Below are 56,693 nucleotides of genomic sequence, written 5' to 3' on the forward strand. Positions count from 1 at the left end.
CGCGAGTTCGAGTCTCGTCATCCGCTCCACTTTTTCACGCCGTCCCCGCTGGGGGCGGCGTTTTGTATGTTGGCGCTCGGGTGGGGGACAATCGGGGCACCAGTTATGACAGTGAGATCTGCGCCATTGTTGGGAACTGCTTCCAGCAATGGGCCGACTAGTCGGATACGCGTCGCGCAGCGCGGCGGAAAGCCCGCGGTGTGTGCCGCTGCGACCTTGGAACGACCAGGCGAGTCCTCGCCGTAAGGAGCAGTACATGTTTTCAGTTTCCCCGCGCACCGCAGGCGCCGCGGTGGCAGCCGGTGTCTTGGGCCTGTCCGCGTGGGCAGCGCCGGTAGCCCTGGCTCACGATGCCGTCATCGGCGGCACCGTCACCGAAGGTCAGGTCCTCGACGAATTCCCCGAGACCATCACCCTGGAATTCTCCGGAATCCCGCGGGAGGGTTTCAACAACTTCGCCGTGACCAACGAGGAGACCGGGGAATTACTGTTTTCCGCCGAGCCGGAGCTAGACGAGCGCAACCTGACCATCGAGACCCCGGACGACGTCGAACCGGGCCCCGGTGACTACCAGGTAGGCTTCCAGATCACCTCCTCGGACGGGCACGCCACCCGCGGGGGAGTCAGCTTCACCGTGGCCGGCGACGACGACTCCAGCGTCGCCGTCGACGAGTCCGCCGTCCCGTCCCCGGATGAAGAGGTGGGCGGCGCCGATGGCCCGCTGAAGTGGATTCTCGCCGTCGGCGGCGTGCTGGTGTTGGCCGCCGTTGTCGTGCTGGTTCTGGCCAAGCGTCGCCCCATTGATGAACAGTAAACAAAGGAATCTGTCATGAAATACACCCGTCTTATTGTCTCCGCAGTTGCTGCCTTGGCATTGTCCCTGGCGGCCTGCTCCCCGAGCGAAGAACCCTCGGATCAGACCGACACGCAGACCACCACCGCCGCCGAGTCGGAGCAGGCCGCCGCCGCCGACGTCAGCTTCGAGGGCGGCGTCGTGCGCGCGATGGCCGAGGACTCCGACATGACCGCCATCTTCGGCACCCTGGTCAACCACACCGACACCGACCTGCAGGTCGAGTCCTTTAGCACCAGCATCGACGCGGAGATGACCCAGCTGCACGAAACCGTCGACGGCCAGATGTCAGAGATGACCGAACCGCTGACCATTCCGGCCGACGGCGAGGCCACCCTGGAGCCGGGCGGAAACCACCTCATGCTCATGGGGGTTAAGGAGCCGGTGATGGCCGGCGAGTCCGTAGCGATTACGCTGCACCTGACCGACGGTAAGACCATCGATCTGGGCGAGGTACCGGTGCGCAGCATCGGCGCCGGCGACGAGGGCTACGGTGACCTGGACTCCACCAATCACGCCAACCACAGCGATCCGGGTGACCACGCCGAGCACGGCGAGCACACCGGCCAAAGCGGACACTAGGGGAAGGTAAGCGAGAGCCATGACGGGACTTAATCGCCGGCATTTCCTGCAGGGCGCAGGCGCGGTGGGGGCGGCATCGTTTACCTTAAGCGCCTGCGGCCAGGCGGAAGAAAAGGACGCGATTGAGCAGGCCAGTCAGTCCGAGCCGCTGGCGGAGGCGATCGTCGCCTTCGACGGCGAGCACCAGGCGGGCGTGGACACGGACATGCAGGCCCACCTGAACTTGGTGGGCTTTGACCTGAAGCCGGGCATCGGCAAGCGGGGCTTTCGCAACCTGATGAGCCTGTGGACGGAGGACGCCCGGGCGCTGTGCACGGGCGAGACCCCGCTGGGCTCCCTGGAGCCGGAGATGGTGGACGTGCCCGCCAATCTCACCATCACCTGCGGCTGGGGCGAGTCGGTCTTCGACAAGCTCGGCGCCGCCGACCTGAAGCCGGAGTGGCTGCGGGACATCAAGCCCTTCGCGCGGGACCAGCTCAGCGACAAGTGGGGCCAGACCGACGTCGTGCTGCAGATCTGCTGCGACGACGCCGTGATGGCCTCGCACGCCATGCGGCACATGATTCGCGCCGGCACCGACTACGCCAAGGTCACCTGGCTGCAGCAAGGCTTTGCCAACTCCTTTGGCTCCCTGCCCCACGGCGCGACCCACCGCAACCTGTTCGGCCAGCTCGACGGCACGGTCAACCCGCGCGGCGAGGAAGAATACGACCAGCAGGTCTGGATTGATGAGGGCCCCGACTGGGCCCAGGGCGGCACCTGCATGGTGGTGCGCCGCATCCGCATGAACCTGGATACCTGGGAGAAGCTGGACCGCGCCACGCGGGAAAACTCCGTGGGCCGCAAGCTGTCCAACGGCGCGCCGCTGACGGGGCAGGAGGAGCTGGACGAGCCGGATTATTCGGCCACCGACAAGTACGGCCTGCCGGTAATCGACCCGAACTCCCACATGGCCCGGGCCCGGCCGCCGGCCGACCATCCCGAGCAGAAGCTCAAGCGGCGCCCGTACAGCTACGATCTGATGCCCGATTACGCCGACTCGCAGGAAGAAGACCTCATCCAGCTGTCCAATGCGGGCCTGGTTTTCATCTGCTTCCAGAAGGACCCGACCCGCCAGTTCGAGCCCATCCAGGCCCGCCTGGACGAGGCCGATCATCTCAACACGTGGATTAGCCACATCGGCTCCGCGGTCTATTTCATCCCGCCCGGGACCAGCGCCGGCGGCACGGGTTCGGCCTTTTGGGGATCCGCACTGTTGGACGCGGTAAGATAAGCTCCGGAATAATAAACCGCGGGCCGCGGCCAGGTATGCTGCTGCCCGCATGAGCGCAAAGGAGCGCACCAAATGGCGGAAGCTATTCCTGCAGTCCCTGTGAACTACGAGTCCTTCGTCTGCCCGGCCGGCACTGCCGTCGGGGCTGCTATGCGCGAGCTGGACCTGCCGAACAAGGGCCCGGAGGCCGTCGTGGTGGTCCGGGATGCCGAGGGCAACCTCAAGGACCTGTCCCATGTTCCGGAGACCGAACAGACCTTCACCCCCGTCGCCGCCAGCGAGGAAGAGGGCCGCGCGGTGGTCCGCCACTCCTGCGCCCACGTGCTGGCCCAGGCCGTCCAGGCGGAGTTCCCCGGCACCAAGCTGGGCATCGGCCCGGCCATTGAGAACGGCTTCTACTACGACTTCCAGACCGAGGAGCCCTTCACCCCGGAGGACCTCAAGGCCATCGAGAAGCGCATGAAGAAGATCATCAAGACGGGCCAGCGCTTTACCCGCGGGGTCTACGAGAGCCCGGAGCAGGCCGCCGAGGCGCTCGCCGACGAGCCCTTCAAGCTGGAGCTCATCCAGGACAAGGGCAACGTTGACCCGGATTCGGACGAGGCCGCCGAGATCGGCGCCGGCGACCTGACCTTCTACGACAACGTCAACCCGCGCACTAACGAGGTCGAGTGGTTCGACCTGTGCCGCGGCCCGCACCTTCCGACCACGAAATACATCCCGGCGTTCGCGTTGACCCGCTCCTCGGCCGCCTACTGGCGCGGCGATCAGTCCAAGGCTGGCCTGCAGCGCATCTATGGCACCGCCTTCGAGTCCAAGGAGGCCCTGGAGGCCTACCAGACGCTGATGGCCGAGGCCGAAAAGCGTGACCACCGCCGCCTGGGCGCGGAGCTGGATCTGTTCAGCTTCCCGGACGAAATCGGCTCCGGCTTCCCGGTCTTCCACCCGAACGGCGGCATCGTGCGCATGGAGATGGAAAACCACTCCCGGCGCCGCCACCTGGCGGACGGCTACTCCTTCGTCAACACCCCGCACATCACCAAGGGTGACCTGTTCAAGAAGTCCGGCCACCTGGACTTCTACGCGGACGGCATGTTCCCGCCCATGCAGCTGGACGGAGAGTACGACGCGGAGGGTAACTGTACCAAGCAGCCGCAGGACTACTACGCCAAGCCGATGAACTGCCCGTTCCACAACCTGATCTTCGCCTCCCGCGGGCGCTCCTACCGCGAGCTGCCGCTGCGCCTTTTCGAGTTCGGCACGGTCTACCGCTACGAGAAGTCCGGCGTGGTCCACGGCCTGACCCGTGCGCGCGGCTTCACGCAGGACGATGCCCACATCTACTGCACCGAGGACCAGCTCGAGGACGAGCTGACCAAGGTGCTGGAGTTCATCATCTCCCTGCTGCAGGACTACGGCCTGGACGACTTCTACCTGGAGCTGTCCACCAAGGACCCGAACAAGTTCGTCGGCTCGGACGAGATCTGGGAGCGCTCCACCAGCATCCTGGAGCGCGTGGCCACTAAGTCCGGCCTCGAGTTGGTCCCGGACCCGGCGGGCGCGGCCTTCTATGGCCCGAAGATTTCGGTGCAGGCGCGCGACGCCATCGGCCGTACCTGGCAGATGTCCACCGTGCAGCTGGACTTCAACCTGCCGGAGCGCTTCGAGCTGGAATACACCGCCCCGGACGGCTCCAAGCAGCGCCCGATCATGATTCACCGCGCGCTGTTTGGCTCCATCGAGCGCTTCTTCGGCGTCCTGCTGGAGCACTACGCCGGCGCCTTCCCGGCTTGGCTGGCTCCGCAGCAGGTCATCGGCATCCCGGTGGCGGACGAGTTCGTCTCCTACCTGGAGGATGTCACCGCCAAGCTGCGCTCCCGCGGCATCCGCGCTGAGGTGGACACCTCGGACGACCGCATGCAGAAGAAGATCCGCAACCACACCACGGGTAAGGTCCCGTTCATGCTGCTGGCCGGCCGCCGCGACGTCGAGGCCGGGGCGGTCTCTTTCCGCTTCCTCGACGGTTCCCAGGTCAACGGCGTGCCGGTGGACGAGGCCGTCGATCTCATCGACAAGTGGGTGACCCAGCGGGTCAACGATCAGCCGAGCGAGGGCAACCTCCGTGGCTAGTGGCCAAAACGCGGAATCCGAACAGCCCGCCCCCTCCGTCTATGTCGACTCCGGGGCGGGCGAGCCCGACCGCCTCGAGCGGCTCTGGGCCCCATACCGCATGGCCTATATCCAGAAGCGGTCGACGGACCCGTTCGTCGAAGCCCCGCAGGGCAGCGACGAGGACGGGCTCATCATCGCGCGCGGGCAGGAGGTCTACGCGCTGCTGAACCTCTTCCCCTACAACGCGGGCCACCTCATGGTGGTGCCTTACCGCAAGGAATCCCAGCTGGAAAACCTCACCGAATCTGAGACCACCGAGATGATGGCCTTTGTGAAAAAGGCAATTCGCGTCCTCAAGCGGGTGTCGCGGCCGGAGGCCGTCAACGTGGGGCTTAACCTAGGTAAGGCTTCCGGCGGATCGGTAGGAGACCACCTACACATGCACGTCGTGCCGCGGTGGCCGGGAGATAGCAATTTTATGACTATCCTGGATGGGGTTAAAGTACTGCCGCAGCTGTTGCAGGAGACGCGCCGTCTCTTGGCCGCAGCGTGGCGGGACATAGACGAGGAGGATTCGCGTGCTTAGTGTGCACGGCAGGAAACCAGCCGCGGTGGTGGTGGAGCCGGTAGCCAAAGCGGCTCTTAAGGTCGGGTTGACCCCGAACGCAGTGACCGCGGTCGGCGCCATCGTAACCATCGCCATCTCGGTGTTGTTGATCCCCTCCGGGCACTTGGTCTGGGCGGCAGTGCTATCCGGCCTTTTCGCCGCCTTCGACATGATCGACGGGACTATGGCACGGATCCGCGGCGGGGGCACACCCTTTGGCGCGACGCTGGACGCCTCCTGTGACCGCGTGACCGACGGCGCGCTGTTTGCCGCGATTATCTGGTACCTGGTCTATACCGTCGACGCGCACCCGTCCACCGTGGCCGCCGGCCTTATCGTGCTGGTTTCCTCGCAGGTCATCTCCTATGTTAAGGCCCGTGGCGAGGCCTCCGGGCTGCGCATGGTCGGCGGGCTGATTGAGCGGCCCGAGCGGCTCATCATCGGCCTGGTCGGCGTGGGGCTAGAAGGCTTTGGCGTGCCCAACGCGCTGGCGATTTCCCTGTGGATCCTAGCCATCGGTTCGATTTTCACCATCTACCAGCGGCTTATCATGGCCATGAAGCAGGACAAGGTAGCCGACCAAGCGCAACTTTAGGGGGGCAGCGATGGCGCGGTTTTTCTTTCGCGAAATTGATTTCTCGACGCTCGGGTATCTGGCCGGCTGGCGGGTAGTCCGCTGGCTGCCGGATGCGTGGGCTACCTGGCTGTTTGACCGTATTGCGGACTTAGCCTGCGACCACGGCCGCGGCATGGACCAGCTGCGGCGCAACCTGACCCGCGTCGTGGGCGCCGAAAACGTCACGCGCGAGCTGGTGCGCGCCTCCATGCGCTCCTACATGCGCTACTGGAAGGAAGCCTTCCGGCTGCCGGCCATCCACGACGACCCCGGCCTGCTCGCGCGCCTCCAACGCGACCTGGTCGGCCGCGAACACCTAGAAGACAGCCTGGCGCGCGGGCGCGGCGTCATCCTGGCGCTGCCGCACTCGGGCAACTGGGACATGGCCGGCGTCTGCCTGGTGGGCATGCACGGCCAGTTCACCACCGTGGCCGAGCGCCTGCGGCCTGAGGTGCTTTTCGATGCCTTCGTGGACTACCGCGAGTCCCTAGGTTTCGAGGTCCTGCCACTCACGGGTGGGGCAGAGCCACCCTTTGGCAGGCTGAAAGAGGTCTTGGAGGCAGGGGGCATCGTGTGCCTGTTGGCCGAGCGCGACCTGTCGCACACGGGCGTGCCGGTGGAGTTTTTCGGGGAGTCGGCAACCATGGCCGCCGGCCCAGCGCTGCTGGCCGCCCAGACGGGCGCGCGCCTGCACGTCGTGCACCCCTGGTTCACTTTGGATGGCTGGGGCCTGTCCTGCGCGCCGGCGCTGGAGGTGACCGACGTGGCGGAAACGACCCAGCGCATGGCCGACGGCTTCGCGGCCAATATCGCCGCGCACCCGGCCGACTGGCACATGTTGCAGCCGCAGTGGAACGTCGACGTCGAGCGGCGGCGGGCCAACCGTATCCGCCGCGCCGAGGCCGAGAAGGACGGGAGGTAAGCCCCTATGCGGATTGGCATCGTCTGCCCCTATTCCTTCGACGAACCCGGCGGGGTTCAAGCGCACATCCTTGACCTGGCGACGGTCTACCTGGAGCAGGGGCACTACGTGCGTGTCATCGGGCCCGCGGCCGAGGAGACCGAGCTGCCGTATTTCGTGGTCAAGGGCGGCCGGTCGGTGCCGATCGCCTATAACGGCTCCGTGGCCCGCCTGGCCATCGGCCCGCAGGTCTTTCGCCGGCTGCGCGAGTTCGTCACCGAAGGAAACTTCGACGTGCTGCACATCCACGAGCCGAACTCGCCGAGCTATTCCATGGTGGCGCTCTATCTGGCCACCGGGCCTATAGTGGCGACGTATCACGCGTCTGCTGCGAATTCGACGCTCCTGACCCTGGCCAAGCCGATCTTGGCGCCGATGCTGGAGAAGGTCCGTGGCGGGATCGCGGTTTCCGAGATGGCGCGGCGCTGGCAGGTCGAGCAGCTCGGGGGCGACCCAGTGCTCATCCCCAACGGGGTGGACACGTCCGTCTACGCGCGCTCCCGCCAGGCGCAGGAGGACGCGCAGCGGGCAGTCCCGCGCCCTGAGATCGTCTTTTTGGGCCGGCTGGATGAGCCGCGCAAGGGCCTGGACATCCTCTTAGCGGCCCTGCCCGAGGTCCACCGGGAGGTGCGGGTGACCGTGATGGGCGGGGGACGGGCCCGCGAGGTCGACGGGGTGGACTTCGTCGGCCGCGTCACCGACGCGGAGAAGGCTGAGATCCTTGGCCGGGCGGATATCTACGTCGCGCCGAATACCGGCGGCGAGTCCTTCGGCATCGTGTTGGTGGAGGCCATGGCGGCCGGCTGCGCGGTCGTTGCCAGTGACCTCGAGGCCTTCGCGGCGGTCTGCGACGTCGAATCCGCGGAGCCGGCCGGCCTGCTCTTTGCCAACGGCGATGCCTCAGCGCTGGCCCGGCAGCTCAACCACGTGCTGGACAACCCTGAGTTGCGCGACAGGCTCACCGCCGCCGGCACCCGCCGGGCGCTTACCTATGACTGGGATCATGTGGCAGCCCAGGTGATGGCGGTCTACGAGACCGTGCAGGACGGATCGAAAGTGCAGGTGAAGTAGATGGGTACCGCCTTGCTCGTGGCGGTCGCCGTGGTGGTGACCGGGGTGATGCTCTGGGCCTATTTCACGGCCCAGCGGCTTAACACCCTGCACATCCGCACGGACGCGGCGTTGGCCCAGCTGCAGGCGGCGCTGGATAGGCGCGCGGCGGTGGCGGCGGCACTCGAGCCCCGGCTGGCCGAGGCCAGCGCGCAGGCCGAGGCGACCGCCCTGGTGCCGGGCCAGTTCACCCAGCGTAGCGACCTCGAGCACCGCCTGGGCGAGGAGATCCGCCGCGTGTGCGAGCCGCCGCCGGCGCAGCTGGTCGACGCCGAGGTGCGTGTCCAGCTGGCCCACCGCTTCTACAACGAGGCCGTGGCGGACACCCGCGCCCTACGCCTGCGCCCCCTCGTGCGCACCTTCCGGTTGGGCGGCACCGCCCGGCTACCCGAGTTCTTCGATCTGACGGCCTTCTAGCACTTGGGCGCGCAGCTCGAGTGCCCACCACGCCAGCGCGAGCACGAACATGACCACGACCAATCCGTTGCGCGCGACCAAGGCGGCCACGGGCGCCAGCTGCTCGCCCACGAAATTCCAGAGATAGTCATAGCCGAAGGGGTAGATGAAGGTCCCCAGGCCCGCGCAGACCACCGTCATAACGCTCAAGGCTGCCACCAGTTTGCGGCGCGCACTTCCCGGCGTCGTCGTGCGCAGGGCGACCGCGACGAGCGGGCCGAACCAGATGATGTACTGCGGGGAGAAGACCTTGTTGGTCACTATAAGGCCCAGCACGATGACGGCGGCCCAGGCGATGGTGGTCTGCGGGCTCCAGCCGCCCCAGATGAAGCGGTAGAGCGCCCACAGCAGCGCGAAGGCGATGATAATGCCCATGGCCCAGGTGGTTGCCTGCACCGCGCCGTCGGTGCCCGCGCCGGCGATCTCGAAGGACTTTGACGGCGCAATGCCGATGTCGTAATTCCCCGGGTGCCGGTAGGCGTCCCACATGAAGGGCGTGGCCGCGATGGACTCGATCTGCAGGCCGCGCACGTTCTGGTAGTCCAGGGGGCTGGTCAGGCGCTCCCAGCCGCCCGCGAGCAGCGTGACGCCGGCGAAGGCTACCAGGGAGACCCCGAAGGTCAGCACCCGCAGCCAGGCGCGGGCGCTGGAAAAGCGCCCGACCAGCCCGGCGGCGAGCACGCCTGGCCACAGTTTCATCGCGCAGGCGAGCGCGATGAGGCTGGAGGACAGCGCCGGCCAGCGGTGGATAACAAGCGCCGCGAGGCCGACCGCGAGCCCGGGGAAGATGTCCAGGCGCATGAGGAAGACGTGGCCGGCGGCCAGCCCGAACAGCACCCAGAACCAGGCCGCGGCAAAGGCGGTCGGGCGCTTGTCGTGCCGGTGGAGGAGGGCGGCCAGGTAGGCGGCGTCGCAGGCTAGGCAGACAAGGGCGAAGACGAACATGAAGGCCATGATCTCGCTGCCGCCAAGCCAGGCGGCCAGGAAAGTCGGCCAAGTCCCGGCGTGCGGGTATTCGGTCATATCCTGCGGGTTCGAGCCGAAGATCGCCACGTGGTAGTAGAAAAGATCGCCCCGCGGCGAGTGGTTGAGTTTGATGAGCAAAGCCAGGCACAGGCGCGCGAGCACCCAGCCGGCCCACACGGCCGGGACGCGGCGAAGGACACCGCCTGCCCGCAGGAGCTTAGTCATTATTCAAAAGTCTTTTCATCATCACAAGATAGAGCACAACACGGTCAGAAACTGGCGCGTAAAGCGCCGCGAGGGCCCGCCGAAGATCCGACGAGCTTAAGAGCCGCGGAGGATTTCTTCGACATCGACCGGCGGCCCCAGCGTCACGAGGACTCCAAATACGATAGCAATAACCACTACCGCCAACAGGATAGAGCGCACGGGGTGGCGCACCGCCTGCGCCAACAGGGCATCGGCGGGCCCGGCGGGGGTAGCCCCGCTGTCGGTGTCGCGGTAGCGCCACCCGCCGGACACCAGTCCGCGGCGTGCGGTCCACAGCGCGAAGGGCAGGGCGGCGAAAGGGATGGCGGAAACGGCCAAGCCTAGGAGACCGATCCCAACCGGCCAGCGGTTGTTGATCCAAATCAGGCAGGTCATTACCGCAAAGCTCAAGAACCCGAAGCCGTGGATGCTGCCGGCGACGGGGACGACGGCCTCGGTGACGCCGGAGTATTTCAGGGCCATACCCACCAGCAGGAGGGTCCAGGTGAACATCTCGAGCACAGCGGCGGACAGGTGTAGTTTCTGGGGAGTCATCGCCCGACCATCTTACGGAGGCTGGCGCCACCGGGTAAGGTGGGCAGCCGTATATGTGGTGGGCGTCATAGTCCTCCGGTCGGTGCCACACCGCACCTGCACCGGCCGACCGCCCCGCGCGCCCTCGCGCGGCAGCGCCCACCTGGAGGAGAAGGGAGCTTTCGGTGTCGTTTCGTCAGGTAATTGAGTTGTCCGACTTGGGCGATGGGCACTACCTTGGTCCGGGCGTGCCCTCGGAGATGCAGCGCACCTTCGGCGGTCAGGTTATCGGCCAGGCGCTGCAGTCGGCGCAGCAAACGGTCGAGGCAAAGACGGCGAACTCGCTGCACGCGTATTTCGTCGGCGGCGGGCTGTCCGCCGAGCCCATCGACTTCACCGTGCACACCGTCCGTGACGGGCGCACCTTCAGCCACCGTCGGGTCACCGGCTGGCAGGGCGACAAGGAGATCGTGGAGATGCTGGTCAGCTTCCGCCGCCCCGGCGACCAGGGCCCGGAACACGCCGCGCAGCTGCCGGACGTGCCAGGCCCGGAGGAGTGCCGCGACCACGCGGCGGACTGGCCGTCGACCTCGCGCATTGTGCTGGGGGAGTGGAGCGACTGGGACGTTGTGATGGTCCCCGACGAGTACGACAACTCCCACCACGCCCAGGACAAATATGGCGCCGGCGCGCGGCACATCTGGTTCCGCTACAATGCCGGGCTGGGCGACGACCCGGACCTGAACCAGGTGGCGCTGTCCTACCTGTCGGATATGACCTTGCTCAACTCGACGCTGATTTCGCACCCCGACGCCCGCGTGCAGATGGCCAGCCTCGACCACAGCCTGTGGTTCTTCGACGAGCTTAAAGTGGATGAGTGGTTGCTTTACGAGCAGGATTCTCCGTTCGCCGGCGGCGGGCGCGGTTTCGCCCAGGGGCGGGTCTTCCGCCAGGATGGCGCTCTGGTTGCTCAAGTCAACCAGGAAGGCCTCATCCGGTGGCTGAAGGAATGACCGAGTAGGTGATCTGGGCGAGGTCTTATTCAGACCCGGTGGCCTCGGCACGTATAATCACGTTAGTTAAAACCAACTAGGAAGGGGCACACCTTATGGCCGGCCACTCTAAATGGGCGACGACCAAGCATAAAAAAGCTGCCAACGACGCCAAGCGCGGCAAGGAATTCGCCAAGCTGATTAAAAACATCGAGGTGGCGGCGCGTACCGGTGGCGGCGATCCCGCGGCCAACCCGACGCTGGACGACATGATCAAGAAGGCCAAGAAGGCCTCCGTCCCTAACGACAACATCGAGCGCGCCCGCAAGCGCGGCTCCGGCGAGGAAGCCGGCGGTGCCGACTGGGAAAACATCATGTACGAGGGCTACGGCCCCAACGGCGTGGCCATGCTGATTGAGTGCCTGACCGATAACCGCAACCGCGCGGCCACCGAGGTGCGCACCGCCATGACGAAAAACGGCGGCAACCTGGGCGAGTCCGGTTCCGTGTCTTATATGTTCTCGCGCGTCGGCGTCGTATTTGTGAAGAAGGGCGAACTGACCGAGGACGACCTGCTGCTGGCCGTACTCGAGGCCGGTGCCGAAGAGGTCAACGACCGCGGCGAGCAGTTCGAAATCACCTGCCAGCCCGCCGACGTGCGCGCGGTGCGCAGCGCCCTGGAGGAGGCGGAGATTTCCGTCGAGGACGCTGACACCGACTTCCGCCCGTCCGTCGAGGTCCCGCTCGGCGCGGCCGATGCCAAGAAGATCTTCCGCCTCATCGACGCGCTGGAAGACTCCGACGACGTGCAGAACGTCTACACCAACATGGATCTCAGCGACGAGGTCCTGGCCGAGCTCGAGGACTAGTAAGCCGGCCCGGGGCTTAAGGGCCTGGCAATGGGGCAGTCGGGGCGAGAATTTCTTGCCGCGGCTGCCCTTGGTCTTGTCTGCACCGGGCTGACCCACCGGGGCACCCAGGCTGGCCGTCCGGACGTAGCGCGTGTAGTATGCGTGATGAGGTACTAGAACATATGTGTGACGGAGGTGGCCGGTGAACTTGGAAGGCTTACGCGTCATGGGCATCGACCCGGGGCTGACGCGCTGCGGCTTGTCGGTCGTGCAGGCGGGCCGGGGCCGCGCCGTCATCCCCATTTCCGTCGGCGTCGTGCGCACGCCCGCGGACAAGGACCTCACTGAGCGCCTGCTGCGCCTGTCGAAGGCCGTGGCGGAGTGGATGGACGAGTACCAACCGGACGTCGTGGCCATCGAGCGCGTCTTCGAACGCGGCAATGTTTCCACGGTCATGCAGACCGCCCACGCCGTCGGGGTCCTGGTGCTCGCGGCCGCCGAGCGCGGCCTGGACGTGCACATGTACACCCCCTCGGAGGTCAAGAAGGCCGTCTCCGGCAACGGCCGCGCTGACAAGAAGCAGATGACCGCCATGATCACCCGTATCCTGGGGCTTAGCGATCCGCCCAAGCCGGCCGATGCCGCCGACGCGCTAGCGCTCGCCGTCAGTCACTGCTGGCGCGCCCCGGCCCTCGCCCGCGCCGAGCAGGTGCGGGAAAGGGCCCAAGCCCAGCGGCAGGCCCAACAGCAATCCCTGGCGCGCGCCCGCTCGGCGCAGTCAGGTTAGCCCCGCGACTTTTAAGCCCCAACCGCCCGAAACTTTAAGAACACTTTGTCTCCTAGAACTCCACCCGGGAAGAAAGGAAAGCCCTCGCCATGATTGCATCGCTGCGCGGAGAGGTCATCTCCATCGCGCTAGATCACGCCGTTATCGAATGCCAGGGCGTGGGCTACCTGGTGCACGCCGCCCCGCCTACTCTTGGGCGGCTGACCCGCGGGGAGGAGGCTTTCGTGCTGACCTCCATGGTGGTCAAGGAAGACTCCATGACCCTCTACGGCTTTGGCGCCGCCGAGGACCGCGAGATGTTCCACCTGCTGCAGTCCGTCTCCGGTCTCGGTCCGAAGCTGGCGCTGGCCGCGCTTTCGGTGCTGGAGGCCAACGAGCTGGCGCAGGCGATTAGCCAGTCGGATGCCAAGCGCCTACAGACCATCCCCGGCGTGGGCAAGCGCATGGCGGAGCGGCTAGCGCTCGAGCTCAAGGACAAGGTGGCCGGCTTCGCCGGGGCCGGTGCGGTCGCGGGCGGCGGCGCGGCTGTCGGCGGGGTGCCCGCGGCCAACGAGCCGGTGGTCCAGCAGGTCACCGAGGCGCTGGTGGGCCTGGGCTTCACGGAAAAGGCCGCGGCCGCGGCCGTCGAGGCAATCGTGGCCGAGCAGCCCGATGCCGCCACGCCGGTGGTCCTGCGCAGCGCGCTGGCCCGGCTGGGGAAGAAATAAGTAGGCGCACGCCAGGGTTTGGCGACGGGTAGGGTGTTAGAACATGTCAGATATTGAGCGCACCGAGTTCCAGCTGCCCGACGGGCTGGAGGCCGCGCGCCAGGGCAGCGCGCAGGCCGCGGATCGGCGCAACGACGACGTCGACGGGCACGCGCAGCAGGGCGAGCGCGACATCGAGCGTTCCCTGCGCCCGAAGAGCCTGGACGAGTTCATCGGGCAGCCCAAAGTCCGCGAGCAGCTCTCCCTGGTGCTGCAGGGCGCGAAGAAGCGCGGGGTGACCCCGGACCACGTGCTGCTGTCCGGCCCGCCCGGGTTGGGCAAGACCACCATGGCGATGATCGTCGCCCAGGAGCTGGGCACCAGCCTGCGGATGACCTCGGGCCCGGCTCTCGAGCGCGCCGGAGACTTGGCCGCCATGCTCTCCAACCTCATGGAGGGCGACGTGCTGTTTATCGATGAGATCCACCGCATCGCCCGTCCAGCCGAGGAAATGCTGTACATGGCGATGGAGGACTTCCGGATCGACGTCATCGTGGGCAAGGGCCCGGGTGCGACCTCCATCCCGCTGGAGATCCCGCCGTTCACCCTGGTGGGTGCCACCACCCGCGCCGGCATGCTGACCGGCCCGCTGCGGGACCGCTTCGGTTTCACCGCGCAGATGGAGTTCTACGACACCGCGGATCTTACCCGGGTCATCAAGCGCGCCGCTCAGATCCTCGACGTGGAGATCACGCGGGAGGCGGCGGTGGAGATTGGCTCGCGCTCGCGCGGCACCCCGCGTATTGCCAACCGCCTGCTGCGGCGCGTGCGCGACTTCGCCGAGGTCAACGGCGACGGCGAGATCGACCTGGCGGCCGCCCAGGGCGCCTTGGCCGTCTTCGACGTGGATGAGATGGGCCTGGACCGCCTGGACCGGGCAGTGCTCCACGCGCTCATTGAGGGCCACAACGGCGGGCCCGTCGGCGTGAACACTCTGGCGATTGCCGTGGGGGAGGAGCCCTCCACGGTGGAGGAGGTCTGCGAGCCTTACCTCGTGCGCGCCGGCATGATCGCCCGTACGGGCCGCGGGCGCGTGGCCACGGCGGCGGCCTGGCAACACCTGGGGCTGACCCCGCCCGACGGGGCGATTGGCCTGTTTTAATAGATTCTTGCTGCTCAACGGCGTTTGATTAACAGCTAAACTGAAAATTCTGGCACACTGGATCGGTATGGAACTAGTACTATTTATCGTCCTCGTTGTCCTTTTAGTTCTGCCCACCTTCTTCGCTATGCGCAAGCAGCGCCAGCGTCAGAAGGAAGTCGCGACCTTCCAGGCCGCGCTGACCCCGGGCAAGCGCGTCGTGACCGCCGGCGGCATCCACGGCACCGTGACCGCGGTGCGCGAAGGGGATATCGACTTGGAGGTCGCCCGTGGCATGGTTATCACCGTCGACAAGATGGGTATCCTGCGCGCGGCGAATACCGCCCCGAACCCAGTGGGCGACGCCCCGGCCGAGCCGCAGCAGACTGATGTCCACCCCGAAGACAAGCCGGTTAACCCGGACGAGAAGAACTAAAAACGCCCGCACCCCGGCGAGCCTTATTCCGTCCGCCGCCTGTCGAAGACATGCCTAGCGCGCGCCGGCGGCAGGCGGATTTTTCTATCTTGGTCCCTACTGTGATCGTTGTCATGATCACACCTGGGCCCTTTTCTGGCGACCTGTTGAGGTTTTGCCACGGATATCACGTACCATGATGGATCGTGTTCGCTCCTTTACTTCGTTAAAGGCAGCGATTTTTACTTAGCCCTGTAACTTGCAATGCACAGGAGATTGAATTCGTGTCCGCTCCTCACAAAGGCGCCATCAACAACGCCAGTAGGAAATGGCCCAAGCGCGCCATCATGCTCTTCGTCGTCATTCTTCTGGCGGTGTGGGCGCTCGTATTCTTTACTGGCGATCGCGCCGCCAGCACCAAGCTCGGCATCGACCTGCAGGGTGGTACCCGCGTGACGCTGGTCCCGCAGGGCGAAGAACCCACCCAGGACCAGCTGCAGCAGGCCCGCGAGATTCTGGAACAGCGCGTCAACGGCATGGGCGTGTCCGGCTCCGAGGTGGTCATCAACGGCAACACGCTGGTGATTACCGTCCCGGGCGAGGACACCCAGGAAGCGCAGTCGGTCGGCCAGACCTCCCAGCTGCTCTTCCGCCCGGTGGCCGAACAGCCCACCCCGGACATGACCAAGCTGCTGCCGGAGATGGAAGACATGGCCAACCTTTGGGTGAAATACGGCGTGCTCTCGGAAGACGAGGCAAACCAGTCTCTCAAGCGCGTGACCGACGCCATCAACCAGGCCAACGAGCAGGCCGAGGGGCAGGGGTCCAACAACACCAAGGTGGATGAGAAGAAAGTCAGCGCCGAGCCGCTGCCGGAGCCGGAGAACTCCCTGGAGCAGGCGGAACGCCGCGACGAGATGACCGAGATGCTGCTCAAGGACCGCCAGTCGGAGGACCCGACCACGCTTTCTGCGGCCTCGGCCCTGATGACCTGCACCCAGGACACGGATCCTCTGGCGGGCGCGGACGACCCCGCCAAGCCGTTGGTTACCTGTGACTACTCGCAGGGCATGCCGTACATCCTGGATCCGGCCCCGTTGCTGGACGGCGTCGAGGATCCGAACGGCACCCGCCTGACCGGTTCGGAAATCGACACGGATTCCCCGATCGACGGTGGTCTGAACCCCGAGACCGGCCAGATGCAGATCAGCTTCTCCTTCCAGACCGGCGACGGCCCGAACGGCTCGGCCACCTGGGCGAAGCTGACCGAGGAGTACCTGCAGAAGCAGATCGCCATCACCCTGGACTCCGGAGTCATTTCCGCGCCGCAGATTCAGGGCGCGACCCCGTACGGCTCGGCCACCTCGATCACCGGCGACTTCAGCCAGGAGGAAGCCCAGTCGCTGGCCAACAACCTGCGCTACGGCGCGCTGCCGCTGTCCTTCGTGGGTGAAAACGGCGAGCCGGGCGGCACGACCGAGACGGTCCCGCCGTCGCTGGGCCACGCCGCCCTGCAGGCCGGCCTCATCGCCGGCCTGGTCGGCCTGATTCTGGTCCTGGCCTACTCGATCTACTACTACCGCGCCTTCGCCTTCGTCTCCTTCCTGACGCTGGTCGGCGCCATGGCCCTGACCTACGGCTCCCTGGTGCTGCTGGGCCGCTGGGTCGGCTACTCGCTGGACCTGTCCGGCATCGCCGGCCTGGTCATCGGTGTCGGCGCCATGGCTGACTCTTTCGTGGTCTACTACGAGCGCATCAAGGACGAGATCCTGGAAGGCCGCACCTTCCGCTCGGCCACCACCAAGGCCTGGGAGCGGGCGCGGACCACCATCGTCACCGGTAACGCGGTGACACTAATCGGTTCCGTGGTCGTCTACTTCCTGGCCATCGGCGAGGTCAAGGGCTTTGCCTTCACCCTGGGGCTGACCACCGTCTTCGACCTGGTCGTCTCCTTCCTCATCACTGCGCCGCTGATGATGCTGGCCGCCCGCAAGCCGGTCTTTGCCAAGCCGTCCATGAACGGCCTGGGCGGCATTTTCGCGCTGGCTGAGGAAAACCGGGCGAAGGGCCACTATGGTAAGACGCATCCGCGCGGCGAACAGACCGCGGATACTTCAGACACGACGCCTGGGCAGACCGAGCGCACCGCGCGTAATAAGCGCACCGAGCAGGGCGAGGAGAACAACTAATGGCTAAGAACAAGATTTCCCGGTTGGATCGCCTCTACTCCGACGAGGGCGGTATCGACTTCATCGGCCGGACCAAGCTGTGGTACTCGATCACCATCGGCCTGCTGGTCGTGTCCATCGCCGCGATCCTCATCCGCGGCTTCAGCCTCTCGCTGGACTTCGAGGGCGGCACCACCGTAACCATGCCGGCCGCGGATCTGGTGGAAGAGGAGGTCGGCCAGACCTTCGAGGAAGCCACCGGCGTGGAGCCCGAGCAGGTCCAGATCGTCGGCTCCGGCGCCTCAGAGACGCTGGAGATCACCTCCGAGCGGCTGAGCCAGGAGCAGGTCGACAGCGCCCGCCAGGCCATCTACGAGGAGTACCAGCCGGAAAACGCCGAGGGCGAGGCCACCCCGGACGCCATCGGCACCTCCACCGTGTCTGAGTCCTGGGGCTCCTCGATTACCGAGCGCATGATCATCGCGATGCTGGTCTTCCTCATCGCGGCGACGGTTTACGTGGCTATTCGCCTGCAGCGCACGATGGCTTTCGCGGCCATCCTCGCGCTGATCGTCGACGGCGTCATCATCGCCGGCATCTACGCCCTGTTCGGGCTCGAGGTTTCCCCGGCGGTAATCATCGGTCTGCTGACCGTCCTGACGTTCTCCATCTACGACTCCGTCATCGTCTTCGATAAGGTCAACGAGAACACCCAGGGCATTTTGGGGCAGCGCAAACACACCTACGGCGAACAGGCCAACCTGGCCATCAACCAGACGGTGATGCGTTCGATTTCCACCTCCGTGATTTCGGCGCTGCCGATTATCGCCCTGTTCGTGGTCGCAGTCTGGCTGATGGGCATCGGCACGCTCAAGGATCTGGCGCTCATCCAGCTCATCGGTGTCATCGAGGGCATTTTCTCCTCGCTGTTCCTGGCCACCCCGTTGCTGGTCAGCATGGTCAACCGGAAGAAGGAGTTCCGCCGGCACAACGCCGAGGTGGATCGCTACCGCTCCGGCGAGGTTGATGAGAACACCCTGGCTGAGGAAGGCGGCGCGAAGCGCACCGTGGCCTCCCCGGTCACAGCCTCGGCCAACGACGACATCGCCGAGCCCGACGAGGACCACGGCCCGCGCCCGGGCGAAGGCACTTCCGGTTCCGGCGCCACCTGGCGCCCGGGGCAATAGCCCGGCCCAGGTAGTTCACGGTCAGTTTCTTTCCCCGGGGCATTGCACCCCGGGTTTTCTAATTGCTAGTTCCAGGTAGGAGTAAGCCCGTCATGGGAAGTGGAGTCCAGAAATACCCAGCGCTGGGGCGGCTGGCAGCCGCGGCGGTGGCCACCAGCCTGACCCTAGGCCTGGCGGCGTGTGGGCAGAGCGACGAGCCCGCCGAGGAAGAAGGTAAGACCTCCAGCGACCACTTCGGCTACCAGACCTCCTCGGAGCTGGTGACCACCAACGCCGGCACCGCCTTCGGCTCGGCCGGCAGCGTGGCGCAGCTGTCCAGCCGCCTGTACCCGGCCGCCTTCGTGCCGGGCCCGCGCGGCCAGATGATCCCCAACACGGACCTGGTCAATACCCAGGAGGTAAACCCGGGTTCTGAGGACGAATCCAAGTCGGTGGTCTACACGCTCAGCGATGACGCGCAATTCTCTGACGGACAGCCGGTGACCTGCGTGGACTACCTACTGGCGTACACGGCCGGCACCATGCAGGAAACCTTCGGCTCCCACATGCCGCTGGCCCACGACATCCAACAGTTCAAGTGTGCGCCGGAGAACAAGGTCTTCGAGGTGGTCTTCGCGCCCGGCACGGGCCAGCGCTGGCGCGGCCTGTTCGGGCCGGGCACGGTCATGCCGGCCCACGCCATCGCCAAGAAGGTGGGGATGGACTCCCAGGAGCTGACCAACGCCTTGTACTCGCAGGATCCCACGGTGCTGGAGGAGGTCGCGCGCATCTGGCGCTTCGACTTCCAGCTGGCCGAATTCGATCCGGAGCTGCAGGTCTCCTTCGGCCCGTACGTCATCGACCACGTCGGTGAGAGCGGGGAAGTGGTCCTGGAACGCAACCCGCACTTCTTCGGTGACGAGGCCGAAATCGCCCCGGTGGCCGTCTGGCCCGCGGACGCGGATTCCGGTGCGCTGAAGGACGCCGGGACCCTCGGCGTGGTCGACTCCCGTGAGGCGAACCCCGCCTGGCTGGACCGCGACGCGGACGATAACCCCTACGAGATCGAGCCGGTTGTCGGCGATCTGACCGAGTCGCTGGTTCTGTCGGAGTACGGTCTATTCGCCCAGGAAGAACCGCGGCGGGCGTTTTCCGAGTGCATCGACCAGGCCGCGCTCGCCAAGCTCAGCTCCACCGAATCCGGGGTGGAGGTCCCGCCCGTCTACCAGCACGTGCTGCGGCACAACGACCCCATCAGCAAGTACCTGAAGCGGGCCACCGAGCCGCACGTGGGCACCGACAACGCCATCGCGCAGACGCTGAGCGGGCAGACCATCCGCATCGGTTACCTAGGCCCCAACGAGCGCCTTGCCGCCATGGTGGAAAAGATCGCGGAGACCTGCCAGTCGGCCGGGATCACGGTCGAGGACGTGAGCGCGGAAAACACCTCGCAGTACATGCTCAACCCGGACCCAGAAACAGGTATGCCGGCTATCGACGCCTTCTTGGGCCCCATCGATCCACTCACGGAGTTCTCGACCGTGGAGCCGCGGATTTCGAACGTGGAAGAGCTCAACAAGGCCGAGGCTGAGCAGTGGCAGACGGTGCGGACCATCCCGCTGGCTGCCCAGCCGAAGACCTTCGTGGTCCGCAACGATGTCAAACACGTGGTACCGTACACTGGGTTGTCGGGAATCGGTTGGAATATGGACAGGTGGGCGCTGATCCCCGAAGGCGCCACCGAATCGAAATCGAAGGATAATTAAGTGAGTTCTGAGTACTCCAACGCTAATGAAGCCCTACAAGACAAGATCCGCTACGTCCAGGATTTCCCGGAGCCGGGCGTCCTCTTCGAAGACCTGACCCCAGTGCTGGCCGACGCGGATGCCTTCAGCGTCGTGGTCGACGGCCTGGCCGAGGCCTGCGAGGAACTCGGCGCCGAGATGATCGGTGGGCTGGATGCCCGCGGGTTCCTGTTGGGCTCGGCTGTCGCCTACAAGATGGGCGTGGGGATCCTGGCCATCCGCAAGGCGGGCAAGCTGCCGCCACCGGTCCTACACACCGAGTACGAGCTGGAGTATGGCACCGCCGCGTTGGAGATTCCCGCCAACGGCGCGGAGCTCAAGGGCAAGAAGATTGCCCTGGTCGATGACGTTCTGGCCACCGGCGGCACCCTCTTTGGCGCCCGCCAGCTGCTGGAACAGGCCGGCGCCGAGGTCGTTGGCAACGTCGTGGTCATCGAGGTCGACGGCCTGGGCGGGCGCGAGCGGCTTGCGGGAACGCCTTTGGTGGTCTTACGCACACCTGAGGAGAATTAAGCGCTAGACTGAACTAATTAGTAGTTTAGTTCGGAAAGGGGCGCGTAATGACTCACGATAAACCGGCGAAACGCCCCGCTGGGTCGAGCATGCGCAGCATGTCCGCCCGCCTGGCTCGTTCCCTGACGGGTGGGCGGACCAAGGTTAATCCGGTCTTGGAGCCTTTGCTGTCCATCCACCGCGAGTTCCATCCGCGGGCAGACGTGGAGCTGCTGAACAACGCCTACGAAACCGCCGAGCGCCTGCACGAGGGCGTGATGCGCAAGTCGGGGGACCCGTATATTACGCACCCGCTGGCGGTGGCTACCATCGCCGCGGAGATCGGCATGGACACCACCACGGTGGCCGCCGCTCTCCTGCACGACACGGTGGAGGACACGGACTATTCCCTCGAGGACCTGACCGGTGATTTCGGCCCCGAGGTCGCCCGGCTCGTCGACGGCGTGACGAAGCTGGACAAGGTCGCGCTGGGCGCTGCCGCTGAGGCGGAGACCATCCGCAAGATGATCGTGGCCATGGCCCAAGACCCGCGTGTGCTGGTCATCAAGGTCGCCGACCGCCTGCACAACATGCGCACCATGCGCTTCCTGCCGCCGGAGAAGCAGGCGAAAAAGGCCCGCCAGACTCTCGACGTCATCGCCCCGTTGGCGCACCGTCTGGGCATGGCGAGCGTTAAATGGGAGCTCGAGGATTTGGCGTTTGCCATCCTGTACCCGAAGAAGTACGACGAGATCGTGCGCATGGTGGCCGCCCGCGCCCCGTCGCGCGACCGCGCGTTGAAGCAGATCAAGGAAGAGGTCGGCGCCGCGCTCAAGGAGAACGGCATCCAGGCTGAGGTGATGGGCCGGCCGAAGCACTACTGGTCCATCTACCAGAAGATGATCGTGCGCGGCCGCGACTTCGACGAGATCTTTGACCTGGTGGGTATCCGCATCCTGGTCGAGGGCATCAACAGCTGTTACGCCGCCATTGGCGTTGTCCACGCCCTCTACTCGGCGCTGCCGGGCCGGTTCAAGGACTATATCTCCTCGCCGCGCTTCGGCGTCTACCAGTCGCTGCACACCACGGTGCTGGCCGATGGCGGCTCCTCGCTGGAGGTGCAGGTGCGCACGCACGAGATGCACTACAACGCCGAGTTCGGCGTGGCTGCGCACTGGCGCTACAAGGAGACCAAGGGTAAAAACTCAGGCCACCAGGAAGAGGTCGACCAGATGGCGTGGATGCGCCAGCTGCTCGACTGGCAGAAGGAAGCCGCCGATCCGAACGACTTCCTGGACTCCCTGCGCTACGACCTGTCCGCCAAGCAGATTTTCGCGTTCACCCCGAAGGGGGATGTCATCAACCTTCCGGCCGGGTCCACGCCGGTCGACTTCGCCTACGCGGTGCACACCGAAGTCGGTCACCGCTGTATCGGGGCGAAGGTCAACGGCAAGCTGGTGGCGCTGGAGTCTACGCTGAAATCCGGCGACAAGGTTGAGATCTTTACCTCCAAGGACGCCAACGCCGGCCCGTCGCGTGACTGGCAGGAGTTTTTGGTCTCGCCGCGCGCGAAGGCGAAGGTGCGGCAGTGGTTCGCCAAGGAGCGCCGGGAAGAGCACCTCGAGGCCGGCCGCGACGCCCTGGCCACGGAGGTCCAGCGCGGCGGCTTGCCGCTTTACCGGCTGTTTACGGCTAGCTCGATGAAGCAGGTGGCCAAGCAGCTGCACTACCCGGACGTGGATTCGCTGTACACGGCCATCGGCTCGGGCAATGTCTCCGCCCAGCACGTGGCCAACCAGCTGACCTCCCTGTTCGGCGACCGAGACGACGCCGTCGAGGCCCTAGCGGACCGCACCCCGCTGTCGGCGCTGGAGAATTCCCGCACCAAGGAGACGGAGGATTCCTCTTCGGGCACCGGCATCCTGGTGGAAGGAAGCCCGGACGTGATGGCCAAGATGGCCAAGTGCTGCCAGCCCGTCCCTGGCGACGAGATCTTCGGTTTTGTCACCCGCGGTGGCGGGGTCTCCGTGCACCGCGTGGACTGCACCAACGCGGAAAAGTTGCGCAGCCAGCCGGAGCGCATGATGGACGTCTCCTGGGCCACGGGCAATTCCGCCTCGGGCGCTTTTGCCGCCACGCTGCAGCTGGAGGCGCTGGACCGCCAGGGCCTACTGTTCGAGATCACGCGGATCTTTAGCGATCAAAACCTGAACGTGCTGTCGATGACCTCGAACCGCGGCGACGATCACATCGCGACACTGAAGTTCACCTTCTCGGTCTCCGACACCAAGCAGCTGGGCCAGCTGATGACCACGCTGCGCAACACCGAGGGCGTCTTCGACGTCTACCGCGTCACCGCCTAACCCCGCGCGCACCGCGGGGCCAGCGACCAAAGAAGTAGCGACAGGGGAGAGCGCACTGCCCCCGTCCGGTGACTGGTAGGTGAACTCTTCGCCGCGGTCAGGTTAACACCGCAGGGGAAGCCGCGGCCCAACTTCGCGGGCGCTGCGCCGGCTTGATTACGGGTTTATAAAGGGATTTGTCTCTAGTCCCTTTTCCCAAGTCTCGCAGGAGAACTCCCATGAGTAACTTCCGTCGCATTGGCCGCCTCGTGGCGGCTACCACCGTCACCGCCGTCGCCCTCCAGGGTGCTCCGGCCGCCTTCGCCGAGGACAAGGTCAGCTTCTCGGTGTCCAACTTCACCGACTTCCACGGCCACCTGGAAGAAGCCGATCCGGAACTCGGTGCGGCCAAGCTGATGAGCCTGGTCGAGCAGGTCAACCAGGACCAGAACTACGACCTGACCACTTCGGGCGATAACGTCGGCGGCTCCGCGTTCGTCTCCGCCATCACCGATGACGAGTACACCCTGCAGGTCCTCAATGCCATGGGCGTGGAGGCCAGCGCTGTGGGTAACCACGAGTTCGACCAGGGCTTTGACGACCTGACCGACCGCATCATCCCGAAGTCCGACTACCCGGTGCTGGGCGCCAACGTCCTCAAGAATGGCGAGCCGGCGATGGACGCCTCCCACGTGTCTGAGATCGACGGCGTCAAGGTCGGCTACGTGGGCACCGTGACCCAGCTGACCGCCGAGAAGGTCGCACCGAGCGCCATCGAGGGCATCACCTTCGCCGACCCGGTGGAGGCCACCAACAAGGAGGCCACCCGCCTGAAGGAGTCCGGCGAGGCCGACATCGTCGTGGCGCTGATGCACGAGGATGCCGAACAGTACGCCGAGGGCTTCAACAACGACGTGGACGTCCTCTTCGGCGGTGACTCCCACGTGCGCTCCCAGGGGACCGTCGAGCGCGAGGGCGCGTTGCCGCTGCACTGGGCCCAGGGCCACGAGTACGGCAAGGTACTCAACGACGTGGACTTTACCTACGACAAGGCCGCCGGCGAGCTCACTGACGTGGAGCTGACCCAGTACGACTACTCGGATGCAGCGGCCCTGGAGCCGAACGCGGAGATCGCGGGCCTCGTGGCGGAGGCCAAAAACAAGGCCGCGGAGAAAGGTGCCGAGGAAGCCGGCGAGACCCCGCAGGCCATGTTCCGCGGCTCCGATGAGGGCAAGGAGCCCGGCTCCAACCGCGGAGTCGAGTCCACCCTGAACAACTTTATCGCCGAGGGTCAGCGCGTGAGCATGTCCAAGCAGGTCGACAAGGACATCGACCTGGGCCTGATGAATGCCGGCGGCGTGCGCGCCGACCTCAAGAGCGGCACGGTGACCTACCAGGACATCTTCGAGGTCCAGCCGTTTGGCAACTCTATTGCCTACGGCACCATTACCGGCCAGGACCTGGTCGACGCCTTGGAGAACCAGTGGCAGCCGGGCAACTCCCGCCCGCGCCTGGCACTCGGCCTGTCGGCGAACGTCTCCGTGGCCTACGACCCGCAGGCGGAGCAGGGCCAGCGCGTCCAGTCGGTCATCATCAACGGCGAGCCGCTCGACCGGGAGAAGAACTACACCGTGGCGCTGTCGACCTTCCTGGCCGGCGGCGGTGACGGTTTCTTCAAGGAGGACCAGGTCAAGGATATCGTGGACGTGGGCTACATGGACACCCAGGCGATGATCGATTACATCGCCAGCGGCGAGGCCGACGTGCGTACCGGCCAGGGCCAGGTCGGCGTGCACCTGTCCGGCGAGCCGAAGGCCGGTGAGAAGCTAACCGTGGAGCTTTCTTCCCTCAACTACACCAGCGAGGGCGAGCCGATGGCCAAGACCGCCACCGTCTCCCTGGGTGAGGCAACCGCCGAGGCCGAGATTGACAACGCTCGTCAGGACGGCGACGACCAGATGGGTGAGCGCGGCCGCGCCATCGTCGAGCTGACCGTCCCGGAGGGCCTTTCCGGCGAGCAGGAGCTCAAAGTCACCACCGACCAGGGCACCGAGGTCATCATCCCAGTCACCGTGGCCGCCGCCGACGGCAACGGAGGCGATAACAACGACGACGACACCGACGACGACGGCTCCAGCCTGAGCTCCGGCTCCAGTGATTCGCTGCTGTCCTCGGTGGGTATTGGCGCGGGCGTTATCGCCGCCCTCGTCGCCGGCTTGATGGGCGCGGTCGGCACTGGCATCATCACGCTGCCGGCCCCGGTCCGAAAGATGATTGAGGACCTGCGCAAGCAGTTCGGCCTCTAAGCCCGACACCGCGCGGCCCAAACACCAGCGCGACCAATAACGACAAGGCTCTGGGGATTACCCCAGGGCCTTTGTTCGCACTACCGCAGCCAAGCACCAACCGGCCAGCGTCTCCGTATCCGTACCTATCAGCGACTAAGCTAGGGCACGTGAGTTGGCAGCAAATTCTACTGGACGAGGCCTATTACCAGCTGGGGCTGGAGTGGCACCGCATCCCTATCATCATCCTGGCGTCGATCGGCATCTACCTGGCGTTCATGCTCTTGGTGAAGGTCTTCGGTTCCCGCGTGCTGACCTCCATGACTGCTTCCGATGCCGTCATCATCATCATGTTCGGCGCCGTTGCCGGCCGCGTCATCGTGGGCGTGCCCCCGTCACTGGCCGCCGGCGTCCTGGGCCTAGCCACGCTCATGGGGCTGGAGGCCGCCTTCGGCGTGCTGCGCAATGCTGTGGGCTGGTCCCGGTTCATCGACCGCGAGCCCATCCTCATCATGCACCACGGGGAGAAGGTAGAAGCCAACGCCGATTTCGCCCACGTCAGCGACACTGATATCTATTCGGCCATCCGCAAAGCCGGCCTCGGCAGCACGCAGGAAGTCCAAGCCATGATCCTGGAACCCACCGGGCAAATCGCCGTCATCCAAGAAGGCAAGAGAATGGACCCTGACGTCTTCCGCGACGTCAAAGGCCTCGGCCAAGACTAAGTGCCAAAACACTCCAGAGAGGCCGAAAGCCCAACAGACAGCCGGATCCCGAGCCAAGGCATAAAAATTCCCCGCGGATAAAACCACGGGGCATTAAGTGTGCTAGCTAGCAGCTAGGACAAGCCGAATTACTTCAGGCCCGGAATGTCAATGTACTTGTTGACGAAGGCGAAGATGGAGCCCAGCACACCGATAACGGCGCTGACAACGCCGATCCAAGCCTTGATTTCGTCCGGATCGACGTCCTTGTCCTCGCTGGAGGACAGGTCGCCAATGGAGGAACCGGACTCGTCGTCGTTGTTGTCATTGTCGCCGCCGGTCTGGTCTTCGTTGTTGCCAGCCCCGGCGCCGGCCTCGACACCCGTAACCTCCGGGTTTTCTTCAGCGGTGGCAACGTTGACGCCAGCGAAGGAAACGGCGATGGCGGTTGCGCCAGCAACCAGGGACTTACGGGAGAAAAGCTTCATTATCAAAATCCTTAGATTCCGTGGAGTACTTGCAGACGTTACAAATAGTAGCGATACGGGCAGGGGTTTGCAAGAGCTGTTTAAGGAAACTTCCAATTGAGGTCCCAATCGTAGAGTTCTTAGTGAATCTAGAACCGCAGGTAAACAGTGGGTTAACTGGTGGCACCTAAAGAACAGTTAAGAAACAGCTGAGTGTGTGTTGTCTAAGTTGGTGGGTCTGATGGGGGGGATGCTTTACAGGGAGGGCGGGTACGGCAAAGCCCCGGCACGGAGCGCAGGTGCGCGGGTGCCGGGGCTGGGCGTTGAGAACTTCGCCGTGGCTGGCGGGTTCTGGTTATGAGTTAGGACTCGACGGAGACCTTGTCGATCTTGACCTCTTCGGCGGGCTTGCCGTCGGGCTGGCCGCCTTCGACGCCCTTCTCAGCGATCTTCTCGAGGGTTTCCTGGCCCTTTTCGGTCAGTTGACCGAAGTAGGTGTAGTCCGGTGCCAGCTGCGAGTCGGCGTAGTTGACGAAGAACTGGGAGCCGTTGGTGTCCTTGCCGGAGTTGGCCATGGCGATGGAGCCCTTCGGGTAGGTCACGGGCTGGCCGGCCTCAGCGTCCTTCTCGGTCGGGTACTCGTTGGCGAAGCTGAAGCCTGGGCCGCCAGAGCCGGTGCCGGTCGGGTCGCCGCACTGCAGGACGTTCAGGCCGCCGGAGGTCATGCGGTGGCAGACGCTGCCGTCGTAGTAGCCCTCATCGGCGAGGTGGGTGATGGCGTTGACGGTACAGGGAGCCACGGAGCGATCGAGCTCCATTTCCATGTCGCCCTGGTTGGTAGCGAAGTTAACCTTCACGGTGCCCTTGGTGGAGATGCCGTCGCCGTTCGGGACGGTGGCGCCGTTGGAGTCCTGGCCCTCCGTGGCCGGGTACTCACAGGTAACGGTCTCCGGGAGTGCCTCGGCGCGCTTGCCAGTCAGGGCAACGGCCTCCGGCTGCTCTTCGGACTCGGTGGTCTCAGTAGTGTTCTGGTCCTCCGCGGTAATTTCCTCGTCGGAGCTATCGCGCGAAGCCATGAACCAGACGCCGCCCACGAGGGCGACGATGGCGAGCAGGGCGATCAAAGCCACGCCCACGGGGCGGGTTTTGGTCTTGCGCTCGCGGGACTTGAGTTCACGGTTGAGGTTGGCCAAGGCTTCCTCGCTGCGCTTCTTGTTATCAGGCACTGTAGTTTTCCTCGTTACACAGTAGGCAGAATGAACACGTCTTCCGGTCCGGGACGCTTTGGGCGCGGCCCGAACCAACTGGCACACAATCCTATCGCGTCGCCTGGCTTAAGTGGGTGATTAGGCCGGGGACTGTGTGGCTTAAGCAGGGCCGTGGCAGGCATAGGGGAGTGTGGGTATCCTCGGGGCCATGGCAAACGTTAACTTTGATGGAAATGCAACGACGACCATCGGTGAGCTGCCCGCAGTAGGCGAGCAGATTCCGGACTTCACCCTGGTCGGTACCGATCTGAAGGAAATTACCGCGCAGGACTTTGCCGGCAAGCGCCTGGTTATCTCCATCTTCCCGTCGCTGGATACCGACGTCTGCGCGGCCCAGCTGCGTAACTTCAACGAAAAGGCCGCCGGCCTAGACAACACCGTGGTGCTGTCCGTCTCCCGCGACCTGCCCTTCGCACAGGCACGTTTTTGCTCCACCGAGGGCATCGACAACGTCGTCAGCGGCTCCGACTTCCGCACCGACTTCGGCGAGAAGTTCGGCGTCACCCTGGAAGGCTCCCCGCTCAAGGGCTTGCTGTCGCGCTCCGTGGTCGTCACCGACGCCGACCACAAGGTCGTCTACACCGAGCTGGTGGACGAAATCACCAACGAGCCCGACTACGACACTGCCCTGGCTGCCCTGAAGTAGTCCGCGCTCGCGCGTTCTGCCGCCGCCCCGCTTTGTGTGTGGGACGGCGGCTTTTCTTATTGCGGTCCGCGAGGTTGTTTGTGGTTGACTCGCGGCGGTTGGCACGGGAGGACAGCGCGCGGGCGTGGTCGTTGCGGGGCCGAGTCACTATTCTGGGAGTTATGCAGTATTACGGTTTCACCGCGGGTCCCTACAAGACGAATTGCTACTTGGTCACGCACGAGGGCAAGGCTTTCGTCATCGACCCCGGTATGCACGCCCTAGAACGCGTGGAAGGATTGCTCAACGAACACCAGGTCACCCTGGAGGCGGTGGTGTTAACCCACGGGCACATCGACCACACGCGCAACGCCGGGGATCTGGCCCAAAAGCACAACTGCCCGGTCTATATCCACGCGGAAGACGAGTTCATGCTGGAAGACGGCTCGGGTGTTTCCGAAGAATCCAAGGTGCTCTTTGACGCCGCCCACATGGTCCCGATTGCCGAAGTGTGCCACCTTCGCGACGGGGAAGACCTCGAGCTGATCGGCCTGAAGTTTGCCATCCACCACGCGCCGGGGCATTCGCCGGGTAGCGTCCTGCTGGTCAACGAGGACGTGGCGTTTACCGGCGACGTGCTCTTCCGTGGCTCCATCGGGCGCACGGACCTGCCGCATTCGGATCCGGCGGCCATGGACGCCTCCCTGCGCGGGCCGGTGTGGAGCCTGGCCGATAACCTGGCGGTCCTGCCGGGTCACGGGATGACCTCCACCATGCGGCAGGAGCGGGGGGCCAATCCCTTTTTGCTCAAGGTCGGACGGGTAATGTAGATAAGCGTGAGTGACAAGAAGAAGCAGTTTAAGCCCCTGTCCGCCCCGAAGGGGGTGCCGGACTACCTGCCGCCGGAGTCCGCCACCTTCTACAAGGTCCGCCAGACCATGGTCGAGCAGGCCCATCTGGCCGGTTTCCAGCACATTGAGCTGCCCGTCTTCGAAGACACCTCACTGTTCGCCCGCGGCGTGGGCGAGTCGACCGATGTGGTCTCCAAGGAGATGTACACGTTTGCCGATCGCGGCGATCGCTCTGTGACCCTGCGCCCGGAGGGCACCGCCGGCGTGATGCGCTCGGTGATCCAGCACAACCTGGACCGCGGCCAGCTGCCGGTCAAGCTGAATTACTACGGCCCCTTCTTCCGCTACGAGCGCCCGCAGGCCGGACGCTACCGCCAGCTGCAGCAGGTCGGCGTTGAAGCCATCGGCGTGGACGACCCGGCCCTGGACGCCGAGGTCATCGCCCTGGCAGACCGCTCCTACCGCGCGCTGGGGCTCAGCAGCTTTCGGCTGGAACTGACCAGCCTGGGCGATCACACCTGCCGCCCGCAGTACCGCGACAAGCTGCAGGAATTCCTCTTCAAGCTGGATCTGGACGAAGAGACCCGCCACCGCGCGCAGATCAACCCGCTGCGTGTGTTGGACGACAAGCGCCCGGAGATCCAGGAAGCCACCGCGGATGCGCCGCTCATGTTGGACTACCTGAGCAACGAGTGCCGCGAGCACTTCGAGACCGTTACGGGTTTGCTCGAGGACATGGAGGTCCCGTACACCATCAACCCGCGGATGGTGCGCGGCCTCGACTACTACACCAAGACCACCTTCGAGTTCGTGCACGACGGCCTGGGTGCCCAGTCCGGCATCGGTGGCGGCGGCCGCTACGACGGGCTGATGGCCCAGCTGGGCGGCCAGGACCTCTCCGGTATCGGCTACGGCCTGGGCGTGGACCGTGCGGTGCTGGCACTCGAGGCCGAAGGTATTACCCTCGAGGGCACTGAGCGCCGCGTCGACGTCTACGGTGTGGCGCTGGGGGCCGAGGCCAAGCAGAAGATGGCGCGGCTGATCAACGATCTGCGGGCCCGGGGCATTTCCGCCGACATGGCCTATGGTGACCGCGGCCTGAAGGGCGCTATGAAGGGCGCGGACCGCGCCGGCGCCCGCCTGGCCTTGGTGCTGGGTGAGAACGAGCTTGCCGCAGGCACGGTGGCGGTCAAGGACCTGGCTGCCCACGAGCAGCAGGAGGTCTCGCTGGACCAGGTCGTCGAGACCATCGCTAGTCGGGTTTAATCCCGACCCGGATGCCGGCGAGGTAGATGCGGATCATCGCGTTGTCGAGCTCGTTTTCTACCTCGCCCAAACTCACCTCGCGGGGGCGCTGAAGCGCCAATAGTCCGACGGTGAATTCTAGGTGCGTGACCCCGGGGCCAACTTGTCCCAGGGCGCGCGCCTTTTCTATGAAGCGGGCTCCGTTATCCATCAGCTCGTTTTGTAGGGCTTTTTGCTCGGGGGAAGGGATTCCAGGTTGGCCGGTAGGAAGCTGGGGATGAGGACGCCCAGGCCCAGGGGGAGGAGCTCGCGGGCGTAGGCGCACACGGTCTCCCCGGCGTTTTCGGGGTCAGTATCCAAGCGCTCGAGGAGCATGTTCTGGGTATCGATGAAGCGCTGGGCATAAGCGCTCACGCATTCGTCGATGAGCGCCTGCCGATCGGGGAAGTTGCGGTAGAGCGTGGCGATCCCGACGCCGCCGGGGCAGAGCTTCCCCGCATGCTGTTTTCCGACATCGCCTATGCAGGAACCCCGGAAATTGATGGCCTGGAGCGCCTCGTGCCAGTGCGGGCCGTGGTGCGCGAGCAGCTGGCCTGGACCAGCCCGTGGTACCGTCTCACGCCGCGCAAGATTTTGTCCGACGAGCGCGTCCAGGACGCCTTTAACGCGCTGGAAATCGAGCTCGACGAGGAGGCCTGCCGGAGACCCAGCCGGCCTTTCTCCAGTGGTTCCACAATTACGACCCAATGACGTACTCGACGAACCTCCTGCGGCAGATGATCTTCCACTACGACGCTGCCGATCCGCGCCTGCAGCAGGCCATCGGGGTCCTAGCAGCAATCTGGGTCATCTTCATGGCCATCGCCGTGGTGGGCGCCTGGCGCGGGCGCCACATCGCCATGAAGGACCTGCTCCCGGAGGTGGCCGTCTAGGCAAGCCGGGGTGGCAACGCCCCGGGGCTAGGACACTAGGCAGCTAGCACTCGACCTGGGTGACGGAAAAGCCCATGGTCTTGGCCAGGCCGCCGAGGGAGGTCTCCTTGTACTTGGACAGCATGTCCCGGCCGGTTTCCGCCATGGTCTGCACGGCGTTGTCCAGGGAGACGTGGTGCGTGCCCTCGCCCAGCATGGCCATGCGGGCGGCGTTGATGGACTTGACCGCGCCGATGGCGTTGCGCTCGATGCAGGGGATCTGTACCAGGCCGCCGACCGGGTCGCAGGTCAGTCCGAGGTTGTGCTCTAAGGCGATCTCCGCGGCGTTTTCGATCTGGCGGGCGTTGCCGCCCAGCAGCTCGCACATACCGGCCGCGGCCATGGCGGAGGCGGAGCCGACCTCGCCCTGGCAGCCGACCTCGGCGCCGGAGATGGAGGCGTTTTCCTTGATGATGGTGCCGATAGCTCCTGAGGTCAGCAGGTAGCGGCGGGCGTCCTCGCGGGTGAAGTTGGCCATGAAGTCGCGCGCGTAGTGCAGCACGGCGGGGATGATCCCGCAGGCGCCGTTGGTGGGCGCGGTGATGACGCGTCCGCCGGCGGCGTTTTGCTCGTTGACGGCCAAGGCGTAGAGGTTGGTCCACTCCATAGCGGAGAAGCCGCAGGACGGATCCTCCTGCTTTTCCAGCAAGGTCTGGTAGACCTGCGGGGCACGCCGGGGAACGCGCAGCCCACCCGGCAGGGTGCCCTTGGTGGAAATGCCCTCGGTCACGCACTCGCGCCTGGTGTCCCAGACGGTGTCCAGGTGACGCAGGACGTGGGCCGCGCCGCCGGAGCTGCGGTGGAGCAGGGCCTCGTTGGCCAGGACGATTTCCCACACCGGCAGGTCGTAGGTCTCGCACAGCTCGAGCAGCTCCGCGCCGGAGGTAAACGGGTAAGGGACCTGGTCCTCGACGGCGGCCGCGGCGACACCTGCGGGCACCTCGCAGGAGGCTTCCTTTTCCGCCTCCAGCTCCGCGCGGGAGAGGATGAAGCCGCCGCCCACGGAGAACCATTCCTGAGCCGTGGCGATCTCGTTGCCCGCGCCGTCCCAGGCGCTAAAGATGAGGCAGTTCGGGTGCTCCGGCACCGGCTCGTTGTTGAAGCTAATCTCAAACTCGAGGCTGCCCGCAGGCCCCGTGACTGTGCCCTCGGAGGGGATGGGGCTGGACGGGTCCGGCTCGGCGTCCAGCGGCACCGTCAGCGGGGTCCACCCGGCTAGGCCAAGGATGACCGCGCGGTCGGTCGCGTGCCCGCGGCCGGTGGCCGCCAGGGAGCCGCGCAGCTCCGTGTGGACGCGCGCGGGCAGCTGGGGCAGGGAGTCGATGAACGCCTTGGCGGCGCGCATGGGGCCGACGGTGTGGGAGGACGACGGCCCGATCCCGATGGAAAAGATATCAACGACGCTAATTGTCATATTGAGTTCAAGCCACCTTTCTCTGAGCAAACAGACGTGGATTGTAACTTAGGGTAACTTTTGCCACCCAAGTCTACGTGACGAACCCCACATTTGGCGTCTGACTTACTTCTCTGGGTCCTCCGTGTCCAGCTCGCTAGTCGCGGCGTTCGGGCTGACGTCGACAAACCCGGTAGCGTCGCGCACGCCCGCGCCCGGTTCGGGGGTAGTCCCGGCGCCGGGAACGGTCTCGGTGTCGGAGTTGCCGTCACCGCCGAGGAGCTCGCTCATGGGCGTGAAGTCGTCCTCGTAGTCGATGCCATTGCGGCGGTTCGGTGCCGAACGCGTCACCGCGGGGGAGGCGGACAGGCCACTCACCCGGTCGGTCGGCGTGACGATGAGATCGGCGAGCTGCTCGGCGGCCTGGCTTATGCGGTTGGGGCTCAGTCCCCCGTGGCCGGCCTCGTCGCCGGCCGGGGCCGCGCCGTAGTCCTCCGTGGCGCGGTAGATGCCCGTGGGGACCACTACGGCGTGCAGGTAGTTCATCAGGGGCCGCAGGGCGTAGTCAAGGATGAGCGCGTGGCGCGAGGAGCCGCCGGTGGCGGCAATCAGCGTGGGCATGCCGGTGATTGCCTGCGGGTCCAGGGTGTCGAAGAACATCTTGAACAGCCCGGAGTAGCTGCCTTGGAAGACCGGAGTGACCGCGATGAGCGCGCTGGCGGAGCTGAGCAACCGGCGGGCATCGTCCAGCGCCGGGGTCGCCGCGCCCCAGTTGGTCATGGCGTTGGTCAGGTCCTGGGCCAAGTTGCGGACTTCAATGAACTCGAGGTTGAGGCCCTCCCCGCGGGCGGTGACGCGGGATTCGGTGGCCGCGGCGAGCTCCTCGCCCAGCTGGCGGGTAGTAGAGGGAGTGGACAGGCCGGCGGTCACGACCACGAGGGTGTGCACGGTAAAAACCTCCTTGGGTGGGTATACGGGCCGGGGACAGGGCAGGGGCTAGCTTTCCTCGCCGGGGTTGACGCGAAAGTGCGGCGAATCCGGGGTGTTGCGCAGGCTGGCGTGGGTCGGCGGATCAGAGGGGACGTGATCCGGGCGGCGCTTTTCGAAGCGGCGGCGCAGCTCCGGCACGACCTGGGTGCCCAGGCGCTCAATCTGGTCCAGGACCACTTCCTGGGGCAGGCCGGCGTGGTCGATGAGGAAGAGCTGGCGCTGGTAGTCGCCCACCCAGTCGGCGAACTGCATGGTGCGCTCGATGACCTGCTCGGCGGTGCCGACGGTCAGCGGGGTCATCTCCGTGAAATCCTCCAGCGACGGGCCGTGGCCGTAGACCGGGGCGTTGTCGAAGTAGGGGCGGAAGAAGTCCTTGGCCTCCTGCTCCGTGTCTGCGATGAAGACCTGGCCGCCCAGGCCCACGATGGCCTGGTCTTCCTGCCCGTGGCCATACTTGGCGTAGCGGCGGCGGTACATGTTCACCATCTTGGCGGTGTGTTCCTTGTTCCAGAAGATGTTGTTGTGGAAGAAGCCGTCGCCGTAGTAGGCGGCCTGCTCCGCAATCTGTGGCGAGCGAATAGAGCCATGCCACACGAACGGCGGGACCCCATCCAGCGGGGCCGGCGTGGAGGTAAAGGCCTGCAGCGGGGTACGGAACTTGCCTTGCCAGTTGACGGAAGGCTCGCGCCACAGGCGGCGCAGCAGGTGGTAGTTCTCCACGGCCAGCGGGATGCCTTGGCGGATGTCCTTGCCGAACCACGGGTAGACCGGGCCGGTGTTGCCGCGGCCCATCATTAGATCTACGCGCCCGCCGGACAGGTGTTGCAGGAAGGCGTAGTCCTCGGCAATCTTGACCGGGTCGTTGGTGGTGATAAGCGTGGTCGAGGTCGACAGCTGTAGGCGCTCGGTCTGCGCGGCGATATAGGCCAGGTGCGTCGTGGGTGAGGACGGGACGAACGGTGGGTTGTGGTGCTCGCCGGTGGCGAAGACGTCGAGGCCGACCTCCTCTGCCTTGAGTGCGATCTCCGTCATGTTGCGGATGCGCTCCGCCTCCGTGGGGGTGGTGCCGTTGGTCGGGTCAGTGGTCACGTCGCCAATGGTGAAGATGCCGAATTGCATGGTGGGGATCCTTTCTCGATCAACTATATATGACGTGTCAACAAAAGCTCGAGGGGAATTTATTCCCAAGCCACGGCCTCTAGCAAAACCCCCACGTCGGCCTGGGTAATCACGCGGATCGGGCGCTGGGATTTCTCGCCGGTCTCGGTGATAATCAGCGCGAAGGGCAGGGAGCCATCACGCGCCGGGAGGTCAAGGCGTCGATAGCCGCCTGTGCGCCTACCGTCTTGGGCAGGAATACCGCTCGGTCGGTGTTTTCCGCCCGCTCCAGCACGTCGGCCACCGTGCGGGCATCGATGGTCTGGTTGTCGCCCAAGTCAGCCGCGACCCAGTGCGCGATGGTGTTGGTAGTCAGCAGCTGTAGGAAGGTGCCGGAGTCGTAGACGGGCAACTGCGAAAACCCGTGGGTGCGGATAAGTTCCAACGCGGAGAGCACCGAGTCCGCGGGCGTTACCGTCTCCACTTTCTGGTCGCCTAGCCGCGCCACCGCGCCGGGTGGGTCCATCAGCAAGTCCCGCAGCCGCTCAATATGCTCGATGACCCGGGGGTTCGCCTCCGCAATAGGCGCGCCGTCGTGGTAGCGGCCGTGGGAGATGGCGTTGCGCAGGCTCGTGTAGTCGTGTAGGGCCTCGGCCTGCTGGGAGTTGAGCAAGTGCTCGTGCCGGGCGGAGTCGATAAGCCGCCGGAAAGAGTCCAGGTCGCGCGCCTGCAGACGGGCTCGAAGGTGTTGCTCGATGTCGTTGAAAGCGGCAATAAAGCGGTGGGCGCCGTGGCCGGACTGCTTGTCAGAAGTCATGGCCCCAGTGTAGAGGCCGGCCCTGCCTGCGACGGGGAGTCGTTCGCGCACAGTAGTTCCAGCGTAGTTCCAACTGTAGTTGGGGCGGATAGACTTAAGCCCCGGTGCGGTATCCCGCCCGGGGCTTAAGTGGGATAGTTAGCGAAGATGTGGGCTTATTTGTAGGCGCCACGGCCCAGGGTGTCGCAGGACTTCATGGAGCCGGACTGGTAGCCGGCCAGGAAGGACTCCTGGCGCTGCTCGGAGGTGCCGTGGGTAAAGGAGTCCGGATCGACCTGCCCGCCGGAGCGGGACTGGATGTTGTCGTCGCCGACCGCGCGGGCGGTCTCGATAGCCTCAGCGACCTGCTCCTTGGTGATGGGCTCGAGGAGGGCGTCCTCGCCCTTGTCCGCGTGAGAGGCCCAGATTCCCGCGTAGCAGTCGGCCTGCAGCTCAATCTTGACCGCGTTGGAATCCTCGCCCGGGTCGTCGTAATTCGACAGGCCGAGGGTGCCCTCGAGGTTCTGGATGTGGTGGCCGAACTCGTGGGCCACGATGTACATCTGCGCCAGCGGGGCGGAGGAGCCGCCGAAGCTCTCCAGCTGCTGGAAGAAGGAGGTGTCGAAATAGGCGGTGTTATCCGCCGGGCAGTAGAACGGGCCGGTGGCGGCAGAGGCCGCGCCGCAGCCCGACTGGGTGGTCTGCTCGAAGACCACGCGCTCCGGCTCGGTGTAGTCAATGCCGGCCTGCTCCGGCAGTACCTCGCTCCACACCCGGTCCAGGGACACGCCGGTGAAGTCCACGCGGCAGTCGTCGTACTTGTTGCCGTCCTCCGGGGTCTGGCAGTGCTCCAACTCGCTGCCGGCCTCCGGCCCGGAACCGGACTGGCTAGCCGGCTCCTCGGAGCCGAGCAGCCCGCCCAGCTGCCCCGGGCTGCCGCCCAGCAACAGGTACAGACCAATGAGGACCACGGTGCCGAGGCCGCCGCCCGCCGCTACGACACCGCCGCGCCCGCCACCGCCGGTACGCGCCCGTTTCCCACTAATGTCACCGCCACTGCGAAAAGTCATAGCTTAAGTGTGCCATGTCCGAGCCTTAGCTACCTCTTTAACATAAGATTCCGCCGCCGCGGCGGTTCCATTGCGCCGGCTGAGCCCTGGGTGCGCTGGGAGTGGAGGGAGGGATACTGCCTGGGTGGCCGCGGTTGTGGGGTGGGCTTTGAGCCGTGGCTGTGCCCGGGCCAAACCGTGGGCACTGCCCGCGCCGGGCGGGCACCTACTGCCGGCACGTGGGGGACAAGTCACTACCGCTTGCCGTGGGTGGGTAGACTGAAGGCGTCAACTTCTGCCTCCCGTCGCCGGGCTGGGCGCTGGGGCGCCGTAGGCACTGCGCGATGCGTGCCGCACGGTGGCCGCGGCGCGCCGGGCGGGGATAAAGCGGAAGCTACCGAGGAAGCTATGTGTGAAGGGATTTGAGCAACAGTGCTGCGTACCCATTTGGCGGGCGAGCTCCGCAAGGATATTGCCGGCGAGACAGTAACGCTTACGGGGTGGGTGTCTCGCCGCCGTGACCACGGCGGAGTGATCTTTATTGACCTGCGCGACCGGAGCGGTCTGGCGCAGGTAGTCTTCCGCGAGTCCGAGGTCGCTGAGCGCGCCCACGACCTGCGGTCCGAGTACTGCATCAAGGTTACCGGCGTGGTCGAGGCCCGTCCGGAGGGCTCGGAGAACCCGAACCTGCCGTCCGGCGAGATCGAGGTCAACGTCACCGACCTGGCGGTGCTGAACAAGTCGGCGGCCCTGCCGTTCCAGATCGATGATCCGTCGACCTCCGGCGAGGTGGGTGAGGAAGCGCGCCTGCGCTACCGCTACCTGGACCTGCGCCGCCAGAGCCAGGGCAACGCCCTGCGCCTGCGCTCGGCCGCCAACCGCGCGGCCCGTCAGGTGTTGGACTCCCACGACTTCACCGAGATCGAAACCCCGACCCTGACCCGGTCCACCCCGGAGGGCGCGCGCGACTTCCTGGTGCCGGCCCGCCTGAAGCCGGGCTCCTGGTACGCGCTGCCGCAGTCCCCGCAGCTGTTCAAGCAGCTGCTCATGGTCGCCGGCATGGAGCGTTACTACCAGATAGCGCGCTGCTACCGCGACGAAGACTTCCGCGCCGACCGCCAGCCGGAGTTCACCCAGCTGGACGTCGAGATGTCCTTCGTGGACCAGGACGACATTATCGCCCTGGCCGAGGAGATCCTGGTGGCCCTGTGGAAGCTCATCGGCTACGACATCACCACGCCGATCCCGCGCATGACCTACGCGGACGCCATGAAGTACTACGGCTCCGACAAGCCGGACCTGCGCTTCGACATCAAGATCGTGGAGTGCACCGACTTTTTCAAGGACACCACCTTCCGTGTCTTCCAGAACGAATACGTCGGCGCGGTCGTCATGGACGGCGGCGCCTCCCAGCCGCGTCGCCAGTTCGACGCCTGGCAGGACTGGGCCAAGCAGCGCGGCGCTAAGGGCCTGGCCTATATCACCATCGCCGAGGACGGCACCCTGGGCGGCCCGGTGGCCAAGAACATCACCGACGCCGAGCGCGAGGGCATCGCCGAACACGTCGGCGCCAAGCCGGGCGACGCCATTTTCTTCGCCGCCGGCGACACCAAGTCCTCCCGTGCGCTGCTGGGCGCAGCCCGCGGCGAGATCGCCCGCAAGTTGGGTCTTATTAAGGAAGGTGACTGGGCCTTTACCTGGGTCGTCGACGCCCCGCTTTTCGAGTCGGCTGCCGACGCCACCGCCTCCGGCGACGTGGCTCTGGGCCACTCCAAGTGGACCGCCGTGCACCACGCCTTCACCTCGCCGAAGCCGGAGTGGATTGACTCCTTCGACGAGAACCCGGGCGAGGCCACCGCCTACGCCTACGACATCGTCTGCAACGGCAACGAGATCGGCGGCGGCTCCATCCGTATCCACCAGCGCGACGTCCAGGAGCGCGTCTTCGACGTCATGGGCATTGGTGAGGAAGAAGCCCGCGAGAAGTTCGGCTTCCTGCTGGACGCCTTCGCCTTCGGCGCCCCGCCGCACGGCGGCATCGCCTTTGGCTGGGACCGCATTGTCTCCCTGCTGGGTGGCTTCGACTCCATCCGCGACGTCATCGCCTTCCCGAAGTCCGGCGGCGGCGTCGACCCGCTGACGGATGCCCCGGCCCCGATCCCGGCCGCGCAGCGCAAGGAGACCGGCGTGGACTTCAAGCCGGAAAAGAACGCCAAGGTGGATAAGGAATCCAAGCCGAAGTCGCCCGACTCGACGGATAACTAAGGCGGCACGCCCCGGTCCACGCGGTGCGTGTGCCGGGGCTTACCGTTTACCCAGGAGGAGATTTTAGGTGGAGACTGCACAGCCGGACCAGCAGGCAATTGTCGCCTTTGCGGAGGACTTATTGTCCAACCGATTTGGGGGAACGCAAAAGCTCAGCGACGTTGAAGCCTTGACCGGTTCGGGGCATGCGGTCGTGCTGCGCGCCCGGGTGGCCAATTCCCCGTTCCTCCCGCACCGATCCGTGGTCATCAAGCACAACCCGGCCACCGGTTATGCCGTGGATGACGCCGCCTTCCTCCGGGAGATCGTGGCCTACCAGTTCACCAACTCCTTGGCGGCGGATGTGCGCCCCGGGCCGGTATTGCTGGCACACGACGTGGACAGGCGCACGGTGGTGCTCACCGACTCCGGCAATACGGATACCTTCGCCGAGGCCCTAGAGTCCGCCGACGAGGACGTGCGGCGCACGCTGTTGCGCTCCCTGGGCGCGGAGCTGGGCCAGATGCACGCCGGCACCGCCGACCGCGAGCAAGACTACGACCTGCTGCTGTCGCGGATGTTGAAAAAGCACCCGGAATACGCCGAGAACCAGGTCCTGCGCGACAAGGCGCTCTATGACTCCATCTACCGCGGCGTGACCATCGCTGAGGCCGCGGGGCTGGCGGTGCCTGACGAGGTCAAGGGCCTGGCGGACCAGGCGGCCAAATCGCTGCAGTCCGGCCGCTACCGTGCCTTTACCCCCTTCGACCTGTCGCCGGACAACATCATCGTGGCAGACGACATCCACTTTCTGGACTACGAGTGGGCTGGTTTCCGCAACGTCGGCTTCGACGTCGCCTGCGTTATCGCCGGATTCCCGCAGTTCCTCTTCGCCCAGCCGGTCTCCGACGCGGAGGCAGACGTCTTCATCGAGGCCTGGGCCCGGGAGGTCCACGGCCTGTGGCCGCAGTTCAAGGACGCCGGCCAGATCCAGCATCTGGTCACCGCCTGCCTGGTCGGCTGGGCCTTTTCCAGCCTGACTACCATGTCCGCCGGGGGAGTAGAAGTACTCGCTGCCGTCCTGCGCGGCCTCGAGGAAATTCCGGTGGGCCCGGAGGACTCCCTCCTGCGCACCGCGGACCATGGTCCGTTCAACGACGACGAGCTGCTCATCCGCCGCGATCTCTTCGAGACCTTCGAGGCCCTGTCGCGTTTTGGCAACCGCTGCGAGGATGGCGACTGCCAGCCGGCGGCTGAATTCGGTGCGCTGGTAGCACGGCGCCTGAGCGAGCCCGGCCAGCGCTAGGCAGGCGCGGTACGTAACCCCGCGTTGCGGCCCCGGACGTTGATAAAGAAAGTGAGGTGCTAGCCACCGTGGCTCAAGAAGATCTCTTCGGGGGGATTTCCCCGTCCCCGGAAGCCGAGCAGTCCAGCGGCCTGGCCGGACGCGGGCAGCAGATGTTTAGTACCCACTCTGGCTCGCCGCTGGCCGCGCGCATGCGCCCGCGCACCCTGGACGAGGTGGTCGGCCAAAAGCACCTGCTCGACCCGGGCAAGCCCCTGCGCCGACTGGTCGAGGGCTCTGGGGAGGCCTCTGTCATACTGTACGGTCCGCCGGGCACGGGCAAGACCACCATCGCCTCGCTCATCGCCAGCGCGATGGGGCAGAACTTCGTGGGCCTGTCCGCGCTGGATTCCGGGGTCAAGCAGGTGCGCGAGGTCATCACCCAGGCCCGTCACGAGGCCGCCCGCGGCGCGCGCACCGTCCTGTTTATCGACGAGGTGCACCGCTTTTCCAAGACGCAGCAGGACGCGCTGCTGGCGGCTGTTGAAAACCGCACCGTGCTGCTGGTCGCCGCGACCACGGAAAACCCGTCCTTCTCCGTGGTCTCCCCGCTGCTGTCGCGCTCGCTGCTGCTGCAGCTCAACCCGCTAGGCGACGAGGATCTTAAGACGCTGGTGGACCGGGCCGTACGCGACGAGCGCGGCCTGGCCGGCCGCATTACCGTGAACGCCGAGGCCCGAGACCAGCTGGTGCTGCTGGCCGGCGGCGACGCCCGCCGCGTGCTGACCTACTTGGAGGCCGCGGCCGAGGCCGTGCCCGACGGCGGGGAGCTGGACACTCAGACTATCAAGGACAACGTCAACAAGGCGGTGGTGCGCTACGACCGCGACGGCGACCAGCACTACGACGTCGTCTCCGCCTTCATCAAGTCGATCCGCGGCTCGGACCCGGACGCGGCCCTGCACTACCTGGCCCGCATGATCGAGGCGGGGGAGGACCCGCGGTTTATCGCCCGGCGGCTCATCGTGCACGCCTCGGAGGACATCGGCATGGCGGATCCGACCGCGCTGCCGACCGCCGTGGCCGCTGCCCAGGCCGCGCAGCTCATCGGCCTGCCGGAGGCGCGGATCCCGCTGGCGCAGGCCACCATCCACTTGGCGACCGCGCCGAAGTCGAACTCGGTGATTGGCGCTATCGATGCCGCCCTGGGCGACGTGCGCGCCGGCAAGTCCGGCTTCGTGCCCGCCCACCTGCGCGACGGCCACTACGCTGGGGCGAAGGATCTAGGCAACGCCGTGGGCTACGTCTACCCGCACGATGATCCGCGGGGCGTGGTGGCCCAGCAGTACCTGCCGGACACCCTGGCCGACGCGGTCTACTACCATCCCACCGATCACGGGGCGGAAAAACGCGTGCGCGGCTTCTTGGGCCGCCTGCGGGACATCGTCCGCGGGCGCGGGCGCGGCTAGCGGGCACTAGCCGGGCACTAGCACGGTGCCGGACCGGCACGTGAGCAAGCCGGCGGGGCGGGGCGATTTGAGCGTCCCGAACTTCACCCGCAGCTGTGGGGCGGGTAAAGTTGAGCGCTGTTACTGACGTTAGTCGATAGTCAAAGGAAGTTACCTGGTGAAGACCCACGAGATTCGGGAGCGCTTTACTGCGCATTTTGTGAATAAGGGCCACGAGCCCGTCCCCAGCGCCTCGCTGATCCTGGATGATCCTAACCTGCTGTTCGTCAACGCCGGCATGGTTCCCTTCAAGCCCTATTTCCTGGGCCAGCAGAACCCGCCCTTCCCGAACGGGCTGGCCACCTCCATCCAGAAGTGCGTACGCACCCTGGACATCGAAGAGGTCGGCATCACCACCCGCCACAACACCTTCTTCCAGATGGCCGGCAACTTCTCCTTCGGTCAGTACTTCAAGGAAGGCGCTATCACTAACGCGTGGGAGCTGCTCACCAACTCGATCGAGGAGGGCGGCTTCGGACTGGACCCGGAGCGCCTGTGGGTCACTGTCTACGAGACCGACGACGAGGCCGCCAGCATCTGGCACGACAAGATCGGCGTGCCCGAAGAGCGCATCCAGCGCATGGGCATGGAGGACAATTACTGGTCCATGGGCGTGCCCGGGCCCTGTGGGCCGTGCTCCGAGATCTACTACGACCGCGGCGCCGAATACGGCAAGGAGGGCGGCCCGGCCGCGGACGACAACCGCTACATGGAGATCTGGAACCTAGTCTTCATGCAGAACGAGCGCGGCGAAGGCAACGGCAAGGGCGATTTCGAAATTGTCGGCGAGCTGCCGAAGAAGAACATCGATACCGGCCTGGGCATCGAGCGCGTCGCCTGCCTGCTCCAGGGCGTGGACAACGTCTACGAGACAGACCTGCTTCGCCCGGTCATCGACGTGGCCGAGGAGCTGACCGGCTCGAAGTACAACTCGAACCACGAGAATGACATCCGCTTCCGCGTCATCGCGGACCACTCCCGCACCGGCATGATGCTCATCCTGGACGGTGTGACCCCGTCCAACGAGGGCCGCGGCTACATCCTGCGCCGCCTGCTGCGCCGCATCATCCGCTCCGCCCGCCTGCTGGGCGCGACCGGGGAGACCATCGAGCGCTTCCTGACCACGGTCATGGACACCATGGAGCCGTCCTACCCGGAAATCGCCGACAACCGCGAGCGCATCCTCCGCGTGGCCAAGAACGAGGAAAAGGCCTTCCTCAAGACCCTCGAATCCGGCACCTACCGCTTCGACGAGGCCGCCGCTGCTGTTAAGGCCGCCGGCAAGAAGACCCTGCGCGGCGAGGACGCCTTCGCCCTGCACGACACCTACGGCTTCCCGATCGACCTGACCCTCGAGATGGCCGCCGAGGCCGGCCTCGAGGTCGACATGCCTGCCTTCGAGGCCGCCATGGCCGAGCAGAAGGCGCGCGCCAAGGCCGACAACCGCGCCAAGAAGCACGGGCACACCGATGAGTCGCTCTACCGCGAATGGGTCGACAACCAGCCAACCGTCTTCACTGGTTACGAAGAGCTTCGTTCCGACGCCCAGGTCATCGGCTTGGTGCGCAACGGCGAGAAGGTCACCGAGGCCGAGGTAGGAGACCAGGTCGAGGTCATCCTGGACCAGACCCCGCTGTACGCCGAGTCCGGCGGCCAGATGGCCGACCGCGGCCGCCTGGTGGCGGGTGAGACCACCCTGCAGGTCGACGACGTGCAGAAGATCGGCAAGAAGCTGTGGGTCCACAAGGCCACCGTGACCGCCGGCGGGCTGGACCTGGGCACCCGCATGACCGCGGAGGTCGACGCCGCCTGGCGCCACGGCGCCACCCAGGCGCACACGGCCACTCACCTCATCCACGCCGCGCTACGCCAGGTGCTGGGCCCGACCGCGGTCCAGGCCGGTTCCATGAACCGCCCGGGCTACCTGCGCTTCGACTTCAACTTCACCGACCAGCTCACCGAGGCCCAGATGGAGGAGATCGCCCTCATCACCAACCAGGCGGTGGACTCCAACCTGGCGGTCAATACCATCGAGACCTCCCTGGAGGAGGCCAAGGCGATGGGCGCTATGGCGCTGTTCGGCGAGAACTACGGCCGCAACGTCCGCGTCGTGGAAATCGGCGGCCCGTTCTCCATCGAGCTCTGCGGCGGCACCCACGTCGGCGCCTCCTCCCAGGTGGGCCCGGTCTCCGTGCTGGGTGAGTCCTCCGTGGGCTCCGGCGCCCGCCGCATCGAGGCCTACACCGGCCTGGACGCGTTCAAGTACTTCTCCAAGGAAGCCGCCCTGGTCGAGGGCGTATCCCGCGATTTGAAGGTCCAGACCGAGGAGCTGCCGGACCGGATCGCCCAGCTGAGCGAGAAACTCAAGGCCGCGGAGAAGGAAATCTCCAGCCTCCGCAAGGCCCAGCTCCAGGCCCAGGCCGCGGACTTCGTGGCCGCCGCCCGCGAGGTCAACGGTTTCCGGACCATCATGCTGCGCCTGCCGGAGGGCACGGACGGCAACGACCTGCGCACCGTGGCCACGGACTTGAAGAACCGCCTGAAGGACCACGACGGCGTTATCGCGCTGGGCGCGAAGAACGGCGAGAAGTTCTCCTTCATCATCGCCGCGACCCCGTCCGCCGTGGAACGCGGCGTGAAGGCCGGTGACATCGTCAAGCTCTTCGGCGAATACGTCGACGGCCGCGGCGGCGGCAAGCCGGACATGGCGCAGGGCTCCGGCCAGCTGGCCGAGGGAGCCGAGCGCGGCTTCGACGCCGTCAAGGACATGTTGGAGAATCTGTAGGTCTATGGCGAAAGTCACACCGGATACTCCCGGCCTAGACGACCCCGGCCCCGGCCGGCGGCTCGGCGTAGACGTTGGCACTGTCCGAATTGGGGTAGCCGTCAGCGATCGCGACGCGCGCCTGGCGACCCCCGTCGAGACCGTCGCGCGGGTCACCGGCTTCAAGGACCGCGACGGCGTGGACATCGATCGGCTCGTTGAGCTGGCCGAACAGTACCAAGTTGCCGAAGTGGTCGTCGGGCTGCCGCGGGATTTGCAGGCCAACGGATCCAAAAGCGTCAAGCACGCCAAGGAGATTGCGTTTCGTATCCGTCGCCGGTTGGCGAAGTCTGAAACGATGGTTTCGTTAGCACCTGTCAGATTGGCGGATGAGCGTCTCACCACGGTGGTCGCCACCCAAGCCTTGCGTGCCTCTGGAGTATCTGAGAAGAAGGGCCGTAAAGTGATTGACCAAGCCGCTGCTGTGGAGATTCTCCAAAGCTGGCTGGACGCCCGCGCGCGAGCATTGTCCGATAAGCAGAATGACGCAGACCAATAAAGCCTTCGACCTCAGGAGACTAATTTAGTGAGCCGCAATGAACAGCGCTTGGCTAGGCGCATGGAACCGAAGTTCGTGAAGCGACGACAGCGTGGCTTAGCCGTGCTGATCGCCTCCTTTGTGCTGATCATCGGCGCGATCGTCTACATCGGTGGCCAGATCCTGGTGGGCGACAAGGGAGGTTCGCGCACCGACTTTGAAGGGACGGGTAACGGCGTGACCCAGCTGATCCAGGTACCGGAGGGGTCCTCCATCTCGGAGCTGGGCCCTGACTTGGTGGACAAGGGCGTGGTGAAAAGCGACGAGGCTTTCCAGACTGCCGCCGCCAACAACGTTGACGCCGGCTCGCTGCAGCCGGGCTTCTACCGCCTGCAGGAGGAGATGAGCGCAGATTCTGCAGTCAAGGCGTTGCTCGACCTTAACAACCAGGTCGACCTACTGGACGTGCAAGGCGGCGCGACGCTCCAAGACGTCTCCGTCATCGGCGGCGACGTGCGCTACGGCATCTACTCCATGATCGAGAAGGTCACCTGCGAGGAAGGCAACTGCGTCCAGAAGGACGAGCTGGAGCGTGTCGCGGCGACCGTGGACCCGCAGCAGCTGGGCGCCCCGGAGTGGGCTATCGAACCGGTCAAGGCCCGCGGCGACGATCCGAAGCGCCTGGAGGGCCTCATTGCGCCGGGCCGCTACATCCTGGACCCGAACATGAGCGCCGAGGAGATCCTGACCGATCTGGTTTCCCGCTCTGCGGAGCAGTACAACGAGACCGACATCGTTGGCCGTGCCCAGGCCATTGGCGTGAGCCCCTACGAGCTGCTTACCTCTGCCTCCCTGGTCGAGCGCGAGGCCCCGGCTGGCGAGTTCGACAAGGTCGCGCGTGTCATCCTGAACCGCCTGGACGAGCCCATGCGCCTGGAGTTTGACTCCACCGTCAACTACGGCCTGGAAGACGTCGAGCTGGCCACCACCGACGAGGACCGCGATCGCAAGACGCCGTGGAACACCTACGCCAAGGATGGCCTGCCGGATACGCCGATCGCGTCGCCGTCGGAGGAAGCTATCCAGGCGATGGAGCACCCCGCCGAGGGCGAGTGGCTCTTCTTCGTCACCGTGGATGATCAGGGCACGACTGTGTTCACCAACAACTTCGACGAGCACCAGGAAAAGGTCCGCGAGGCCCTCGACTCGGGCATCCTGGACCACCAGCGCCAAGGCACCAACCCGGCCGACGCCGAGAACGCTGAAAACTAGAGAACTAGGAGACCTCGGTCATGCCACGCGCGGCGGTATTGGGCTCGCCCATCGAGCACTCGCTCTCCCCGGTTTTGCACAACGCCGGTTACGCCACCCTCGGTCTGGAGGATTGGGACTACGGCCGGCAGGAGTGCACGGCCGAACAGCTCTCCGGGCTCGTGCGTGGGGCCGCCGCCGACGTGCGCGGTTTCTCCGTGACCATGCCGGGCAAGTTCGCCGCGGTGGAGATAGCCGACGAGGTCACCGACCGCGCCCGCCTGCTGGGCTCGGCCAATACCCTGGTGCGGCTGAGCGAGGCGCGCTGGCGGGCCGACAACACCGACACCGAGGGCGTCCTCGGCGCGCTGCAGCGCCTGCTCGGGGACCAGCACGTGGACGAGGCCGTGGTCATCGGCGCCGGCGGTACCGCGCGCCCGGCGCTGTGGGCTCTGGCCCAGCGCGGCGTTCAGACCGTCACGGTGCTCAACCGATCCAACCGCCGCGCCGAGCTCAAGCCGCTAGCCCGCGAGCTGGGCCTGGAGCTGCGCACCACAGACTTCTGCACCGACTTGGAGCAGCTGTCCCTGGGCACCGGGGTGATCGTCTCCACGGTTCCCGCGGCGGCGCTGGAAGACCACTTGCTGGATCTCGCGCACGCGCCGGTGCTCGACGTCATTTACGAGCCCTGGCCGACTCCGCTGACCGTGGCCGCCGCGGCGAACGGCTACGCGACGGTCAACGGGCACATCATGCTGGCCCACCAGGCCTTCAGTCAGTTCGAACAGTTCACGGGCCAGCCCGCCCCGCAAGAAGAGATGATTGACGCGCTCAACAGCGCTCTGGCCGCCCGCCAGAGCTCGGTAATAAACCGCGCCAAGCGCAGCTAGCCCACGACCGCGCCCTGGGCAGCCCCGCGCCCGATCCCTTAAGCTGGGCTACACGAGGTTCAAGCTTTGGGGGAAGCGGGGGAGAATCAGCTTATGGTGCACACTGCGCCTTTCGTGCCCACGGGGGAAGAGTTACCAATCGCGGCCTGTGCCGTGGGGCTTGGGCTGCTGGTGGCCTGGGCCGCGACACTGTGCTGGTGGGACCTTAGCGCCCGGCGCCTGCCCAACTGGCTGACGCTGCCCGCCGGGGCAGTAGCAGTCCTCGCGCTTTTTCAGTATCCGTCCTGGGCCGTGGGGCTTATCTGGCCGGGCGTCTACCTCGCCCAGACGCTGCTGCCCGGCCCGGCCGGGCGCTTAGGCGGCGGGGACATCAAGCTCGCGGCCCCGCTCGGGGTGGGCTGCGCCGCGCTTGCCGGGACGGTCGGGGTGCTCGCCGCGATGGGCATTGCCGGGCTGGTGACCCTGGGGGCCGGATTATTATGCACCGCTGCCGGCAGCGGCCGGAAGGCGGAGCACCGAGGCGTCCCACACGGTCCGGCCATGCTCTTTGCCGCCGCCGCGGTGGCGGCCGCCAGGTGGGTGGCTACCCCCATAATGTAGACGGATGCACCACTTCACAGGGCCGGCGTGAAATAATGACAGCCATGCTTCGTTGGACAACTGCGGGAGAATCCCACGGGCAGGCTCTCATCGCGCTGCTTGAGCACCTGCCGGCCGGGGTTCCGATTACTAAGGATGAGATTGCGCAGCAACTTTCGCGGAGGAGGCTGGGCTACGGCCGCGGCGCCCGAATGAAGTTCGAGGCCGATGAGCTGACCCTGCTCGCCGGCGTCCGCCACGGCCAGACCTTGGGCAGCCCGATTGCGGTGATGATCGGCAATACTGAGTGGCCGAAGTGGACCACCGTGATGAGCCCGGGCCCGTTGGATATGGACGACGCGCAGGTCGCAGAAGCCATGCAGTCGGGCCGCGGCGCTGCGCTGACCCGCCCGCGACCGGGCCACGCGGATTTTGCCGGCATGGTCAAGTACGACCACGCCGAGGCCCGCCCGATCCTGGAGCGTTCCTCCGCCCGGGAGACCGCCGCCCGCGTGGCCGCGGCCACCTTCGCCCGTAACTTCCTGAGGGAGACCCTCGGCGTGGAGGTGATCTCCCATGTCATCTCCATCGGCGCTTCCGATCCTTACGAGGGCCCGGCCCCGGCGCCGGCGGATCTTGCGGCTATCGATGCCTCCCCGGTGCGTTCCTTCGACAAGTCCGCTGAGGAGAGCATGGTCACCGAGATCGAGGCCGCCAAGAAGCAGGGTGACACCTTAGGCGGGGTCGTGGAGGTCGTCGTCGACGGCCTGCCCATCGGCTTGGGCTCGCACATCAGCGGCGAGGATCGCCTCGACGCCCAGCTGGCGGCTGCGCTGATGGGTATCCAGGCCATCAAGGGCGTGGAGATCGGCGACGGCTTCGCCGAGGCCCGCCGCCGCGGCTCCGCCGCGCACGATGAGATGGTGCGCACGGACGACGGCGTCGATCGGCTGACTAACCGCGCGGGCGGCCTCGAGGGCGGCATGACCAACGGCCAGCAGCTGCGGGTGCGGGCGGCCATGAAGCCCATTTCCACCGTGCCGCGTGCGCTGCAGACCGTGGACATGGCCGACGGTTCCGCCGCGACCGCCATCCACCAGCGCTCCGACGTGTGCGCGGTGCCCGCGGCCGGCGTGGTGGCCGAGGCCATGGTGGCGCTCGTCGTCGCCCGCGCCGTGCTGGAGAAGTTCGGCGGCGACAGCTTAGCGGAGACCAAGCGCAACATCGCCGCTTACCAGGACTACGTCGCCCAGCGCTTGAACTTCCCGCAGGATAACCCCGAAGCCTAAAAGACCAAACATACTGGAAAGGCCAGGACTACGATGACCGTACCTCCTTTAGCGACGGGAGCTCCGCGACCGCTGGCGGTGCTGGTGGGCCCGCCGGGCGCCGGTAAATCGACCATCGGGCGCCGGCTCGCTCGGGCGCTGAACGTCGGGCTGGTGGATTCGGACCAGCTGATCGAGGTCGCCCACGGCAAGCCCTGCGGCGAGGTCTTCGCCGAGCTGGGCGAGGAAGATTTCCGCCGCGAGGAAGAAAAGCACGTGGCCGAGGCCCTGTCCGCCGGCGGCGTGGTCAGCCTCGGCGGGGGAGCCGTGGTCAACCCGGCCACCCGTGACCTGCTGGAGCGCCACACAGTCATCTGGGTGGAAGTCAGCGCGGAGGAAGGTGTGCGGCGCACCTCCAGCAACAACTCCCGCCCGGTCCTACAGTCGGAGGACCCGTTGGCGCGCTACCAGGAGCTGCTGGACCAGCGCGATGAGTTCTACCGCGAGGTCGCCGACTACCGTGCCCGCACCGACGGGCGCAGCCCGCAGCAGGTGGTCGGGGATATCCTCGGCTTCTTGGAGACCCTGTAGGAAGACCACCCTCTAACCGCCACACCCCACCCCCTAATTTTGCGAGGAGAAGCCCATGCCCGTCATTCCGGTTAACGGCCCGGCACCGTATCACGTCCACATTGGTCACGGGCTGGCCCCGGAAATCGTCGAGACCATCCGGGAGTCCGGCGCGGGCCAGATAGCCATCCTCTGCCCCGAGGTCTTGAGCGCCTCCGCGCGCCGGCTCGCCGACGCGGTTGAGGGCGCCGGCGTGCGCTGCCACGTCTGGCTCTTGCCGGACGCTGAGCGCGCCAAGCAGCTCAGCGTCGTCAGCGAGCTCTGGGACAAGCTCGGCGCGGCCGGCTTTGGCCGCCAGGACCTTGTCGTCGGCTTCGGCGGCGGCGCGACCACGGACCTGGCGGGATTCGTCGCGGCGACCTGGATGCGCGGCATCCGCGTGGTGCAGGTGCCGACGACGCTGCTGGCCATGGTGGACGCGGCTGTCGGCGGCAAGACCGGCATCAACACCGCGGCCGGCAAGAACCTGGTTGGGTCCTTCCACGAGCCGCTGGCCGTCTTCGCCGACATTGAGGTGCTGCGCAGCCTCCCGGACGAAGAGATGGTGACCGGCTCGGCAGAAATCATCAAGACCGGCTTCATCCACGACCCGGAGATCATCGAGCTCTACCGCCGCGACCCGGCCGCCTGCCTGGACCCGGACGGCGCCCTGCCGGAACTTATCGCCCGCTCGGTGGCGGTCAAGGCCCACGTGGTGGGCCAGGACCTCAAGGAGTCCGGCCTGCGGGAGACCCTGAACTACGGGCACACCTTCGGGCACGCCATCGAGCGCGCGGAGGACTACTCCTGGCGCCACGGCAACGCCGTGGCCGTGGGCATGATGTTCGTGGCCTACCTGGCCGAGGCCCGCGGGTTCATCGACGCCGATCTGGTCGAGCTGCACCGCGAGGTCCTCACCTCCGTCGGCCTGCCGGTTGCCTACCGCGACGGCCAGTGGCCGGAGCTGTACGCGGCCATGCGCCATGACAAGAAGAACCGCGACGGTAAAATCCGCTTCGTGGCCTTGACCGCGGTCGGGGCGACCACCCGCATTGAGGGCCCGAGCGAGGACGAATTGCGCCAAGCATTTGAGAAGGTGAGCAGATAATGCAGGTAGTTATCATCAACGGGCCCAACCTGAACCGGCTGGGCAAGCGCCAGCCGGACGTCTACGGCACCACCACCCTGCGTGACATCGAGGAGATGATCCGCCAGCGCGGAGAGAAACTCCGCGCGGAGGGCGCCGAACTGGAGCTGGACTTCTTCCAGTCCAACCACGAGGGTGAGATCATCGACCGCGTCCACGCCGCCGCCGACGCCGGCGCGGGTGTCATCATCAACCCCGGGGCTTTTACCCATACCTCAGTGGCCATCCGCGACGCGCTCGCGGAGATCGCCGACGGCGCGGGCTTCGTGGAGGTCCACCTGTCCAACGTGCACGCCCGGGAAGAATTCCGGCAGCACTCCTACCTGTCGGCCATCGCCGGCGGCGTCATCGCCGGACTCGGCCCGGTTGGCTACCTCGCCGCCCTCGAGTACTTCACCGCCTCTTCCTAAGCCCTGCAGCCCCGCGCCTTCACGCCGGTGTGAAAACGGTTACCGTGTCTGCGGACACAGGCTAGAATGGGTGTCCTACGCGGTGGGCTTTAAAAGCCCGCCTTTAGTGCATTTTGCTCAGCGGAAAGGATTAACCATGGCTTTGGCAGATACTCGTTTTAGCGACCGGCGTCGGAAGCTTGCGGCGCAGCTGGCGGGGCAGCGCATCGACGCGATTTTGGTCACCGATCTTATCCACGTGCGTTACCTGTCGAATTTCTCCGGCTCGAACGGCGCGCTGCTGTTGCGGAAGGACCTTTCCGCCGCTATAGCCACCGACGGGCGGTACACCACCCAGATTAAGCAGGAAGTGCCGGACATCACCCCGATTATCGAGCGCGGCGTCGGCACGGCCCTGCTCAAGACCCTGGAGGGGCAGGGGCCGCTGAGGGTGGGCTTCGAAGCGGACACGGTCTCGGTTAACCAGCACGCGGCGCTGGAGAAGGCCTGCCCGGAGGACGTGACCCTGGTTCCTATCTCCGGCGTGATTGAGGAGATCCGCCTCTACAAGGATCCGCTCGAGCTGGAACGCCTGGACTCCCTGGCGCAGCTGGCTACCGATGCCTTCGAGGCGATGCTAGCCGCGGGCGAGGTCCGCGCGGGCCGCACCGAGCGCCAGATCGCAGTCGACCTGGAATACCGGATGCGCGCGGCGGGCGCGGAGCGCACCAGCTTCGACACCATCGTGGCCTCCGGCCCGAACTCCGCGCTGCCGCACCACGGCGCCGACGACCGGGTGCTGGAAGACGGCGACCTGGTCACCATCGATTTCGGCGCCCACCTGCGCGGCTTCAACTCCGATATGACGCGCACCGTCGTCATCGGTGAACCGGACGAGTTCGCCCGGGAGATCTACGACGTGGTTAAGCGTGCCCAGGAGGCCGGCGTGGCGGCGGCCACCCCGGGCACCGCACTCGCGGACGTGGACAAGGCCTGCCGCGACGTCATCGAGGAGGCCGGCTACGGCGAGTACTTCGTCCACTCGACCGGCCACGGCGTGGGCCTGCTCGTCCACGAGGCGCCCGCGGCCGCCCGCAACGCTAAGGGCACCCTGGCCGCCGGCATGACGCTGACCATCGAGCCGGGCGTTTACGTGCCCGGCAAGGGCGGCGTGCGAATCGAGGACACCCTCATCATCACCGACGGCGCCCCGACTATCATCACCCGCTCGCCGAAGGAACTGCGGTCCTTCTAGACCGGGCCCCAGGTCCACGCGAGGTACTGCCCGCGCGGACGCACTGACCGCCCGGGGGCGTTGCCGCCGGTTGCCCACCACAAAAAGTGGGCGCCGGTTTTACACGCATTCCGGCAGGGATAGTAAACTGGCAAGACGTAACTTTTAATCCAACAGACTTCGGGAGATTGATTCGTGGCTGATACCACCGCATTCAAGAACGGTCTTGTTCTAAAGATTGACAATAAGCTCCAGCAGATTATTGAGTTCCAGCACGTCAAGCCGGGCAAGGGCCCTGCCTTCGTGCGCACCAAGCTCAAGGACGTTGTCTCGGGCAAGGTCACGGACAAGACGTGGAACGCCGGCGCCAAGGTCGAGACCGCGACGGTGGACCGCCGCGACATGACCTACCTGTACCACGACGGCAGCAACTACGTCGTCATGGACGACAAGGACTTCGAGCAGGTCGAGCTGAGCCCGGACAAGTTCGGCGACGCCGCCAAGTTCCTGCTGGAGAACATGCGCGTGCAGGTCTCCTTCCACGAGGGCGAGCCGCTGTTCGCCGAGCTGCCGATCAACGTTGACCTGAAGGTCGAGCACACCGATCCGGGCCTGCAGGGCGACCGCTCCAACGGTGGCACCAAGCCGGCCACCCTAGAGACCGGCGCCGAGATCCAGGTCCCGCTGTTCATCGAGACCGGCAACGTGCTCAAGGTGGATACCCGGACGGGCGAGTACCTGTCCCGCGTCAGCAACTAGCGTGCAGCAAGAACAAAAGAAGGACCCAGTGACGGAAGAAAATAACGAGCAGCACAGCTCGTCTCCCGAGCGCGTGTCCCGCAACCGTCGCCACGGCGCACGGTACCGGGCACGGCGGCGTGCCGCCGACATCCTCTACGAGGCAGAAAACCGCGACATCGATCCGGTAGCCATCGTCCAGGAACGAAAGGGCCTGGCCCTGGAAGGCGAGCACGGCGTTGCGCCGATCGCGGACTACACCGCAGAAATCGTCCAAGGCGTGGCCGAAGAGCTGGACGACATCGATGACGCGATCGCCCGCTACCTTGCCGACGATTGGAGCCTGGACCGGCTGCCTCCCGTCGAGCGAGCCATCCTGCGCGTGTCCACCTGGGAGCTGCTCTACAACCCGGAGGTACCACTGGCTACCGCCGTGACCGAAGGCGTGGAGCTGGCCAGCGAATACTCGCACATCAAGGCCGCCCCGTACATCAACGCGGTCCTCGACGACGTCGCGCAGTCCCGCCGCGCCGGAAACCCGATGACCCCCGAGGAGGACCTCGTCTCCGAGGAGACCGCCGACGGCGCTGAGACCGCTGCGGATTCCCCGGAAGGGGAGAAGGACACACCGGCTGAGTAGGCGCGGTCCCGCCGCTCCGGCGCAGGCCGGCTGTGGGACGTTGTCTGCAGGATCTAAAAAGCTGGCTGCCTTTCCCATCCACCCGCGCTAGTGCGCGAGGTTGGAGAAGGAGGACAGCCAGCTTTTCGTGCTGAATTGGCTCTGCTAGTTGTCGCCGCCGGCTTCCTGGGCGGTCTCGGAGCCCATCTTGGCCATTTCCTCGGCGGCGGAGACCATGGCGTTCTGGGCGCCGATGACGCCGTCGACGGCGGCCTGGAGCGCTGCGGTCAGCTGGCCGTCGGTCGCGCCGGCGGCCACCGGCAGGTCGCGCTCGGAACGCACGATGAGCATGTCCTCGTGCTCGGCGATGGCCACGCGGGCGCCGAAGGAAACCGAGTTGATCTGGTTGGCCGCTAGGAAGAGCCCGGCATCGGCCTGCGAGAAGGAGGCGTCGGTAGCCACGTCGCAGCGGACGATGACCACGGAGTCCAGCACCGCGAACATGCACGGCAGGCCGTTGAGGTTAGCCGTGGCGGCGTCGTTGCGGCCTTCGATCTTTTCCAGCTCGATCTCGAAGGTGCGCATCGCGTCGATGACGCGTTCCAGGGTGACCTCCGGTAGGGCGGTGTCGGTGGGGTTCTGGTTAGTCATTGTGCTCCTCCCAAGTCACGAGTTCCGGGTACTGCTGCTCCAGCCAGGTAAACGACTGCACGACGGCGTCCAGGGTGGACATCACGAACGCACCGATCTGGTTGCGGGACAGGCCCTGGCTGATGTTGAGCTCGCGCACGGCGGAGACGGCCAGGCTGCCCTCGCCGGTCTCAAAGAAACGCAGGGTGGGGGCGAAGTGCTCGGTGTTCCACTGGTTGAGCTGGGCCAGGACCTTCGGGCCCTCCGCGGCCGGCACGTCGCCGCGCCAGACCGAATCCAGGATGAGGGTGTTTTCCCGCACCTGCATGGCGATGGCGGCGTTGGAGAAACCGGTTCGCAGGATGTCGATGGTCTCCTCGTCGCTGACCGGCTGGTTTTCCATCCGGTACTGCAGCTTTTCGGCGTCGAAGATTTCCCCGACGCGGGCGAGGGTCACCGGCTCTACTGGGGTGTCCGGGTGCAATTGGGGTTGTTCATCAGTCACTGGGACAAAATCCAAACTTGTAGGTTAAAAGGGGTCGAAAAACATTCGTTACCTACCGCGGGACTTGGGCACTGCGATCCGGGCGTGCCGGTGGGCAGGTCGAAGTCCTTGGCGGGTAATCCGTCCATCCAGCATAACGGAGAGGTTGCCGGCGTGGGGCGCGGGCGGTTAGTTGGAGTCGGACGGCTGCCAGAGGCGCTGGTTGCCCAGCTCGTGGGCGAAGGTGTCCTGGATGCTGCCGAAACGCATGACGTGGCCGTGCTCTTGCAGCTTGGCCGGGGCCACGCGCTGGTCGGCCAGCGCGAGCTCTTGGGCACCCTCCTTGCCCAGCAGCAGGGCCGGGCCGAAGGTGGGGATGGGCAGGACGGCTGGGCGCTTGAGCTGCTCGGCCAGGGCCTTGGTCATCTCCCGGTTCAACACCGGGGCGGTCGACGCCGCGTTGACGGGCCCAGATAGGGCGGTGTCGAAGATGGCGCGGGTGTAGATATCACACAGGTCGTCAAAGGCGACCCAGGAGAACCAGAAGTCGCCGTCGCCGAAGGAGCCGCCAAGACCTGTGGAAAACAGCGCGCGCAGCAGCGGCAGCAGTCCGCTGGTGCCGGTCAAGGCGATCCCGGTGCGGATGTTGACCACGCGCTTGCCGGCCTCGCGGGCCTCGGTGGTCGCGGCTTCCCATTCGCGGACCACATCGGCCAGGAAGCCGTCGCCGGAGGCGGAGTCCTCGGTAAGCACCTCGCCACCGCGGTCGTTGCCGTAGTAGCCGATGGCGGAGGCGCAGACGAAGGTGTGGGTATCCGGGCTGGCGGCCACCAGCTGGGCGAGCTTTTGGGTGGGCCCCACGCGGGAGTCGCGGATTTCCTGCTTGTGCTTGTCGTTGAAGCGCCCGAAGATCGGCTCGCCGGCAAGATGCACCAGGACGTCGACGTCGTCGAGCAGGTTGCGCGCCGGCGAGTCCGGGTTCCAGATGCGCTGGTCATCCTTGGCCTCCGATCGGACCAGCTGGATGACGCGGTGGCCTAGCGTGGTCAGCTGGGCCGAAAGGGCGCGCCCGACGGAGCCGCGGGAGCCAGTCATCGCCACGGTCAGCGGGCGGGTTTCGGTGGCCAGGACGTTGATGTCCTGGTCCCGCAGCTGGTTGATGAAGTTAAAGTCCCCGATTAGCTTGTGCTGCCGGTAGGCAAAAGCGGACTCCAGGGCGCTATCGGGGATGCGGGTATCCACCGTGTCCGTGATCAAGGTGCCGCCTGTGTGGTCGGCGAACTCGTGGTCGTGGCGCCAGGACGCCAGCCGCTTGAGCGGGGCGGAAACGCAGACGTCGCTGAAAGAAAATCCGCGGCGGTACCGGGACAAGTCGTGGCGGGCGATCCACTTGAGCCCGGCCGGCAGAGAAAACACGGTGGTGCCGTCGGCCAGGCTGCGGGCTTGCTCCCGCGGGGACATGGGCAGGAAAGGCGGGGTCAGCCGGCTCACGGCGCCGGGACGGGTGTGCCAGTCCCATACCTGCTCGCGGTCGGCGGGGATGACGTGTTGTGCCTGGAATGTCACGGTGTGGAAGAACTCCTTTAAAAAGTCCGGGTATTCGGTGGAGTGTA

56 protein-coding genes are annotated in these 56,693 nt (G+C 65.9%); 42 read left to right on the forward strand and 14 right to left on the reverse strand.

Annotation, left to right across the window (positions count from 1 at the left end):
- Positions 1-256: 256 nt before the first annotated feature.
- The 9 genes from HMPREF3067_RS03265 (at position 257) to HMPREF3067_RS03305 (ending at position 8,531) form a co-directional block, all read left to right on the forward strand.
- Complete coding sequence (locus HMPREF3067_RS03265) at positions 257-814, forward strand: copper resistance CopC family protein (protein WP_070768301.1); 558 nt, start codon at positions 257-259, stop codon at positions 812-814.
- 15 nt (positions 815-829) lie between these two features.
- Positions 830-1,435 carry a copper chaperone PCu(A)C gene (locus HMPREF3067_RS03270; protein WP_070768302.1) on the forward strand — a complete coding sequence of 202 codons (606 nt, stop codon included), beginning with the start codon at positions 830-832 and terminating at the stop codon, positions 1,433-1,435.
- A gap of 19 nt (positions 1,436-1,454) precedes the next feature.
- Complete coding sequence (locus HMPREF3067_RS03275; RefSeq protein WP_070768303.1) at positions 1,455-2,708, forward strand: Dyp-type peroxidase; 1,254 nt, start codon at positions 1,455-1,457, stop codon at positions 2,706-2,708.
- A 72-nt stretch (positions 2,709-2,780) separates the two neighbouring features.
- Positions 2,781-4,838: a threonine--tRNA ligase gene (gene thrS, locus HMPREF3067_RS03280; protein WP_070768304.1), complete on the forward strand. Its 2,058-nt coding sequence runs from the start codon at positions 2,781-2,783 to the stop codon at positions 4,836-4,838.
- Complete coding sequence (locus HMPREF3067_RS03285) at positions 4,831-5,406, forward strand: HIT family protein (protein ID WP_070768305.1); 576 nt, start codon at positions 4,831-4,833, stop codon at positions 5,404-5,406. Before thrS ends, HMPREF3067_RS03285 begins: the two co-directional genes overlap by 8 nt.
- Complete coding sequence (gene pgsA / locus HMPREF3067_RS03290; protein ID WP_070768306.1) at positions 5,399-6,022, forward strand: phosphatidylinositol phosphate synthase; 624 nt, start codon at positions 5,399-5,401, stop codon at positions 6,020-6,022. The genes HMPREF3067_RS03285 and pgsA overlap by 8 nt, the downstream gene beginning before the upstream one ends.
- A gap of 10 nt (positions 6,023-6,032) precedes the next feature.
- On the forward strand, positions 6,033-6,965 hold the full coding sequence (locus HMPREF3067_RS03295) for a phosphatidylinositol mannoside acyltransferase (protein ID WP_070768307.1): 933 nt from the start codon (positions 6,033-6,035) through the stop codon (positions 6,963-6,965).
- 6 nt (positions 6,966-6,971) lie between these two features.
- On the forward strand, positions 6,972-8,075 hold the full coding sequence (locus tag HMPREF3067_RS03300; protein WP_070768308.1) for a glycosyltransferase family 4 protein: 1,104 nt from the start codon (positions 6,972-6,974) through the stop codon (positions 8,073-8,075).
- Positions 8,076-8,531, forward strand: a complete 456-nt coding sequence (locus tag HMPREF3067_RS03305; RefSeq protein WP_070768309.1) for a hypothetical protein — start codon at positions 8,076-8,078, stop codon at positions 8,529-8,531.
- On the opposite strand, the gene HMPREF3067_RS03310 is transcribed toward HMPREF3067_RS03305, so the two are convergent.
- Positions 8,499-9,761, reverse strand: a complete 1,263-nt coding sequence (locus HMPREF3067_RS03310; protein WP_083319108.1) for a DUF2029 domain-containing protein — start codon at positions 9,759-9,761, stop codon at positions 8,499-8,501. The genes HMPREF3067_RS03305 and HMPREF3067_RS03310 overlap by 33 nt on opposite strands.
- A gap of 96 nt (positions 9,762-9,857) precedes the next feature.
- Entirely contained in the window at positions 9,858-10,337 is a 480-nt protein-coding gene (locus HMPREF3067_RS03315; RefSeq protein WP_070768310.1) for a DUF3817 domain-containing protein, read from the reverse strand.
- A 164-nt stretch (positions 10,338-10,501) separates the two neighbouring features.
- Between HMPREF3067_RS03315 and HMPREF3067_RS03320 the strand changes: the two genes are divergently transcribed.
- The 13 genes from HMPREF3067_RS03320 (at position 10,502) to HMPREF3067_RS03380 (ending at position 26,171) form a co-directional block, all read left to right on the forward strand.
- Entirely contained in the window at positions 10,502-11,329 is an 828-nt protein-coding gene (locus HMPREF3067_RS03320) for an acyl-CoA thioesterase (RefSeq protein WP_070768311.1), read from the forward strand.
- Positions 11,330-11,424: 95 nt separating this feature from the next.
- Positions 11,425-12,177 carry a YebC/PmpR family DNA-binding transcriptional regulator gene (locus tag HMPREF3067_RS03325; protein WP_070768312.1) on the forward strand — a complete coding sequence of 251 codons (753 nt, stop codon included), beginning with the start codon at positions 11,425-11,427 and terminating at the stop codon, positions 12,175-12,177.
- 184 nt (positions 12,178-12,361) lie between these two features.
- Positions 12,362-12,946 (forward strand): crossover junction endodeoxyribonuclease RuvC, encoded by a 585-nt coding sequence (gene ruvC, locus HMPREF3067_RS03330; protein ID WP_141759311.1) that lies wholly within the window; start codon positions 12,362-12,364, stop codon positions 12,944-12,946.
- A gap of 89 nt (positions 12,947-13,035) precedes the next feature.
- A complete protein-coding gene (gene ruvA / locus HMPREF3067_RS03335) occupies positions 13,036-13,653 on the forward strand; it encodes a Holliday junction branch migration protein RuvA (RefSeq protein ID WP_070768314.1) in 618 nt (205 codons plus the stop codon).
- A gap of 43 nt (positions 13,654-13,696) precedes the next feature.
- Entirely contained in the window at positions 13,697-14,794 is a 1,098-nt protein-coding gene (ruvB, locus tag HMPREF3067_RS03340; protein WP_070768315.1) for a Holliday junction branch migration DNA helicase RuvB, read from the forward strand.
- A gap of 67 nt (positions 14,795-14,861) precedes the next feature.
- Complete coding sequence (yajC, locus tag HMPREF3067_RS03345; RefSeq protein ID WP_070768316.1) at positions 14,862-15,209, forward strand: preprotein translocase subunit YajC; 348 nt, start codon at positions 14,862-14,864, stop codon at positions 15,207-15,209.
- 326 nt (positions 15,210-15,535) lie between these two features.
- Positions 15,536-17,377 carry a protein translocase subunit SecD gene (secD, locus tag HMPREF3067_RS03350; RefSeq protein ID WP_141759313.1) on the forward strand — a complete coding sequence of 614 codons (1,842 nt, stop codon included), beginning with the start codon at positions 15,536-15,538 and terminating at the stop codon, positions 17,375-17,377.
- Positions 17,377-18,543 (forward strand): protein translocase subunit SecF, encoded by a 1,167-nt coding sequence (secF, locus tag HMPREF3067_RS03355; RefSeq protein WP_070768317.1) that lies wholly within the window; start codon positions 17,377-17,379, stop codon positions 18,541-18,543. Before secD ends, secF begins: the two co-directional genes overlap by 1 nt.
- 92 nt (positions 18,544-18,635) lie before the next feature.
- Positions 18,636-20,288 (forward strand): ABC transporter substrate-binding protein, encoded by a 1,653-nt coding sequence (locus HMPREF3067_RS03360; RefSeq protein WP_210400077.1) that lies wholly within the window; start codon positions 18,636-18,638, stop codon positions 20,286-20,288.
- A complete protein-coding gene (locus HMPREF3067_RS03365) occupies positions 20,289-20,840 on the forward strand; it encodes an adenine phosphoribosyltransferase (RefSeq protein WP_070768318.1) in 552 nt (183 codons plus the stop codon). It abuts the gene before it with no gap.
- Between the two features lie 47 nt (positions 20,841-20,887).
- A complete protein-coding gene (locus tag HMPREF3067_RS03370) occupies positions 20,888-23,182 on the forward strand; it encodes a RelA/SpoT family protein (protein ID WP_070768319.1) in 2,295 nt (764 codons plus the stop codon).
- Between the two features lie 218 nt (positions 23,183-23,400).
- Entirely contained in the window at positions 23,401-25,467 is a 2,067-nt protein-coding gene (locus tag HMPREF3067_RS03375; protein WP_070768320.1) for a bifunctional metallophosphatase/5'-nucleotidase, read from the forward strand.
- Positions 25,468-25,616: 149 nt separating this feature from the next.
- Entirely contained in the window at positions 25,617-26,171 is a 555-nt protein-coding gene (locus tag HMPREF3067_RS03380) for a DUF421 domain-containing protein (protein ID WP_246819221.1), read from the forward strand.
- Positions 26,172-26,299: 128 nt separating this feature from the next.
- Here HMPREF3067_RS03380 and HMPREF3067_RS03385 read toward each other — a convergent pair whose 3' ends face one another.
- Entirely contained in the window at positions 26,300-26,638 is a 339-nt protein-coding gene (locus HMPREF3067_RS03385; protein WP_070768321.1) for a hypothetical protein, read from the reverse strand.
- Positions 26,639-26,979: 341 nt separating this feature from the next.
- Entirely contained in the window at positions 26,980-27,843 is an 864-nt protein-coding gene (locus HMPREF3067_RS03390; protein ID WP_070768322.1) for a peptidylprolyl isomerase, read from the reverse strand.
- A 190-nt stretch (positions 27,844-28,033) separates the two neighbouring features.
- Here HMPREF3067_RS03390 and tpx point away from each other — a divergent pair, with 190 nt between their 5' ends.
- The 3 genes from tpx (at position 28,034) to hisS (ending at position 30,627) form a co-directional block, all read left to right on the forward strand.
- Complete coding sequence (tpx, locus tag HMPREF3067_RS03395; RefSeq protein WP_070768323.1) at positions 28,034-28,531, forward strand: thiol peroxidase; 498 nt, start codon at positions 28,034-28,036, stop codon at positions 28,529-28,531.
- Between the two features lie 161 nt (positions 28,532-28,692).
- Positions 28,693-29,340: an MBL fold metallo-hydrolase gene (locus tag HMPREF3067_RS03400; RefSeq protein WP_070768324.1), complete on the forward strand. Its 648-nt coding sequence runs from the start codon at positions 28,693-28,695 to the stop codon at positions 29,338-29,340.
- 6 nt (positions 29,341-29,346) lie between these two features.
- Positions 29,347-30,627, forward strand: coding sequence for a histidine--tRNA ligase (gene hisS, locus HMPREF3067_RS03405; RefSeq protein WP_070768325.1), 1,281 nt, complete (start codon positions 29,347-29,349; stop codon positions 30,625-30,627).
- On the opposite strand, the gene HMPREF3067_RS03410 is transcribed toward hisS, so the two are convergent.
- Positions 30,614-30,817: a hypothetical protein gene (locus tag HMPREF3067_RS03410; protein WP_070768326.1), complete on the reverse strand. Its 204-nt coding sequence runs from the start codon at positions 30,815-30,817 to the stop codon at positions 30,614-30,616. The two genes, hisS and HMPREF3067_RS03410, sit on opposite strands and share 14 nt — an antisense overlap.
- Positions 30,817-31,020: a hypothetical protein gene (locus HMPREF3067_RS03415; RefSeq protein WP_070768327.1), complete on the reverse strand. Its 204-nt coding sequence runs from the start codon at positions 31,018-31,020 to the stop codon at positions 30,817-30,819. Before HMPREF3067_RS03415 ends, HMPREF3067_RS03410 begins: the two co-directional genes overlap by 1 nt.
- Positions 31,021-31,104: 84 nt before the next feature.
- Between HMPREF3067_RS03415 and HMPREF3067_RS03420 the strand changes: the two genes are divergently transcribed.
- The gene (locus HMPREF3067_RS03420) at positions 31,105-31,356 is read left to right on the forward strand and encodes a hypothetical protein (RefSeq protein WP_070768328.1); all 252 of its coding nucleotides are present in this window, start codon (positions 31,105-31,107) and stop codon (positions 31,354-31,356) included.
- Positions 31,353-31,538, forward strand: a complete 186-nt coding sequence (locus HMPREF3067_RS11205; protein WP_141759312.1) for an ABC-2 transporter permease — start codon at positions 31,353-31,355, stop codon at positions 31,536-31,538. The genes HMPREF3067_RS03420 and HMPREF3067_RS11205 overlap by 4 nt, the downstream gene beginning before the upstream one ends.
- A gap of 43 nt (positions 31,539-31,581) precedes the next feature.
- On the opposite strand, the gene HMPREF3067_RS03425 is transcribed toward HMPREF3067_RS11205, so the two are convergent.
- The 5 genes from HMPREF3067_RS03425 to HMPREF3067_RS03445 all read right to left on the reverse strand — a co-directional run bounded on the left by HMPREF3067_RS03425 (position 31,582) and on the right by HMPREF3067_RS03445 (position 36,924).
- Positions 31,582-32,991: an L-serine ammonia-lyase gene (locus HMPREF3067_RS03425; protein WP_070768329.1), complete on the reverse strand. Its 1,410-nt coding sequence runs from the start codon at positions 32,989-32,991 to the stop codon at positions 31,582-31,584.
- A gap of 105 nt (positions 32,992-33,096) precedes the next feature.
- Complete coding sequence (locus HMPREF3067_RS03430; RefSeq protein ID WP_070768330.1) at positions 33,097-33,918, reverse strand: FMN reductase; 822 nt, start codon at positions 33,916-33,918, stop codon at positions 33,097-33,099.
- A 48-nt stretch (positions 33,919-33,966) separates the two neighbouring features.
- Positions 33,967-35,079, reverse strand: a complete 1,113-nt coding sequence (locus HMPREF3067_RS03435) for an LLM class flavin-dependent oxidoreductase (RefSeq protein ID WP_070768331.1) — start codon at positions 35,077-35,079, stop codon at positions 33,967-33,969.
- Between the two features lie 154 nt (positions 35,080-35,233).
- Entirely contained in the window at positions 35,234-35,875 is a 642-nt protein-coding gene (locus HMPREF3067_RS03440; RefSeq protein ID WP_246819222.1) for a CBS domain-containing protein, read from the reverse strand.
- 155 nt (positions 35,876-36,030) lie between these two features.
- Positions 36,031-36,924 (reverse strand): KPN_02809 family neutral zinc metallopeptidase, encoded by an 894-nt coding sequence (locus HMPREF3067_RS03445; protein WP_070768332.1) that lies wholly within the window; start codon positions 36,922-36,924, stop codon positions 36,031-36,033.
- 411 nt (positions 36,925-37,335) lie between these two features.
- Here HMPREF3067_RS03445 and aspS point away from each other — a divergent pair, with 411 nt between their 5' ends.
- From aspS to nusB, 15 genes are all read left to right on the forward strand, one after another.
- The gene (gene aspS, locus HMPREF3067_RS03450) at positions 37,336-39,168 is read left to right on the forward strand and encodes an aspartate--tRNA ligase (RefSeq protein WP_070768333.1); all 1,833 of its coding nucleotides are present in this window, start codon (positions 37,336-37,338) and stop codon (positions 39,166-39,168) included.
- A 67-nt stretch (positions 39,169-39,235) separates the two neighbouring features.
- Complete coding sequence (locus HMPREF3067_RS03455) at positions 39,236-40,453, forward strand: phosphotransferase family protein (RefSeq protein ID WP_070768334.1); 1,218 nt, start codon at positions 39,236-39,238, stop codon at positions 40,451-40,453.
- 68 nt (positions 40,454-40,521) lie between these two features.
- A complete protein-coding gene (locus tag HMPREF3067_RS03460; protein ID WP_371259765.1) occupies positions 40,522-41,901 on the forward strand; it encodes a replication-associated recombination protein A in 1,380 nt (459 codons plus the stop codon).
- Positions 41,902-42,058: 157 nt separating this feature from the next.
- Positions 42,059-44,725: an alanine--tRNA ligase gene (gene alaS, locus HMPREF3067_RS03465; RefSeq protein ID WP_070768335.1), complete on the forward strand. Its 2,667-nt coding sequence runs from the start codon at positions 42,059-42,061 to the stop codon at positions 44,723-44,725.
- Between the two features lie 4 nt (positions 44,726-44,729).
- Positions 44,730-45,263 (forward strand): Holliday junction resolvase RuvX, encoded by a 534-nt coding sequence (gene ruvX, locus HMPREF3067_RS03470; RefSeq protein ID WP_070768336.1) that lies wholly within the window; start codon positions 44,730-44,732, stop codon positions 45,261-45,263.
- A 60-nt stretch (positions 45,264-45,323) separates the two neighbouring features.
- Positions 45,324-46,514, forward strand: a complete 1,191-nt coding sequence (gene mltG / locus HMPREF3067_RS03475) for an endolytic transglycosylase MltG (protein ID WP_070768337.1) — start codon at positions 45,324-45,326, stop codon at positions 46,512-46,514.
- Between the two features lie 20 nt (positions 46,515-46,534).
- Entirely contained in the window at positions 46,535-47,383 is an 849-nt protein-coding gene (locus HMPREF3067_RS03480) for a shikimate dehydrogenase (protein ID WP_070768338.1), read from the forward strand.
- A 93-nt stretch (positions 47,384-47,476) separates the two neighbouring features.
- A complete protein-coding gene (locus tag HMPREF3067_RS03485) occupies positions 47,477-47,983 on the forward strand; it encodes a prepilin peptidase (RefSeq protein WP_083319111.1) in 507 nt (168 codons plus the stop codon).
- 44 nt (positions 47,984-48,027) lie between these two features.
- The gene (gene aroC / locus HMPREF3067_RS03490) at positions 48,028-49,251 is read left to right on the forward strand and encodes a chorismate synthase (protein ID WP_070768339.1); all 1,224 of its coding nucleotides are present in this window, start codon (positions 48,028-48,030) and stop codon (positions 49,249-49,251) included.
- Positions 49,252-49,284: 33 nt separating this feature from the next.
- A complete protein-coding gene (locus tag HMPREF3067_RS03495; protein WP_070768340.1) occupies positions 49,285-49,821 on the forward strand; it encodes a shikimate kinase in 537 nt (178 codons plus the stop codon).
- A 55-nt stretch (positions 49,822-49,876) separates the two neighbouring features.
- Positions 49,877-50,947, forward strand: coding sequence for a 3-dehydroquinate synthase (gene aroB / locus HMPREF3067_RS03500; RefSeq protein WP_070768341.1), 1,071 nt, complete (start codon positions 49,877-49,879; stop codon positions 50,945-50,947).
- Positions 50,947-51,396, forward strand: a complete 450-nt coding sequence (gene aroQ, locus HMPREF3067_RS03505) for a type II 3-dehydroquinate dehydratase (RefSeq protein ID WP_070768342.1) — start codon at positions 50,947-50,949, stop codon at positions 51,394-51,396. Before aroB ends, aroQ begins: the two co-directional genes overlap by 1 nt.
- A gap of 136 nt (positions 51,397-51,532) precedes the next feature.
- Complete coding sequence (locus tag HMPREF3067_RS03510) at positions 51,533-52,630, forward strand: M24 family metallopeptidase (RefSeq protein WP_070768343.1); 1,098 nt, start codon at positions 51,533-51,535, stop codon at positions 52,628-52,630.
- Positions 52,631-52,804: 174 nt separating this feature from the next.
- On the forward strand, positions 52,805-53,368 hold the full coding sequence (efp, locus tag HMPREF3067_RS03515; RefSeq protein ID WP_070768344.1) for an elongation factor P: 564 nt from the start codon (positions 52,805-52,807) through the stop codon (positions 53,366-53,368).
- Between the two features lie 73 nt (positions 53,369-53,441).
- A complete protein-coding gene (gene nusB / locus HMPREF3067_RS03520; protein ID WP_070768371.1) occupies positions 53,442-53,987 on the forward strand; it encodes a transcription antitermination factor NusB in 546 nt (181 codons plus the stop codon).
- Between the two features lie 144 nt (positions 53,988-54,131).
- Here nusB and HMPREF3067_RS03525 read toward each other — a convergent pair whose 3' ends face one another.
- The 3 genes from HMPREF3067_RS03525 to HMPREF3067_RS03535 all read right to left on the reverse strand — a co-directional run bounded on the left by HMPREF3067_RS03525 (position 54,132) and on the right by HMPREF3067_RS03535 (position 56,646).
- A complete protein-coding gene (locus HMPREF3067_RS03525) occupies positions 54,132-54,617 on the reverse strand; it encodes a YbjN domain-containing protein (RefSeq protein WP_070768345.1) in 486 nt (161 codons plus the stop codon).
- Positions 54,610-55,101, reverse strand: a complete 492-nt coding sequence (locus tag HMPREF3067_RS03530) for a YbjN domain-containing protein (RefSeq protein WP_070768346.1) — start codon at positions 55,099-55,101, stop codon at positions 54,610-54,612. The genes HMPREF3067_RS03525 and HMPREF3067_RS03530 overlap by 8 nt, the downstream gene beginning before the upstream one ends.
- A gap of 168 nt (positions 55,102-55,269) precedes the next feature.
- On the reverse strand, positions 55,270-56,646 hold the full coding sequence (locus HMPREF3067_RS03535) for a TIGR01777 family oxidoreductase (RefSeq protein ID WP_070768347.1): 1,377 nt from the start codon (positions 56,644-56,646) through the stop codon (positions 55,270-55,272).
- Positions 56,647-56,693: the final 47 nt, after the last annotated feature.

This window comes from Corynebacterium sp. HMSC04H06 (genome assembly GCF_001815935.1).
Taxonomy (GTDB): domain Bacteria; phylum Actinomycetota; class Actinomycetes; order Mycobacteriales; family Mycobacteriaceae; genus Corynebacterium.

Bases quoted from the DNA above. Each gene is read 5' to 3' on its own strand.
- secF (WP_070768317.1), top strand. From the start codon at position 17,377: ATGGCTAAGAACAAGATTTCCCGGTTGGATCGCCTCTACTCCGACGAG.
- HMPREF3067_RS03410 (WP_070768326.1), bottom strand. From the start codon at position 30,817: ATGGATAACGGAGCCCGCTTCATAGAAAAGGCGCGCGCCCTGGGACAA.
- HMPREF3067_RS03440 (WP_246819222.1), bottom strand. From the start codon at position 35,875: ATGACTTCTGACAAGCAGTCCGGCCACGGCGCCCACCGCTTTATTGCC.
- ruvA (WP_070768314.1), top strand. From the start codon at position 13,036: ATGATTGCATCGCTGCGCGGAGAGGTCATCTCCATCGCGCTAGATCAC.
- yajC (WP_070768316.1), top strand. From the start codon at position 14,862: ATGGAACTAGTACTATTTATCGTCCTCGTTGTCCTTTTAGTTCTGCCC.
- HMPREF3067_RS03270 (WP_070768302.1), top strand. From the start codon at position 830: ATGAAATACACCCGTCTTATTGTCTCCGCAGTTGCTGCCTTGGCATTG.
- tpx (WP_070768323.1), top strand. From the start codon at position 28,034: ATGGCAAACGTTAACTTTGATGGAAATGCAACGACGACCATCGGTGAG.
- HMPREF3067_RS03305 (WP_070768309.1), top strand. From the start codon at position 8,076: ATGGGTACCGCCTTGCTCGTGGCGGTCGCCGTGGTGGTGACCGGGGTG.
- secD (WP_141759313.1), top strand. From the start codon at position 15,536: ATGCTCTTCGTCGTCATTCTTCTGGCGGTGTGGGCGCTCGTATTCTTT.
- HMPREF3067_RS03325 (WP_070768312.1), top strand. From the start codon at position 11,425: ATGGCCGGCCACTCTAAATGGGCGACGACCAAGCATAAAAAAGCTGCC.
- HMPREF3067_RS03400 (WP_070768324.1), top strand. From the start codon at position 28,693: ATGCAGTATTACGGTTTCACCGCGGGTCCCTACAAGACGAATTGCTAC.
- HMPREF3067_RS03480 (WP_070768338.1), top strand. From the start codon at position 46,535: ATGCCACGCGCGGCGGTATTGGGCTCGCCCATCGAGCACTCGCTCTCC.
- HMPREF3067_RS03445 (WP_070768332.1), bottom strand. From the start codon at position 36,924: ATGACTTTTCGCAGTGGCGGTGACATTAGTGGGAAACGGGCGCGTACC.
- HMPREF3067_RS03300 (WP_070768308.1), top strand. From the start codon at position 6,972: ATGCGGATTGGCATCGTCTGCCCCTATTCCTTCGACGAACCCGGCGGG.
- HMPREF3067_RS03385 (WP_070768321.1), bottom strand. From the start codon at position 26,638: ATGAAGCTTTTCTCCCGTAAGTCCCTGGTTGCTGGCGCAACCGCCATC.
- HMPREF3067_RS03525 (WP_070768345.1), bottom strand. From the start codon at position 54,617: ATGACTAACCAGAACCCCACCGACACCGCCCTACCGGAGGTCACCCTG.
- HMPREF3067_RS03315 (WP_070768310.1), bottom strand. From the start codon at position 10,337: ATGACTCCCCAGAAACTACACCTGTCCGCCGCTGTGCTCGAGATGTTC.
- mltG (WP_070768337.1), top strand. From the start codon at position 45,324: ATGGAACCGAAGTTCGTGAAGCGACGACAGCGTGGCTTAGCCGTGCTG.
- aroB (WP_070768341.1), top strand. From the start codon at position 49,877: ATGCCCGTCATTCCGGTTAACGGCCCGGCACCGTATCACGTCCACATT.
- HMPREF3067_RS03370 (WP_070768319.1), top strand. From the start codon at position 20,888: ATGACTCACGATAAACCGGCGAAACGCCCCGCTGGGTCGAGCATGCGC.
- HMPREF3067_RS03485 (WP_083319111.1), top strand. From the start codon at position 47,477: ATGGTGCACACTGCGCCTTTCGTGCCCACGGGGGAAGAGTTACCAATC.
- ruvB (WP_070768315.1), top strand. From the start codon at position 13,697: ATGTCAGATATTGAGCGCACCGAGTTCCAGCTGCCCGACGGGCTGGAG.
- thrS (WP_070768304.1), top strand. From the start codon at position 2,781: ATGGCGGAAGCTATTCCTGCAGTCCCTGTGAACTACGAGTCCTTCGTC.
- aroQ (WP_070768342.1), top strand. From the start codon at position 50,947: ATGCAGGTAGTTATCATCAACGGGCCCAACCTGAACCGGCTGGGCAAG.
- HMPREF3067_RS03295 (WP_070768307.1), top strand. From the start codon at position 6,033: ATGGCGCGGTTTTTCTTTCGCGAAATTGATTTCTCGACGCTCGGGTAT.
- HMPREF3067_RS03360 (WP_210400077.1), top strand. From the start codon at position 18,636: ATGGGAAGTGGAGTCCAGAAATACCCAGCGCTGGGGCGGCTGGCAGCC.
- aroC (WP_070768339.1), top strand. From the start codon at position 48,028: ATGCTTCGTTGGACAACTGCGGGAGAATCCCACGGGCAGGCTCTCATC.
- HMPREF3067_RS03435 (WP_070768331.1), bottom strand. From the start codon at position 35,079: ATGCAATTCGGCATCTTCACCATTGGCGACGTGACCACTGACCCGACC.
- HMPREF3067_RS03420 (WP_070768328.1), top strand. From the start codon at position 31,105: ATGCTGTTTTCCGACATCGCCTATGCAGGAACCCCGGAAATTGATGGC.
- HMPREF3067_RS03265 (WP_070768301.1), top strand. From the start codon at position 257: ATGTTTTCAGTTTCCCCGCGCACCGCAGGCGCCGCGGTGGCAGCCGGT.
- HMPREF3067_RS03495 (WP_070768340.1), top strand. From the start codon at position 49,285: ATGACCGTACCTCCTTTAGCGACGGGAGCTCCGCGACCGCTGGCGGTG.
- HMPREF3067_RS03375 (WP_070768320.1), top strand. From the start codon at position 23,401: ATGAGTAACTTCCGTCGCATTGGCCGCCTCGTGGCGGCTACCACCGTC.
- ruvX (WP_070768336.1), top strand. From the start codon at position 44,730: ATGGCGAAAGTCACACCGGATACTCCCGGCCTAGACGACCCCGGCCCC.
- HMPREF3067_RS03275 (WP_070768303.1), top strand. From the start codon at position 1,455: ATGACGGGACTTAATCGCCGGCATTTCCTGCAGGGCGCAGGCGCGGTG.
- HMPREF3067_RS03510 (WP_070768343.1), top strand. From the start codon at position 51,533: ATGGCTTTGGCAGATACTCGTTTTAGCGACCGGCGTCGGAAGCTTGCG.
- HMPREF3067_RS03425 (WP_070768329.1), bottom strand. From the start codon at position 32,991: ATGACAATTAGCGTCGTTGATATCTTTTCCATCGGGATCGGGCCGTCG.
- HMPREF3067_RS11205 (WP_141759312.1), top strand. From the start codon at position 31,353: ATGACGTACTCGACGAACCTCCTGCGGCAGATGATCTTCCACTACGAC.
- HMPREF3067_RS03310 (WP_083319108.1), bottom strand. From the start codon at position 9,761: ATGACTAAGCTCCTGCGGGCAGGCGGTGTCCTTCGCCGCGTCCCGGCC.